Below are 56,692 nucleotides of genomic sequence, written 5' to 3'. Positions count from 1 at the left end.
CAGGCGATCGACCACTGCGTCGGCAACGTCGAGCGCATGGAGGAATGGGTGGAGTTCTATGAGAAGGTCATGGGCTTCACCAAGATGGCGGAGTTCATCGGCGACGACATCGCCACCGAATACTCGGCGCTGATGTCCAAGGTCGTCGCGGACGGCACCCGCAAGGTCAAGTTCCCGCTGAACGAGCCCGCAGAGGGCAAGAAGAAGTCCCAGATCGAGGAGTTCCTGGAGTTCTACGGCGGCCCTGGCGTGCAGCACATCGCGCTGGCCACCAACGACATCGTCACGACGGTCGACGCCATGCGCGAGGCGGGCGTCGAGTTCCTCGACACGCCCGACTCCTATTACGACGACCCCGAGTTGCGCTCCCGCATCGGCGAGGTCCGCGTGCCGGTCGAGGAGCTGAAGAAGCGCCGCATCCTCGTGGACCGCGACGAGGACGGCTACCTTCTGCAGATCTTCACCAAGCCGGTGGTGGACCGTCCGACCGTCTTCTTCGAGCTCATCGAGCGTCACGGCTCCCTCGGGTTCGGCAAGGGCAACTTCAAGGCGCTCTTCGAGGCCATCGAGCGCGAGCAGGAACGCCGCGGCACCCTCTGATCCGGCCTCTGACGCACCCTTTGCGCGCGCCCGGCTTTGACCGAAGAGCGGCGGGGTGACCATTCAGCCATGGGAACACCGCCGCCTCCGGGAAGCCCGCACGAGGAACCGAGGATTCCCTGGACGCCCCCGCCTTTCGGGCAGACGGCGCCGCGGCTCGCCGGCCGCTGGCGCCGCCTGTTCGCCGGGATCGTGGACGCCGTGCTCGTCGGGCTCGTCACCTCGCCGCTCACCTGGGACAACTGGAGGGCCGTGTACGACAGCACGACGGGGACGGTGGGGCGGGTCCCGGTCGGCAACGGCCTTCTCCTCGGGGTGATCGGGTTCCTCTACTACTGGCTGCTCCAGTCGTTCTGGAACGGCCAGACGGTGGGAAAGAGGCTGTTCGGCATGCGCGTCGTGCGGGAGACCGGGGAGCCGGCCGGTCCCGGGCCGATCGCGGTGCGGCAGGCGGTCGAGATCGTGCTGGGCTGGCTGTGCTGCCTCGGGCTGGTGAACCTCGCGTGGATCCTGTTCGACCGCAGGAAGCAGGCCCTGCACGACAAGGCGGCCCGGACGGTCGTCGTGGACGCCTGAGACCCGCCCGCCCGCCCGCGGACCCCGGCGACCCCCGGGCGACCCCCGCGAGCAGGGAAAACGTCCGGAGTCACTACCCGGACCACACCCCGGCCTCGCGTAGAGTTGCCAAACATATGTCCACGCATCGTCTTCCTCCGTTCCCCGCGCCGACCACGACGCCGACCACCACGCCGACCGGTGTGCGGGCCGGCAGGTCGGTCTCCGCCCTGATCTGTGCCGTGGCCGTGGGGGCCGCCACGGCCTGCGCGCCGTCCGAGGGCGCGGTCGCGCCGTCCCAGGCGGCGGCGGTCGCCCCGGCGTCACCGGGTGCGGGCGCGTCGAGGAGCACCACGGGCGCCCCGGGGATCGGCGACCCGGACTTCCCCGGCGACGGCAACGGCGGCTACGACGTCCAGCACTACGACCTGCGCCTGTCGTACGACCCGTCGTCGAGGAAGCTCGCGGGCAGCGCCACGATCGAGGCCAAGGCCGCACAGGACCTCACGTCGTTCGACCTCGACCTGCACGGGCTCACGGTGAGCCGGGTGACGGTGGACGGCGGGGCCGCCTCGTTCAGCCGCGGCAAGGACGAGCTCGTGATCGAGCCGGGCAAGCGGATCTCGAACGGCGACCGGTTCGCGGTCACGGTCGACTACTCGGGCGTGCCGGAACCGATGCGCGACTCCGTCAACCTCGGCGAATACGGCTTCATCTCCACCGCGGACGGTGCGTTCGTCACGTGTGAGCCGAACGGCGCGAAGACCTGGTTCCCGTCGAACGACCACCCCTCGGACAAGGCGACCTACGACTTCCAGATCACCGTTCCCGAGGGGCTGACCGCGATCGCCAACGGCGAGATGGCCGGGACGCCGCAGACCAGGGCGGGCAAGACGACCTTCGTCTGGCAGGAGAAGCACCCGATGGCGAGCTACCTCGCCACGATGACGACCGGGAAGTTCCAGATCCGCACCGGCACGAGCGACAAGGGCCTGCCGATCTACGTCGCCGTCGCCGACTCCTTCCGCGGCTCGCTCGGCCAGCTCCTCACGCAGACGGGGAAGATCACCGACTACTGGTCGACCGTGTTCGGGCCGTACCCCTTCTCCTCCACCGGCGGCGTGATCGACGACTACGCGGCGGGGTACGCGCTGGAGAACCAGACCAAGCCCATCTACGGCGGCTTCTCCCCCGAGCCCGCGATCATCGCGCACGAGCTCGCGCACCAGTGGTTCGGCGACAGCCTGAGCATCGCGCGCTGGCGGGACCTGTGGCTCAACGAGGGCTTCGCGACGTACGCCGAATGGCTGTGGGCGGAGCACACCGGTCAGTACACGGCCGATTCGGCCTTCAAGCGCTACTACGCGAACGCGGCGGACTCGATGTGGGCCTACCCTCCGGGCGCGGCCCGCGCCGACGACCTGTTCAGCGCGGCCGTCTACAACCGCGGCGCGATGACGCTGCACGCCGTGCGCAGGGAGATCGGCGACGACAAGTTCTTCCCGCTGATCAGGGCGTGGACCGACGCCCACAGGTACGGCAACGTCACGACGCAGGAGTTCATCGCGCTGGCCGAGCGCGTGTCGGGCAAGAACCTCAAGGGGCTGTTCGACGCCTGGCTGTTCCAGCCGAAGCGTCCCGCCCCGATCACCTGACCGTCCACACCGGGGAAGCTAGGAGAACAGCAGCTTGTAGCCGTCCCGCCGCAGCGCGCTGAGCACCTCGTCGCAGTGTGCCGGGCCACGGGTCTCCAGTTGCAGCAGGACCTCGGCCTCCTCCAGATGCAGGCGGGAGCCGAACCGCTCGTGCACCACGTCGAGCACGTTGGCGCCGAGGTCGGCCAGCCGGGCCAGCAGCGCGGCCAGCGCCCCGGGACGGTCGGTCAGCCGGATGCGGAAGGCGAGGTAGCGACCCGCCGCCGCCAGGCCGTGCCGCAGCACCCTGGCCAGCAGCAGCGGGTCGATGTTGCCACCCGACAGCACCACGACCACCGGCGGCTCGAACGCGTGCGGCTGGTCGAGCAGCGCCGCGACCCCCGCCACCCCGGCCGGCTCCACCAGTAGCTTCGAGCGTTCGAGGCACAGCAGCAGGGCCCGCGACAGCGACTCCTCCGAGACCGTCACGACGCTGTCCACCAGATAGTGGATCAGCTCGAACGGCAGCTCGCCCGGCCGCCCGACCGCGATGCCGTCCGCCATCGTCGACGTGGGCTCGACCATGACAGGACGGCCCGCGGCCAGCGAGTCGGGGTAGGCCGCGGCCCGCTCGGCCTGAACGCCCACCACCTTGATCCCCGGACGCTGGGACTTCACCGCGAGCGCGACCCCCGCCGCGAGACCGCCGCCGCCGATGGGCAGCACGATCGTGGCCGTGCCGGGAAGCTGCTCAAGGATCTCCAGGCCGACCGTGCCCTGCCCGGCGACCACGTCGGGGTGGTCGAACGGGTGGATGAACACCGCGCCGGTCCGGTCGGCGTGCTCCCTGGCCGCCTGCAGGGCCTCGTCGACCGTGTGCCCCGCGAAGACCACGTCCGCGCCGTACGCCCGGGTGGCCTCCACCTTCGGCAGCGGCGCGCCCTCGGGCATGTAGACGGTCGACTTGGCCCCGACCAGCGACGAGCCCAGCGCCACGCCCTGCGCGTGGTTGCCCGCGCTGGCCGCCACCACGCCCCTGGCCCGCTCCTCCTCGCTCAGGCGCGCGATCCGCACGTACGCCCCGCGGATCTTGAACGACCCGGCCCGCTGGAGGTTCTCGCATTTGAGGTGCACCGAGCCGCCGACGATCTCGGACAGCACCCGTGAGTGCAGGACGGGCGTCAGCGCCGCCACTTCCGACAGCGACTCGCGCGCGGCGACGACGTCGTCGTACGTCACCTGTGGGACAGCCATGCGCCAATCATCACAGGTTCCGGGGAGCGACACGCCTTCAGATGCCGGGCGACCAGTATCTGTCCCCGGCGATCACCAGGGCGGCGGCGCCGACGAGACCGGCGTCCTGGCCGAGCGCGGCGGGCACGACCCGCACCCGCCCGGCGAACCCCATCCGGGTGTGCTCCCGCAAGGCCTCCTCCAGGGGCCGGAAAAGCAGGTCGCCCGCCTGGCTGAGCCCGCCGCCGACGGTCACGAGGTCGAGGTCGCACAGGTTGACGGCCGAGGCGATCGCGACGCCCAGGGCGCGCCCGGCCCGGGCCATCGCGGCCAGCGCGATCGGGTCGCCCGCCGCGGCGTCGGCGGCCAGCCTGCGCGCGGTGGCCGTCCCCTCCTCCCGGTAGAGGTCCCCTTCGGTGACGGCATCGCCCGGAGACCAGCCCTGGGCGAGCGCCCAGGCGGCGAGGCCGGGGCCGCGGGCGATCGCCTCCAGGCAGCCGTTGCCGCCGCAGCCGCACGGCGGGCCCTCGGGGTCGACCACGACATGGCCGATGTGACCGGCGTTGCCCGTCCCGCCGTCGATGAGCCTGCCGCCGAGGATCAGCCCGCCGCCGACCCCGGTCGACACGACCATCCCCAGCATGGCCGCGCTCCCCCGCCCGGCGCCGCACCAGTGCTCGGCGACGGCCAGGCAGATCGCGTCGTTGTGGATGCGGACCGGGACGCCGGGAAAGCGCGCGGCCAGCCTCCCGCGCAGCGGGAAGCCGCTCCAGCCGCCCATGTTGAGCGGCGAGACCTCCCCCTCGGGCCAGGTCATCGGGCCGCCGCAGCCGATGCCCACGCCGGCGAGGGCGGTGGGCACGTCCAGCCGGTCGAGCAGGGCGGTCAGCGTGCGCCACAGCGTCTCATCGTCGGCGCCCTGCGGGGTGGCGACCCGCTCGGCGGCCACGACCTGCCCATCCGGCTCCACCAGCCCCGCCGCGAACTTCGTGCCGCCGATGTCGACGGCCAGAGTGAGGTCGCTCACGCGCCCGCTCCCGTACCGGTGGACAGTCCCGTGCCGCTGGAGAATCCGGTGCCGCTGGAGAAGACGAGCAGCGACGCGGTGAAGCCGTGGACGTGGTTGTGCCCGCTGACCGGCCCGACCTCACCCGCGGCGAAGAACCCCGCCACCCCGATCGGCCCCAGCGTCTCGCGTACGGCGAGCGCGTCGTGGTCGGCCGAGCCGAACATGCCCGAGCCCCGGCCGTTGCAGGAGAACAGCAGGGCCCCCTCGACCCGGCCGGAGTGCTGCTGCAGGTGGGCGTCGAGCAGTTCGTAGAGGTCCTCGTCGGCGGCCTCGGCATCCCTGACCTGGAACCGCACCGTCCTGCCGATCTCGATCACGTCGCCGACGGCCACCGCCTCGCGTTCGGGATCGATGCCGATGACCCCGCGGATCAGGAAGTCGCCGCGCTCGTGGCGCTCGGCGTACTCGTCCATGGCGATGCCGATCTGTAAACCGGCGGCCACCAGGTCGCGGTCCTCCTCGTCGAGGGCGCTGACGATGTCCTCCAGGCGGGCCAGGGCGGGCTGGCCGGCGAGCTCCAGCAGCACGTTGTCCTCGGCCCGGGTGACGGCCATGGATGGCCCGATGGGCCGGCAGCCCTGGCTCACCACGGTGCCGATGTTCACCGCGCCGCCGATGATCACTCCGATCGCGCCGGAGTCGTGGACCTCTCCGTTGGCGAACAGCCGCACGGAACCACGGCCCTGGAGCCCGTTGGCCAGGCCGCCGACGATCGGCAGGCTGCCCAGCACCTCGTGCGAGTGCTCGATGAACGCGTCGGTGGGGAAGCTGTAGGGGTCGGCGAGCAGGATCGCGGCCCGGTCGTCGGGGACGCGCTCGGGCAGCCCCACGACCACGAACCTGTCCTCCGTCCTGAGCGTCTCCAGGGCGAAGGTGTCGATCCTGGCGCCGCCGAGGGAGGCCGCCCACGCGCTCACGGCCGGGGTCAGCTCCACGCCCTGGCCGTGCCCGATGACGCCGGTCGCGCTGCAGCCGATCACGTCGGCTCCGGACGCGACGGACATCGCCCGCCGGCCCGCCATGGCCACGTCGTCGGGATCGTCCCCGCAGATGAAGAAGCACACCAGGTCTGGCGGACCCGACAGGCCGGCCAACGCCTGGCGTACGGCCGTCTCGGCCGCTTCCACCAGGTTTGCGCCCACGGCGAGACCGTCGGCGAAGCGGCTCGTCAATACCGCCATGTCTCGCCCTCTCTTCCTCCGCGACTGTTTCCTTGGGCCGATTCTCCCCACTGAAAGGAGGTCGACGCACGGGCCGCCCGGCCAATTGGGCCAGGCGTCCTGCAGCCGTGTCTCCCAAACCCGGCTGCAGGATCGTCTGATGGGGACGTAGGCTCGACTCCGTGCACAAATCGCCCACGCCTGCCCCCAGCACTCTGCGTGAACTGCGCGAGAGTGGACACCGATACCGCACGGTCAAGGCCGAGATCAGGGAGAACCTCCTGGCCCGGCTGCGGGCCGGCGAGAACCGGTTCCCCGGCATCGTCGGCTTCGACGACACCGTCCTGCCCCACCTCGAGAGGGCGCTGATCGCCGGTCACGACCTCGTGCTCCTCGGCGAGCGCGGCCAGGGCAAGACCCGCCTGATCCGCACCATCACCGGCCTGCTCGACGAGTGGTCGCCCGTGGTCGAGGGCTGTGAGATCAACGACCACCCGTACGCGCCGGTCTGCGTCCGGTGCCGGCGGCTGGCCGCCGCCCACGGCGACGACCTGCCGGTCGCGTGGAAGCACCGCGAGGACCGGTACGGCGAGAAGCTGGCCACCCCGGACACCTCGGTCGGCGACCTGATCGGCGACGTCGACCCCATCAAGATCGCCGAGGGCCGCACGCTCGGCGACCCCGAGACGGTCCACTACGGCCTGGTCCCCCGGACCAACCGGGGCGTCTTCTCCGTCAACGAGCTGCCCGACCTGGCCGAGCGCATCCAGGTGGCGCTGCTCAACGTGCTGGAGGAGCGCGACATCCAGGTCCGCGGCTACAACCTGCGCCTCCCCCTCGACATCCTGCTGATCGCCAGCGCGAACCCCGAGGACTACACCAACCGCGGCCGGATCATCACCCCGCTGAAGGACCGCTTCGGCGCGGAGATCCGCACGCACTACCCCCGGACGGTCGAGGACGAGCTGGTCCTGATCCGCCAGGAGGCCGACCTCGGCGCCCTCGGCGCGGACCTGCCCGACCACCTGGTGGAGGTGATCGCCCGGTTCACCCGTCTGGTCCGCGAGTCCACCGCCGTCGACTCCCGCTCGGGCGTGTCGGCCCGCTTCTCGATCGCCGCCGCCGAGACCGCCGCCGCCTCCGCCGTACGGCGGGCCGCGCTGACCGGGGAGGAACGGCCCGTCACGCGGGTGTGCGACCTGCCCGGCGTGGTCCACACGCTGCGCGGCAAGGTCGAGTTCGAGGTCAGCGAGGAGGGACGGGAGATCGACGTGCTCGCCCACCTGCTGCGCCGCGCGACGGCCGAGACCTTCCGCGCCTCGCTCGGCGGCGCCGACCTCGCGCCGCTGCTCGACAGGTTCGGCGAGGGCGCGCAGGTCGAGTCGGGCGAGCTGGTGGCGGCCCACGAGCTGCTGCGCAGGATCGGCCGCGTCGAGGGCCTGTCGAAGATCATGGCGCGGCTCGGCATGGGCGAGGGCGACGAGTCGCCCGGCCACGCCGCCGCGGCGCTGGAGTTCACGCTGGAGGGGCTCTACCTGATGCGCAGGCTGTCCAAGGACGAGACCGACGGCGGCACGGTGTACCGGACGTGAGCTACTTCTACCGGGAGTACCACGACGGGCCGGACCCGCTGGCTCCGCCCTACGACGTGCGTTCGGCGCTGGACGAGATGGGCGACGCCATCCTGTCCGGCTCGACACCGCTCGACGCGCTGCGCGACCTGCTCAGGCGGGGGCTCCCCGGCGCTCCCGACCGCCGCGGCCTCGACGACCTGCTCCGCCAGGTGCGGCGGCGCCGCCGCGAGCTGCGGGAGAACACCCGGCTCGACGGCACGCTGGAACGCGCGCGCGCCCTGCTCGACAAGGCGATCGGCCAGGAGCGGGCCGAGCTGTTCCCTGATCCTTCCGACGACGCCCGCTTCCGGGAGTCGGCGCTCGACGCGCTGCCCTCGGACACGGCGCGGGCGGTTCAGGAGCTGGCCGACTACGACTGGCGGTCGGCCGCCGCGCGGCAGACGTTCGAGGAGCTGCGCGACCTGCTGCGCCGGGAGGTCCTCGACAGCCAGTTCCGCGGCATGCGCGACGCGCTGGCCAACCCCGACCCGGCCGCCATGGAGCGGGTCAGGCAGATGATGTCGGACCTCAACGACATGCTGGACCGCGACGCCCGGGGCGAGCACACCCAGGATGACTTCGATCGGTTCATGCAGCAATACGGGGACATGTTCCCCGAGAATCCGCGAAACCTCGACGAGCTGGTCGACCAGCTCGCCCGCCGCGCCGCCGCCGCGCAGCGGCTGCTCGCCTCGCTCACCCCTGAGCAGCGCGAGGAGCTGGCCGGGCTGATCAACCAAACGCTGGAGCAGGCGGGCCTGGCCGAGCAGATGCGCCGGCTCGGCGACGCCCTCTACGCCCGCCGCCCCGACCTCGCCTGGGGCGCCCCCGAACGGGTGTCCGGCGAGCAGCCGATGGACATGGGCGACGCCGTGACGGCCCTGCAGGAGCTGGCCGACCTCGGCGATCTGGAGACCGCGCTGCGCCAGGACTACCCCGGCGCCCGGCTCGACGACATCGACGAGGCCGCCATCAGGCGGGCGCTCGGCCGCTCGGCCGTGGACGACCTGGAGGCCCTGCGGCAGGTCGAGCGCGAGCTGGAGGCCCAGGGCTACCTGCGGCGCAACCGCGGCAAGCTGGAGCTCACCCCCAAGGCCGTACGCCGGCTCGGGGAGACCGCCCTGCGCCGGGTCTTCGCCTCGCTCGACTCGGGCCGCCGCGGCGACCACGACCAGCGCGACGCGGGCACGGCCGGGGAGCCGACCGGATCGACCCGTTCGTGGCGCTTCGGCGACGAGCAGCCCATCGACGTCGTGCGTACGGTCGTCAACGGCGTACGGCGGGGCGGCGGCGCGCCGGTGAGCCTGTCGGTGGACGACTTCGAGGTCGTGGAGACCGAGCGGCGTTCGGCGGCGGCCGTGTGCCTGCTGGTCGACCTGTCCTACTCGATGGCCCTGCGCGGCACCTGGGCGGCGGCCAAGCAGACCGCCCTCGCCCTCCAGGCGCTGGTGGCCTCGAAGTTCCCGCAGGACGCGGTGCAGATCATCGGGTTCTCGAACTACGCGCGGGTGCTGCGGCCCGACGAGCTGGCCGGGCTCGAATGGGACATGGTCCAGGGCACCAACCTGCACCACGCCCTGCTGATCGCGGGCCGTCACCTCGACCGGCACCCGGACTTCGAGCCGGTGGTTCTGGTGGTGACCGACGGCGAGCCGACGGCGCACCTGATGCGCAACGGCGTGCCGCGTTTCGAGTGGCCGCCGTCGCAGGAGACGCTGACGCTGACGCTCGCCGAGGTCGACAAGATGACCCGGCGGCGCGCGACGATCAACGTCTTCATGCTGGCCGCCGACGACCGGCTGCGCGAGTTCGTGGACGAGGTCGCCCGGCGCAACGGCGGCCGCGTCTTCTCCGCCAGCGCCGACCGCCTCGGCGAGTACGTCGTCAGCGACTTCCTGCGCGCCCGCCGCACCCGTTGACGAGGGCCGGGCCGGCCGCACGCAGCCCGTGGTCGCGGCCCGGTCCTGGCCCGGTCGCGGCCTTGAGGGGACGCCGCGAAGCGGTTCGTCGCCTCTCATGCGGGCATGGCTAAGCGCATCGGCGTGATACGGGGGGCGCGTCAAGCACCGGACACTCGGAAAGACGGGCAGCGGGCGCGAGCGGGGAGACGGCGGCCGTGACCCCGGGAGACGGTACCGGCGGATCGATAATCGATTGCCGACCGGGCTGCAATCGGCGGACGATAGACAGGCATCCCCTGTTCGCGCTGGTCGTTCCACATGCCGGTGGAAGGAGCGCTCCCATGTTCGCAGCGGTCGGCCTCGTCGTTCTCATGATCCTCACCGGAGTGTTGTACGAGATGGCGGTCCACAACCGCCCCCGTCGCCGGAAGTAGTTCCTCGACGCCCCGGCGTCCGACGCGCCCACTACGAGGGCTCCGGGCGACTGCGGGCCGATAAGCCCAGGCGATAGCCTCTGCCCATGTCGCCTCTCGACCATTTCCTGCTGTGGCTGCACATAGGATTCGCGATCTTCGCGCTCGGTCCGCTCACGGCGGTCACGAGCGTCACACCGCGCTACATCCGGGCCAGGGAGGTCGCGGTGCTGCGGTATCTGCACCGCGCGACCCGGCTGTTCGGCCTGCTCACGATCGGGGTCTTCCTGTTCGGCCTGCTGCTTGGCCGCAGCGCTCTCGGCGCGCCCTACCTGTCGGTGTCGATGACGCTGTTCGTCGTCGCGGCCGTCCTGCTGGTGATCGTCGAGCGTGACCAGCGCACGGCCATCGCGGCACTGTCCAGCGAGTCGCCGGAGGACGACGCCAAGGTGCAGACCGGTCGGATCGCCGCACTGGGCGGCATCAGCGCCCTGATCTGGCTCGTCATCCTGTTCCTGATGGTCTTCTTCAACCCCTGAGAGAAAGATTCCCGCTTTCCCCCGTATGTCCGGTAGAACGTCTTTGGCCGGAAACGGGGGAAAGAGGAGCGGGTGCACCTTACGACGCAACGCCGCGCGGCGTGGGCGCTGGTCGCCCTCGCCGTCGGGGCCTTCACCTACGTCACCGCCGAGGTCCTCCCCATCGGGCTGCTCACGGTCATGGCGGCCGACCTGGACCGGTCGCCGTCCGAGACGGGCCTGCTGGTCACGGGGTACGCCGCGGTCGTGGTGCTGGCGTCGCTGCCGCTCACCCGGCTGACCCAGCGGGTGCCGCGGCGCAGGTTGCTCACCGTCACGCTCGGCGTGTTCGTCGCGGGGATGCTGCTGACCGCCGTGGCGCCGAACTACCCGGTGCTGCTGGGCGGACGGCTGCTGGTCGCGGCCACCCAGGCGCTGTTCTGGTCGGTCGCGACCCCGGCCGCGGCGGCGATGTTCCCCCCGGAGATCCGGGGGCGCGCGATCGCCCGGATGTCGATCGGCAGTTCCCTGGGGCCCGTCCTCGGCGTCCCCGCAGGCACCTGGCTCGGCCAGCAGGTCGGCTGGCGGACCGCGTTCGCCCTTGCCGCCGCCGTCGGCCTCGTCACGTGCGTCACCGTGGCGACGCTGATGCCGCGCGTGGGCTCCGACGGCCACGAACCGGGCCGCGGCGCGACCCCGGACGCCCGCCGCTACGCGCTGCTCATCGTCGCCACCGTCATCGGCGTGGGCGGCTACCTCACCGCGTACACCTACATCACGCCGTTCCTGCTGGACTTCGGTGGCTTCGCCCCGGCCGCGCTCAGCCCGCTGCTCCTCGCGTCCGGAATCGCCGGGGTCGCGGGGACCATCGTGGTCGGCCGGCTGCTCGACAGCCGGCCAAGGACGGCCCTCGTCGGGCCGCTGGCCCTCATCACGTGCGCGCTGCTCACCCTGTACGTCTTCGGCGCCCTGCACCCGGTGGCGGTGATAGCTCTCTGCGTGACGGGCATGTCGTTCAGCGCGCTGGCGGCGGCCATCGCGAGCCGCGCGCTGCAGGTGGCCCCGGGCAGCACCGACATCGCCTCGGCCGGCAGCGGCTCGGCCTTCAACGTCGGCATCGCGGGCGGGTCGCTGCTCGGCGGCGCGCTCATCGACCACTCGGGGGTCCGCAGCGTGACCGTGGCGGGCGCCCTCCTGACCGCCGCGGCGCTCGCCGCCCTGCTGTGCGAACGGTGGGTGGCTCCCGCCCGCGCCTCCGCGCCGGAGCGTAGGGCCCCAGCGCGGAGCGCCCAATAGACAGAGCGCGGAGCGCCCAATAGACAGAGCGCGGAGCGCCCAATAGACAGAGCGCGGAGCGCCCATTAGACGGAGCGCGGAGCGGACGTCAGACGGTCGTCAGCCGAGGGCCTCGGAGAGGTCGGCCAGAAGGTCGTCGACGGTCTCGATGCCGACCGACAGGCGGACCAGGTCGGCCGGGACCTCCAGCGGCGACCCGGCGGCCGACGCGTGGGTCATCCGGCCGGGGTGCTCGATCAGGGACTCGACGCCGCCGAGCGACTCTCCAAGCGTGAACAGCTTGGCGCGGTTGCAGATCTCGACGGCCGCCTCCTCGCCGCCCTCGACGCGGAACGACACCATCCCGCCGAAGCGCCGCATCTGCTTGGCCGCGACCTCGTGGCCGGGGTGCTCGGGCAGGCCCGGGTAGAGGACCTGGACGACCTTCGGGTGCGACAGCAGCAGGTCGACCACGCGCTCGGCGTTGTCGCAGTGCCGGTCCATGCGCACGCCCAGCGTCTTGAGGCCGCGCAGGGTGAGCCAGGAGTCGAAGGGTCCGGCCACCGCGCCCATCGCGTTCTGGTGGTAGGCCAGCCGCTCGCCGAGGTCCGCCGACCGCGTCACCAGCGCGCCGCCGACCACGTCGGAGTGGCCGCCGACGTACTTGGTCGTCGAGTGGACCACGGCGTCCGCGCCCAGGCTGAGCGGCTGCTGCAGGTAGGGCGAGGCGAAGGTGTTGTCCACCACGAGCACCGCGCCGCCGTCGTGGGCGACGTCCGCCAGCGCGGCGATGTCCGCGACGTTCAGCAGCGGGTTCGTGGGCGTCTCCACCCAGACCGCCTTCGTTTCCGGCCGTACGGCGGCGCGCACCGCGTCCAGGTCGCCGAGCGGCACCGGGTCGAAGGAGACCCCCCACTCCTGGAGCACCCGGGAGAACAGCCGGTAGGTGCCGCCGTAGGCGTCGTCGGGGATCACCACGTGGTCGCCGGGCTTGCAGACGGTGCGCAGCAGCGTGTCCTCGGCGGCGAGGCCCGACGCGAAGGCCAGCCCGCGCACGCCGCCCTCGACGGCGGCCAGCGCCTCCTCAAGGGCGGTCCTGGTCGGGTTGGCCGACCGGCTGTACTCGTATCCCGCCCGCAGGCCGCCCACGCCGTCCTGCTTGTAGGTGGACACGGCGTATATAGGAGGAACGACGGCGCCCGTGTGCGGGTCCGCCTCCTGGCCCGCGTGGATGGCCAGCGTCTCGAAACCTTGGTTCATGGGGTCGAGCGTAGCCGCCCGGCCCGCCTGGTCCCGGCGGGCGCGTCAGCCGTCGGCCAGGTGACCGGCTCAGTCGCCGGATCAGTGGTTGGCGAGGAAGGCCAGCAGGTCCTGACGGGTGACCATGCCCACCGGCTTGCCGTCGTCGAGGACCACGGCGGCGTCGGCCTTCTCCAGCGCCTCGACCGCCCGGGCCACCGGCTCACCTGACCCGATCATGGGCAGCGGGGCGGACATGTGGCCGCCGATCTCGTCCTCGGACCGCACCCGGCCGCGGTAGAGGCCCTCCAGCAGGTCGCGCTCCACGATCGAGCCGATGACCTCGGCCGCCATGACCGGCGGCTCCTCCTTCATGACCGGAAGCTGGGAGACGTTGTACTCCCGCATGATCGAGATCGCGGTGCCGACGGACTCGTGCGGGTGGACGTGGACGAACTCGGGCAGCCCCGGCGTCTTGCGTCCCAGCACGTCGCCGACCAGGCCCTCCTCGCTCGATGTGGTGAGGAAGCCGTAGTCGGCCATCCACTCGTCGTTGAAGATCTTCGACAGGTAGCCGCGGCCGCCGTCGGGCAGCAGCACGACCACGACGTCGTCCGGCCCGGCCGCCTGGGCCACCCGTACGGCCGCCACCACCGCCATGCCGCACGAGCCGCCGACGAGCAGCGCCTCCTCGCGGGCGAGCCTGCGGGTCATGCCGAACGAGTCCTTGTCGGAGACCGCGATGATCTCGTCGCAGATCGTGGTGTCGTACGTCGCGGGCCAGATGTCCTCGCCCACGCCCTCCACCAGGTAGGGACGGCCGGTGCCGCCGGAGTAGACGGAACCGACGGGGTCGGCGCCGACGACCTTCACCCGGCCGCCGGAGACCTCCTTGAGGTACTTGCCGGTGCCGCTGATCGTCCCGCCGGTGCCGATGCCGGCGACGAAGTGCGTGATCCTGCCCTCGGTCTGCTCCCAGATCTCCGGGCCGGTGGAGTGGTAGTGGCTCGCCGGGTTCTCGGGGTTGGAGTACTGATCGGGCTTCCAGGCGTTCGGGATCTCACGGGCCAGCCGGTCGGACACCGAGTAGTACGAGTCGGGGTGGTCGGGCGAGACGGCGGTCGGGCAGACGACGACCTCCGCGCCGTACGCCCGGAGCACGTTGATCTTGTCCTGGGCGACCTTGTCCGGGCAGACGAACAGGCAGCGGTAGCCCTTCTCCTGCGCCACGATGGCCAGGCCCACACCGGTGTTGCCGGAGGTCGGCTCGACGATCGTGCCGCCGGGCTTGAGCTCGCCGCTCCGCTCGGCCGCCTCGATCATCCGCACCGCGATGCGGTCCTTCACCGAGCCGCCGGGGTTGAAGTACTCCACCTTGGCCAGGATCTGGGCGGGCGCGCCCGCCGTGACCTTGCGCAGCCGGACGAGCGGGGTGTTGCCCATCAGCTCCACCAGCGAGTCGTGTACGCGCACCGCGATGACCACCTTGTTTGCCGAAGCTTGTCAGCCTGCCGTCAGCCGGGGTTCCGATAGGGGTGGCCGGAACTCGGCTAGTTTCTTAACTTCAAACCGTACCGTGAGCGTGAGGAGGGCGGGTGGTCTGGACGTCCGGCGCGGTGCGCGCCGCGCGGCGCATCGCCACCGCCGCCGCCGTGGGCGGAGGCGGGCTCACGGCCCTGGGAGCGGTCACGTACGGCCTGTTGATGGCCGAGGCCATGGTGGCCAGGCGCATCGTGGGGCAGCCGCACGGCCTCGACGGCCCCCAGGCCGACGGCGTGTACGGCGCCTTCCCCGGGGAGCCGATCCGCATGGCCGTCCTCGGCGACTCCCTCTCCGTCGGCCTCGGCATGACCCGCCCCGAGGACACCCCGGCCGTCCGCATCGCATACGGGCTCGCGGCGGTGGCCGAGCGCCCGGTGCGCCTCACCGTGGTCGGCCAGTCGGGTGCGGCGTCGGTGGACCTCGGCGTCCAGGTGGACCGCGCGCTGGAGACCCGGCCGGAGATCGCGATCGTCTTCGTGGGGGCCAACGACGTGATCACGGCCACCCTGCCGGCCCGGGCCGTGCGGCACCTGCAGAAGGCCGTGCGCCGGCTGCGCGAGGCCGGCGCGGAGGTGGTCGTGGGCACCTGCCCCGACCTCGGCACCGTACGCCCGATCGCGCAGCCGCTCCGATGGGTCACCCGGCGCTGGTCGCGGCAGCTCGCCGCGGCCCAGACGGTCGCCGTCGTCGAGGCGGGCGGCCGCACCGTGGCGTTCGCCGACCTGCTCGGACCCGAGTTCGACGCGAACCCGGCCGAGATGTTCGGACCTGATCGTTTTCATCCATCTGCCCGAGGTTACCTACAGGCCGCGTACGCAGTGCTACCTTCTGTATGCGCCGCGTTGGGGTTGTGGCCCGAGCCGGAACCCGTGCGCGTCGAAGGATCGCAATACCTCTTGGCCGCAATGGCCGTGGAGGAACCCGGCACCGAGGTCACCGCGACCCGTGTCGCCGGCCGGGCGGTCGGCCCCCATGGACGGTGGGCGGCGCTGCTCCGCCGGAGACCCGGGCCGCTTCCGAACGCCTAGAGCCGGTTACCTCCTGCGGCCGGGCCATCACCCCCTGTAGGAGCGAAATGATCCGGCCCCAGCTGAACCACGTGAAACCCGCTCTGGCGCTCGCCGCGACCGCCCTGCTGACCGGGGGCGCCCTCACCGGCTGCTCCGGCGGCGACGAAGCCGCCAAGGACTCCCCGGCCTGGCAGAACACGCAGGTGAACGCGGTCAGCCGGGCCACCACGGGAGGCGGCGTCGCGGCCACCACCTCCATGCGGCCCGACGGCTCCCTGGAGACCGTCGCCCTCGACCTCGCCACCGGCCGTCGGCTGTGGGCGCACCCCGCGACGATGGCGGGCCGGCTCCCCGGCATGGGGGTGCAGGCTCCGGCGACCGTGGAGACCGGCGGCGGGCAGGCCGCGGTGATCGCGCTCGACCCCGCCGCGGCCGGCCACAAGGGCGCCACGCTGGTCGCCAGGGACGCCCGCACCGGGCAGCAGAAGTGGACCAGGCCCGTGCGGTCCACCTTCGGGCCGCAGCGCTGCGGGCCGTATGTCTGCGTCTCCGAGGACACCGCGCTCTCGTCCGCCCGCGTCGTGGTCCTCGACCCCCGCAACGGCGCCGTGAAGTGGCGCCTGGCCGGCATCGCGGAGGTCGAGTGGTCCGACGCGTCCAAGGTCGTCCTGCTCAGGCTCGCCTCCCACCCGGTGCTGGAGGCCCGCGCGCTCAAGGACGGCAAGACCGTCTGGCAGCTGCCGATCGAGCAGGCCCTCGGCCCCGACGTCGACCTGAGCGGGGGCTGGGCCTTCGGCGCGACGGGCGACAAGATCATCGGGTACGTCGCCCCGTACACCAACCCCCAGACCAAGGAGACCTCGACGTTCGGCCTGTTCTCCGCGCGTCTCGCCGACGGCGCCGTCGACTGGATGCGGCCGTCCGTCGTCCGCGTCTACCCCAGCGGCAACCCCGCGTACGCGCCGGTGGTCCGGCCGGTCGACGAGCAGGGCCAGTACGGCGGGTTCGCCCGGCTCGACGCCGAGACCGGACGGGTCCTGGGGCAGATCACGCCCACCCAGGTTCCCGGGTCGGGCTGGTGGCTGGCCTTCCCTCCCGAGATGAACAAGCTCGGCTTCCTCAAGCGCGACGCTCCCGGTTCGGTCTTCGATCTCAGCACCGGTGAGCCGACCCCGGTGAGCGGCGCGACCGGCTGGTCGTTCTGCGTGACCGATCCCAAGCCGCTGCCGCTGCGCGGCATGATCTCCGGGTTCTACTCGATCGCGGCGCTCTGCGAGTTCGACCTGGCCACGGGCAAGCGCAAGGACTCCTCCTCCGCGCCGCCCTCCTGGTTCACCGGCAGCCAGAACGGCTGGCGCCTGTGGCGTGACGAGAAGGGCGGCCTCCACGCCGTCAACGACGGCACCGCCACCACCCCCGGCATGTACGGCTGATTGATCGACTTGTGCAGTAGTACAAAATTCTGGTGAGTGGGGCCCGGGGCGTGGCGGGCGGCGTACCGAGGGGTAACCTCCGGGAAGGAGGCCCCCCGAACCCTGAGTGGAGGGGCACGAGATCAGGCAGGAGAGTCACATGCCCGAGGCAGTCATCGTGGCGACCGCGCGGTCGCCGATCGGCCGCGCCTTCAAGGGGTCACTCAAGGACATCCGCCCGGACGACCTGACCGTGCAGATGGTCCGCGCCGCGCTGGCGAAGGTGCCGCAGCTCGACCCGAACGACGTTGACGACCTCATGCTGGGCTGCGGGCTCCCCGGCGGCGAGCAGGGCCACAACCTGGGACGCGTGGTCGCGGTGATGCTCGGGCTCGACAACGTGCCGGGCACCACGGTGACCCGCTACTGCTCCTCTTCTCTCCAGACGACCCGGATGGCGTTCCACGCCATCAAGGCGGGCGAGGGCGACGTGTTCATCTCGGCGGGTGTCGAGACCGTCTCCCGCTTCACGAACGGCAGCTCCGACATGCCCCAGGCGCAGAGCCCGCTGTTCGACGAGGCGAAGGCGCGGACGGAGGAGACCGCGAAGGGTGGTGCGCCGGTGTGGCACGACCCGCGCGAGGACGGCGCGCTGCCGGACGTCTACATCGCCATGGGTCAGACGGCCGAGAACGTCGCGGCCCTGAGGGGCGTCTCGCGGCGCGAGCAGGACGAGTTCGGCGTGCGCTCGCAGAACCTCGCCGAGAAGGCCGTCGCCAACGGCTTCTGGGAGAGCGACATCACCCCGGTGACGCTCCCCGACGGCACCGTGGCGAGCAAGGACGACGGTCCCAGGGCCGGCACGACGTACGAGGCGGTCTCGCAGCTCAAGCCGGTCTTCCGGCCGGACGGCACGGTGACGGCGGGCAACTGCTGCCCGCTGAACGACGGCGCCGCCGCGGTGGTCGTCATGAGCGACACCAAGGCCGCCGAGCTGGGCATCACGCCGCTCGCCCGGATCGTGTCGACCGGCGTCACCGGCCTGTCCCCCGAGATCATGGGGCTGGGCCCGATCGAGGCGTCGCGGCAGGCCCTCGCCCGCGCGGGCATGTCGATCGGCGACGTCGACCTGGTCGAGATCAACGAGGCGTTCGCGGCCCAGGTGATCCCCTCCTACCAGGAGCTGGGCATCGACATCGAGCGGCTCAACGTGAACGGAGGCGCGATCGCGGTGGGCCACCCCTTCGGCATGACCGGCGCCCGCATCACCTCCACGCTGGTCAACAGCCTCCGGTTCCACGACAAGTCGATCGGGCTGGAGACGATGTGCGTCGGCGGCGGCCAGGGCATGGCGATGGTCCTGGAGCGGCTGTCCTGAGCGACGGGAGTCACGCCGGTCCCGGCCAGGGCCGGGACCGGCGCGAACTCAGCCGTGGTAATTGGGGCCCGCGCGCGTGGGCTCGACCCGGATGATCACCCGCTTGTCCTTGATCATCACGGCGCGGTAGTCGTCCCAGTCCGGGTGCTCGCCGCTGATGTCGCGGTAGTACTGCACCAGAGGCTCCATCGCGTCCGGCAGCGAGACGACGTGGGCGATGCCCTCGATCTGCATCCACTCGCCATAGAAGGCGTCGGTCATCACGGTGAGCACGACCTGGGGGTTCTCCCGCAGGTTGCGGGTCTTGACGGCCGTCTCGCGGCTGCTGATCACGATGTAGCCGTCCTTGTCGCAGCCGACGGTCACCGGGGAGGTCTGCGGCCTCCCGTCCGGATAGCGGGTCAGCATGACCGCTCGGTGGTTGCTCCTGACGAACTCACGCGCCTTGTCGAGATCCATAGAACAATGATGCGCCCGCACCGGCCGGTGCGGGCGCGTCAGTGCTGCCTCAGGACGGAAGCCTCCGTACAGAACGTGGTACGGCTGCTGCTGGCGTGCGCGGGACGTCACTGCCCCTCCCGCGCCCCGGTCTAGAAGCGACGGCGCCGTTCGTGCTCGAGGACGATCGCGGCGGCGTAGCCGTGGCTCAGCCCGTGCTCGTCGGCGAGCCAGTTGGCCCGCTCTTCGCAGCGTAGGAACGACGGGCCGTTGTCGATGGCTTCGAACCACTCTGGGAGGTCGCGCCCGGTTATGGACGGGACACGGGCGATCAGCTTGTTCTGGGTCTCCGGTGAGTGGTTCAACGACATGGGCACCTCCACGGAAAAGGCTGCTTTGTGTCACAGTGCATCACCGGTCCGCGCTTGACAAGACCTCAGTGGCATTGATTTGTTACAGGATGTTGATCGAAAGTTGCAGTGCCGATCACCAGATCCTGATATAGCGCAACAAAGGGGTGCCGCTCCCGGAGGAACGGCACCCCTTCCGCTCGTACGGCTAGTCGTTGTTCGTGAAGTAGCTGATGAAGCGGAGGATCTCCAGGTAGAGCCAGACGAGGCTCAGGGTCAGGCCGAACGCCATCAGCCACGAGTAGCGCTCCGGCACGCCGGCCCGCACCCCCTGCTCGATCTCGCTGAAGTCGAGCAGCAGGAAGAAGCAGCCGAGCAGGATCATGCCGATGCTGAAGACCCAGCCGATGGGGCTGTCGGTGCGCAGGCCCAGGCCACCGCTGACGAAGATGCTCGCGATCCAGTTGATCAGCAACAGGCCGATCGCGCCGAACGCGGCGGCGATCACGAACTTGGCGAACTTCGGAGTCGGCCGGAAGATCTTCAGCGCGTACACGGCCAGCGTGCCGCCGAAGGCCACCATCGTGCCGAGCACGGCCTGCAGGACGATGCCGTTGTAGACATTGTCGTACATGTGGCTCAGTACGCCGATGGCGACGCCGTAGCACACGGAGTAGCCGAGGATCAGCGCCGGATTCGTGCTCTGCCGGAACGACACGATGAGCCCGAGGATCAGGCCCACGATCATCGCCGGCGCCGCCAGCCCCCAGCCGACGTTGAAGTACCAGGCCAGGGCCGCCGACACGACGAGCGTGCCGAGGGTCATGAAGCCGCGCACCACGACGTCGTCGATCGTCATGGTCCGCGCCGCCGGGGGAGCGTACGAGGGGGTGGCGTACATCTGGTTCAGCTGCTGCACGCTGGGCGTCGGACCGGCCCACGCCTGCTGACCAGCCGCCCCGCGCCGACTGAATATGGGGTTCTTGCTCTCCATTCGCTTCCTCCAGGACGCGACTCACTGATCAGCCGCTGCGCGGCCTAGTGGGGATGGTGCCCGAGGAGCGGTGCTCCTACAAGTGGGAGCGCCACTCCACCACAGTGGCAACGATCAGGCTTCCGGGCGAGTTCCCGTCGTCGCTCACCGAAATCGACGGCCGACGCCGACCGCAGAGCAAACTTGAACGATTCCTTTACTTGAACTCTTCAAGTCTAGTGCTAGCGTTGGTGCGGAGCCGAGAAGTAGCGGCCTGACCAGGCAGAACGCCTCAGCGACCACTCCGCCTGCCGTTGCGAGCCTCTCATTCCGAATCAGATCGGCACAGCAGGCCGTCCGGACGGCCACTTCGACGCCGGAGAGCGCCCGTCCGCCGCCAGTGCCGCAGGGGAATGTCATCGCGAGGAGGACGGCGATGAACGTCAGCGGCCCACCGCTATTGCGAAGGTTCCAGCCTCATTCCATCCGAGGACGCATCACCGTCCTCATCACGGCGCTCGCCACCCTGCTGCTGATCCCCACCGGGATCCTGGGCAGCATGCTGGCCCGGCAGGCGTTCTCCACGGCGGTCTGGCTCGACGCCCGCCAGGAGGCGGCGCTCACCGCCGCCGCGTGGCGTGCGGGCCATTTCCGCCACATCATCAATCCGCAGGTGGCCGGGATCGACCTGGTCCAGGTGGTGGCTCCGAATCGGCGGGTGCTCGCCGCGTCGCCCGCCGCCCGGGGGATGGCCCCGCTGACTTCCTTCTGGCCGTCCCAGCAGGACCCGATGCAGGACCTGCAGGCCTGCACGCACGACGGGTTCGGCTGCCTGCGTCTGTCCGCGCTGCGGGTGACGCCGGGGCCCGACTCCCCCGTCGTGTACGCGGGACGCCCCATCGAGGGCTTCACTCCCGTCGCGATGTTCGATCTACTCTTCACCGCGGAGGTCTCCGTGCTCGTGCTGCTCACCGCCTGGGCCACCTGGAAGGTGGCCGGACGCACCCTGCGCCCCGTCGAGGCCATCCGCAGCGACCTGGCCACCGTCAACGTGAACGACCTGGACACCCGGGTGCCCGTACCGGCCGGGGACGACGAGATCGCGCGGCTCGCCCGCACCGTGAACAGCACGCTCTCCCGCATCGAGCAGGCGAAGCTCACCACCGAGCGGGCGCTGCGGCGGCAGCGCGAGTTCGCCGCGGACGCCTCCCACGAACTGCGCACTCCGCTCGCCGGCCTGCGCACACAGCTGGAGGAGGCGCAGCTTCACCCCGACGAGACCGATCTGCGGTCGCTGCTCAGGGACGCGCTGCTCGACGTGGAGCGGCTGGAAGCGATCATCGACGACCTGCTCCTGCTGGCGAAGGTGGGGGCGACGGCCCCGGGCCGCAAGCCCGTGGACGTGTCGGAGCTGGTCAGGGATGAGGTCGCCCGCCGGACCGACCGGATACCGGTGCGCCTTCTGCTGGAGGACGGCGTCAGGATGCACGCCGCGCCGCGCCACCTCGCCCGGCTGCTGACCAACCTGCTCGACAACGCGCAGCGGCACGCCCGGAGCGTGGTCGAGATCGGGCTCCGGCGCGACGACGGCTTCGTCGAGTTGTGGGTCGGCGACGACGGTCCCGGCGTACCGGTGTGCGAACGGGAGCGGATCTTCGAGCGGTTCGCCAGGTCGGACACGGCGCGCAGCAGGGGCCACGGGGGCACCGGCCTCGGCCTGGCCATCGCCCGCGACATCGCCCGCGCCCACTGCGGCACCCTGGTGGCGGCCGAGTCGCCGTACGGCGGCGCCATGTTCGTGCTGTGCCTGCCGGTCTCCGGTTGCCCGCAGAACACCGACGCCGCGCCCTCGCAGGCCGCGATCCGCCGCGCCGCGGGCCCGTACGCCGAGCCGCCGCGGGTGGAGAACGTCCCGGCGCCGCTGAACGAGGGACATGCCTGACGGCGGTCAGAGGCGGGCGAACCAGTCGCGGACGGCGCTCCGCCCGCCCCCGCCGAGCGCCACCATCAGGGCGTATCGGGCCTTCACCGCCGCCAGCCCGCGCGCCCCGATGGCGCCGACCTTCGTGGCCAGCCCCAGGGCCGGCGGCAGATCCTCCAGCGCGACCGGCCGGGTGCGGCACCGCGAGGCCACCACCACGGGGATGTCCCACTCCGCCAGCTCACTGAGGGTCGCGTACAGGGTGATCGGGATGTTCCCGGCGCCGGTGCCCTCCAGCACCACACCCCTGGCTCCGGCGTCCACGACGGACGTGACGAGCACGGGGTCCATCTCCGGGTACGTCTTGATCAGCGCGACGTGCGTCTCCGGCTCTCCCCGCGCGGCCGGGGGCCGCGGCGGCGGCGGCGCCGTCATCTCGACCCTGCCGTCCGCCACCCGGCCGAGGATCGGCGCGGGCGTGGACGACAAGGCTGCCACGCCCGTCGCGTCGGCCATCGTGACCCAGCGGGCCGCGTGCAGCTCGTCGTTCACGCAGACCACCGCGCCGACGCCGCGAAGAGCGGGATCGGCGGCGGCGACCAGGGACGACGCCAGGTTGCGCGGGCCGTCGCTCGACAGCTCGTCCAGCCCGCGCACGGCGCCGGTCAGCACGATGCCACCGCGTAGAGCGGCGGGGCCTGCGAGCAGGTCCGTCAGGAAGGCCGTCTCCTCGATCGTGTCCAGGCCGTGGGTGACGACCACGCCGTCGAACCCCTCGTCGAGCAGGGCCGAGCGGGCACGCCGGGCCAGCCGCAGCATCGTGGAGGGCGAGGTGTCCCAGCTCGGCTCGGCCTGCACGTCCTCGGTCACGACCTCCACACCGAGATCCCCGGGTACGGCCGCCAGCAGGTCGGCGGCCGTCGCGAGCCCCGGGCGTCTGGTGTGACGGGCGTACGCCATGACGTCGCCCGTCGCCACCAGCAGCACGCGTCCGGTCACGAGGCCTCGCCCTCCGCGGGCGCGGCGACTCCGGCGTGCTGCTCGAGCCGCTCGATGCGCCGCAGGAGCGGAGCGATCTCCTGACGGACGACCGCCGCCACGGCCTGCGCGGCGGCTTGGGAGCCGGCCTGAGGGGCGGCCTGGGATGCGGAGGCGTCCTGTGCCTGGGCCCGGAGGTGGACGTAGCCGGCGAGCGCCGCGACGACCGCGCGCCGCGTGAGGCGTGGCTCGGCGCCCCGATCCCGCAGCACCTGCCCGCCGATCCCGTCGGGCTCGGCGACCAGGCCGAGCAGCAGGTGCTCGCACCCGATGTAGTTGTGCCCGAGCGCATGGGCCTCGGTGACCGCCAGTTCGAGGGCGTTGGCCGCGTGCGCGTCGAACCGGCTCGGACCGTCCTTCAGCGTTCCCTCGTCCCCGGACTGCTCTGGACCGGCCGTCGCGGCGGGTATGGACGGGCGGCGGCTCGCGAGGTCGCGCTCGACCAGGGTGGGCTCGACCTCCATGGCTCGCAGGACGTGCAGGGCGAGGTTCTGCCCCTCGGCCAGCATCGCGGCGAGCAGGTGCTCGGTGCCGATGCCGGCGGCGTTCTCGGCCCGGGCCCGTTCCAGCGCCAGCCGGAAGACGGCGCGGGTCCTGGGCGTGAAGTGCGACAGCCGGGGGTCGTCGATCTCGAAATCGCCGAGGATGCTCTCGCGGATGGCGCTCACCCGGCGGACCGCCTGCTCCAGCGCCCGCTGGCAGATCGCGGACACCGGAAGTGCCGCTTCCTTGACCGCCTCCGCCAGATCATCCGGCAGATACACGTTGATCTTAGGCATGCATCATTCATACCCCCATTGGGGTTACATGTCTACCCCCAATGGGGGCGCGACGTCAGGGGAGCGTGACGTACTTGCCGAGGAACTCCCGGACCTCGGGGATGTCCAGGCGGTAGTCGACGTTGGTCGTCCGGCAGGCGTCGTCCACTCCGCTGATCGTCGTGGCCACGAGCAGGTTCGAGTCGGGGCCTCCGAGGTAGTTGGGGCCGCCCGAGTCGCCGTAGCAGGTTCCGCCCTCCCCGCCCGAGGGGTCCGGCGCCAGGTCGAGCCACCTGCTGCCGAGGCGCTTGAAGGAGATGGAGGTCTGACTGCGCGTGTCGGTGTAGTGATACCGCCATCCGTGCCGCTTCTTCGTGGGGTCCACCGAGCCGTACCCGACCGGAGTGAAGCGCGCGGTCTTCAGACTGTCGTCGGCCTTGAGCTGGTCGAGCAGGCCCAGAGTGGGCAGCTTGGCCGGCGCGATGCCGGCGACAGGCTCGGAGAAGACCACGACCGCCAGGTCATAGGCCTCGCCCTTGTATCTCGAGTCGGGCACGTAGCGGCCGGTGTAGAGCTTCGCCCCGGACTGGTAATGGCTGGCGAAGGAGACCCGGGCGGTCTTCTGCCCCTTGCTCCCGCAGTGGGCGGCCGTAAGGAAGACGGTCGGCGAGATGAGGGTGCCGGTGCAGTACGACCACGTGCCGTCGCTTTCCGGCTTCTCGCCGATGAGGGCTCCCACTTCCGGGTGATCGGTCGTATCGACCGAGCCGTGGGTGATCGCCGACGCCGGCGAGGCGGTACCTGCCACCAAACCCGCAAGAATCATGACAAAGGGGACGAAACGCATGCACGAATGTATCCGAGCATGGGCTCCGCATGGCAAATGGAACGAAAAGATCTACCGCGCGGCCGTCAGGCCCGCGCGTCGCGCGTCAGCGTCCGCCCTCTGCGGTTGAACCGGGCGCAGGGGCCCACCTCGCCGGACAACGGAAGACGCCCCCTCCGACTCGAGGAGGAGCGGCCATGGCGATGCGGTCCGAGCGGCTAGTGGTGCACGCCCTTGTGGTGCTCACCCTTGTGATGCTCACCCTTGTGGTGCTTCTTGTGGTGCTCGCCCGCGGTTCGCTGGTGAGGGCCCATGACCTCGGGGACGCCACCGGGGGTCTAGGTCGCGGTCAGCCGACCGGATACGGAAGGACGCGCCGACCGGTCACTGATCGACGATTTTCGCCGACCGATGAGCTACAGTCGTCCGCCGTGGCCGAATCCTCCCCCTATCTGACCGCGACGGCGGACGCCTACGACGCCGTCGCCGACCTCTACGCCGACCTCGCCCGAGACTCGCTCGACCGCCTGCCACTGGATCGTGCGATGGTCGCCGTGTTCGCCGAACTCGTACGGGCCGCCGGACCCCGGCCCGTCGTCGAGGCCGGCTGCGGTCCCGGGTACATGACGGCACACCTGCGTGACCTCGGACTGGACGCCTTCGGCGTCGACCTGTCTCCCGCGCTGATCGACATCGCCCGCAAAGACCACCCTGACCTGCGTTTCGAGCTGGGTTCGATGGGCGCCTTCGACGTGGCCGACGGCGAGCTGGGCGGTCTGGTCTCCTGGTACTCCGTCATCCACATCCCACCGCCGGAGCTGCCGCCGTACTTCGCCGAGTTCCGCCGGGTGCTGGCCCCGGGTGGTTACCTCCTGCTCGGTTTCTTCGAATCCGAGGGCGGTCCCGTGCAGCAGTTCGATCACAAGGTCACGCCGGCCTACCGGTGGCCGATCGACGACCTGGCCGCCCTGGCCCGCGAGGAAGAGTTCGTCGAGGTGGGGCGGATGCTGCGCGAGCCTTTGGAGGATGAACGATTCCGCCGCGGCCATTTGCTGATGCGCAGACAAGCCGCCGCCGTGTCCTGATACGCGCACTGTGGGCTGCGGCACCACACACGCCGCCCGACACGGGCGGCGGATTGATTCCGTAAGGGAACTTGTCACCACGCCTGAACGTCGCCCGGTGACGCCGATCTTCTCGGATTGGCCAGATCAGCCGGTGGCCTGGATCACGCAGGTCACCGGCTTCTTGTTGCTGGGAGGCGCCAGTGCCCCCGGTGGGACTCGAACCCACACCACAGCCCTTTTAAGGGGCTTGCCTCTGCCATTGGGCTACGGGGGCGCCGCGATCATATGTCACGGATCACTCCTCTGTAAGCAAGTTACGTCTTACGCGGCTTGTCCCCCTTTCCACAGCGCGTGAACGGCACCCCTGGGAGCCACCCGGTCAAGGTCCGGGAGACCGTCCGCACCTTCTCCACCGTCCACCACACCAGCATGGCAGAGCACAGGAACACGCACACGGCCCGGCGGTGTGCGCCGCCGGGCCGTGTGCGTGTCCTGAGGTCGTCCTTCGATCCGTCCGCGCCGAGCGGGTCAGCGCTTGAGGCCGCTCTTCGCGGCCGCCCTGAACTCGTCGCGCGGGTGCTCGATCTCGCCGAGGGAGATCGTCTCCCGCTTGAAGAACAGCGACAGCGTCCAGTCCATCACCACGCGGACCTTCCGGTTGACCGTGGGGACCCGCGACAGGTGGTAGGTGCGGTGCATGAACCAGGCCGGGAAGCCGCGCAGCTTCATGCCGTAGACGTTCGCGACGCCCCGGTAGAGGCCGAGCCCGGCGACCGACCCGGCGTACTTGTGCCGGTAGTCCTGCAGCTTCTCCCCGCGCAGGTACGCGGTGATGTTGTCGCCGAGGACCTTCGCCTGCCGCACGGCGTGCTGGGCGTTGGGCGCGCAGTACTGACCGGGGTTCGTCACGTCGGGGACACCGGCGATGTCGCCGGCGGCGAACGCGCCCTTGACGCCCGCGACGGTCAGGCGCGTCGTGGTCTTGATCCGGCCGCGCTCGTCGAGCGGCAGGTCGGTGGAGTTGACGATCGGGCTCGCCTTGACGCCGGCGGTCCAGACGATCGTGGCCGACTCGAACTCGTCGCCGTCCGAGGTCTTGACCAGGCCGCCCTCGCACGACTGGAGGAACGTCTCCATCTTGAGCTCGATGCCGCGCTCGCGCAGCTGCTCGGCGGTCCACTCGCCCATCTCGGGGCCGACCTCGGGCAGGATGCGGTTGGACGCCTCGATCAGGACCCAGCGCAGGTCCTTCTTGTCGATGCTCGGGTAGTACGTGACCGCGTCCTCGGTCATGTCCTCGAGCTCGGCGAGAGCCTCGATGCCCGCGAAGCCGCCGCCGACCACGACGAAGGTCAGCGCACGGCGGCGCACGTCCTCGTCGTCGCTCGACTCGGCCCGGTCGAGGAGGGCCAGGACCCGGTTGCGCAGCGCGATGGCCTCGCCGACGGTCTTGAAGCCGATGGCCGCGTCCTCCAGGCCGGGGATCGGCAGCGTACGCGAGATCGAGCCGGCCGCCATGACGACGACGTCGTACTCGATCTCGCGGGACTGGCCGGCGGCGGGCTCGAAGGTCAGCGTGCGCGCCTCGTGGTGCACCTTGGAGACCTTGCCGTTGAGGATGCGCACCGCGGGCAGCACCCGGCGCAGCGGGGCCACGACGTGGCGCGGCGAGATGTTGCCGGCCGCCGCCTCGGGGAGGAACGGCTGGTAGGTCATGTACGACTGCGGGTCGATGAGCGTGATCCGCACGCTGCGGTCGCGCAGCTCACGGCGGAGCGTGCGCTGGAGACGAAGAGCCGTATAAAGGCCCACGTACCCACCGCCGACGATGACGACGTGCTTCCAGTTGCGGTCTGCCACGATGCCCTCCGAAGCTTGTGAAAGCATTCACAAGCTTACGTCACGAGTTGGCAACCGCACCAATCCACTAGGGCCGAAGGTCCAGTGATTTTCCCCACTTCGTCATCTCTTGACGACATTTCTCGCGAAAATTCCTGCAATCTTCTCTCAGTGACCGACTTCACACTTGTGAAATGGTTCACAAGGTCGTGGTCCCCAGTGCGACGGCGCGGGCGAAGACCGCGTCGAGCATGTCCGCGGTGACCCGGCCGGTGAAGGTGTTCTGCTGACTCGGGTGGTAGCAGCCGATGAGCGTGACCGGAGCCGCGCCGTGGGAGAGGGGCACCTCCACCGCGTGGCCGAACGGCGGCCTGCGGGGCGGCAGCGTGAACCCGGCCTCGCGCAGCGCGGGCCACACCGCCTGCCAGGCGAAGCCGCCGAGCGCCACGATCACCCGGGTCGTACCGGCCACGAGCGCGAGCTCCCTCGAGAGCCAGGGGAAGCAGGTGTCGCGCTCCTCCGGGGTCGGCTTGTTGGCGGGCGGGGCGCACCGCACCGCCGCCATCATCCGGGCGCCGATCAGCCGCTGGCCGTCGCCCGCGTGAACGCTGGTCTCCTGCGCGGCGAGGCCGGTGCGGTACAGCGACGCGAACAGCCAGTCACCGCTGCGGTCGCCGGTGAAGATCCGGCCGGTCCGGTTGCCGCCGTGCGCGGCGGGGGCCAGCCCCACGATGAGCGTGTGCGGCGCCTCGTCGCCCCATCCCGCGATCGGCCGGCCCCAGTAGGTCTCGTCCGCGAACGCCCGCCGTTTGACGTCGGCGACCTCCTCCCGCCACTCGACGAGACGCGGACAGGCGCGGCACACCGACTGCCTGGCGGTCAGTTCGGTCAGAGTGCGGCTCTCGGCGGCCAGTTTGGCGACCTCGTGGGCGTCGTGGGCGACGGGGGTGTCCGGGCACGCGGGGTCGCCCGGCCAGCCGGAACCGGGAGGAACGAAGCTCATGACACCGATCGTGCCAGGCCACAAGGTATGCGTCGGCCGGAAGCCGGTCCTCGCGACGCCGCCGCCCGCCGATCGGGCCGCCCGGACTCGGCGCACCCGTGCCGCACCGTCTCGCGGTCCCGACGCGGTGTCCACGGGGCACCGGCGCGCGTGTCACGAAGAGGTCATGCCGAGAAAGATTCCAATCTTTTCCGTCGCGCCGCGGATGGGTACGTACGGCCCGTGTCCACCGACTCATTCCCCCCGCTGTTCGGCCCGGCCTTCGACGCCGACCCCTACCCCGCCTATGACTGGCTGCGCCGGAACGCCCCGGTGACCCGCGTGCCGCTGCCCGGCTGCGAGGCGTGGCTGGTCACGCGGTATGAGGACGCCGTGACCGCGCTGACCCATCCCGCCCTCGCCAAGGACCCGGCGGCCGGCTCGCCCGAGTGGCGGGCCGCATCTCTCGGCCTGCCCCTGGACCACCGGCCCGGGCTCGCCCGCCACATGATCAACGCCGACGGGGCCGATCACGCGCGCCTGCGGCGGCTCGTGAGCGCGGCCTTCACGCCCCGGCGGATGGCGGGGCTGCGGACGCGGGCGCTGGAGGTGACCGACGCGCTGCTCGACCGCCTCGACGGTCCCGAGGCGGATCTGATCGCCGACCTCGCCTATCCGCTGCCGATCACGATCATCTGCGACCTGCTCGGCGTGCCCGAGGAGGACCGGGCCACCTTCCACCACCACGCCTCCGTCATCGACTCGGCGGCGGCGTCCGAGGTGGCGGAGATCGCCCGCGCCACGGACGCCCTGGAGACCTTCCTGGCCGATCTGGTCGAGCTCAAGCGCTCCCGGCCGGGCAACGACCTGCTCACCGACCTCGTACGGCGGTCCAACCAGGGCGAGATCGACAAGGACGAGCTGACCTCGACCGCGTTCCTGCTGCTGATCGCCGGCCACGAGACGACCGTGGCGCTGATCGGCAACGGTCTGCTCGCGCTGCTGCGGCATCCCGGCCAGGCGGCGGCTCTGCGCGCCGACCTCTCCCTGCTGCCGGACTTCATCGACGAGATGCTGCGTTACGACGGTCCCGTACGGAACGCCACCTGGCGTTTTCCCACCGAGCCCGTGGTCGTCGGCGGCCAGGAGATGTTGCCCGGGGAGCCCATCCTCGTCTCGCTGCTGGCGGCCAACCGGGATCCGGCGGCGTTCGCCGACCCGGACGCGTTCTCCCCCGGCCGGGTCGGCGAACCGCACCTCGCCTTCGGCCGGGGGCCCCACTACTGCGTCGGCGCGGCCCTGGCCAGGGTGGAGGGAGAGGCCGCGATCGGCCGGGTGCTCGAACGATTCCCCGATCTGGCCCTCGCCGCCGACCCCGCCGAGCTGAGGTGGTGGCCCAGCGCCATCATGCGCGGCCTGTTCTCCCTGCCCGTCCGCCTGCGCGGCTGACGTCCGGCCCGGCTCCGTCCGTACGCGGAGCCGGTCTATGGACAGATAGTCTATGCGTAGATAATCTCTACGTAGGCAATCGGAGAAGGAGCCCGGCATGTGGGAGTACGAGCACAGCGTGGAGACCGCCGCGAGCGCCGGCACGGTCTGGCGGCACTGGTCGGACATGGCGGCGTGGCCGCGCTGGAACGACGGGATCGAGAGCATCGAGGTCGACGGGCCGTTCGCCGTCGGCACGACGTTCACGATGACCCCGCCGGGCGACGAGCCGATCCGGATGCGCCTGACCAAGATCGAGCCGGGCACGTGGTTCACCGATGAGATGGACGCCGGCGACTTCGTCGTACGGACCGTGCACCGGCTCGAACCGGCGGACGGCCACACCAGGATCGTCTACCGCACCGAGATCACCGGCCCGGCCGCGGACGAGGTCGGCCCGCAGCTCGGCCCGGCCATCACCGCCGACTTCCCCGACGTGCTGGCCGCGCTGGTGCGGCTGGCAGAGGAGGGCTAGACCATGCCGCCGCTGGACCCCGAGGAGAGCCCGGGGTTCCTGCTGTGGCACGCCACGCTCCGCTGGCAGCGTGACATCGCCGCGGCCCTCGCGCCGCTGGATCTCACCCACGTGCAGTTCGTCCTGCTGGCGAGCACGTGGTGGTTGAACTCCCACGGCGAGGATCCCAACCAGCTCACGCTGGCCCGGCAGGCCGGCACGGACGTGAAGATGACCTCGCAGGTCATCCGCAAACTGGAGGCCAAGGGCCTGGTCTCGCGCGAGATCGACCCCGCCGACACCCGGGCCAGGAGGCTGCGGGCGACCGAGCGCGGCGCCGCCCTCGCACAGGAGGCCATCGCCGTGGTCGAGGGGGTGGACCGGGCCTTCTTCCGGCCCGTCTCCGACCGCACGACGCTCCTGACCATGCTGCGCGCGCTCGGGTCCGGCTGACTCTGCGGTTCCCCTACCGCCGGGACGGCGTGGCGGAGGGTGAGGGCGACGGCGAGGCGGAGGGCGTCGCGGAGGCCGTGGCGTCCGTGGGCGCCGGCGTGGCGGGCACGCAGGTCGCCTCCGGACCGGCGGGATCGGCGCGGTGCTCCACGGGCCTCAGCGGCAGCGGGTAGGCGTTGCGCATGGGCGGCTCCCCGTCGCAGGGAATGACGAACTCCTGGTCGAATCCCGGCTCCAGCATGATCGGGTTGCCGTCCTGATCGTAGAGCCGGACGTTGTGCAACGGTGTCCCGTCCTCCGCGTACGGGAAGATGTTGGAGACGTCCCCGCCCAGCGAGGACACCCTCTCCACCCGCATGCCCGGCGCGTACACGTCCGGCCGGGGGCCGTAGTCGAAGGCCACGCCGCGCGACGACGTGCTCGGAACGTCGGCCATCGCCGTGACCACGAGGACCGCGGCCAGCAGGTCGGCTCCGAGCAGCAGCGCCCGGCTCCAACGTGACCCCCGCGTGCGGCCCCGCCGGCCCAGCCACACCGACCCCCAGATGACCGCGAGCGTGAACACCCAGGCGGGGAGGTCGCCGGGGACCAGCCCGGGGGCGCTGATCGGCGCGAGCACGGCCAGCGCGATCGCGTAACCCCGCAGCACCCACCATGCGGGGCGCAGTTCGGGGGCGAAGACGGCGGCCTGACGGTAGGGCGGGAGCACGAGCAGCCGCGTGTGAACGCGCCGGACGGCTCCGCTCATGCGCTCGCGCAGCCGCCCGCCCAGAGAGGAGCCGCCACCCGAAGGCCGCCCGCCGTAGGCGGCCCGCAGCTCGGCCGCGTACGCCTCGGGGCTGCCGAGCCGTTCCTCCAGCGACATGCCCGGCTCGGCGGCGACCTCGGCGAGATGCTCGTCCAGGTCCTCCAGCAGCACGTCCCTGTCGCGGGCGGGGAGATCGGCGAGCGCCTCACGTACGGCGGCGGCGTACTTCTGGGGCGTCATTGGGGGGTTCATCCCGGATCGACCTCCTTGAGCAGGTCGTTCATGGTGGCGGCGAAGGACGTCCAGGTCTTCGCCGAGGTCTGGAGGAGCGAGCGGCCCACGTCGTTCAGGCCGTAGTACTTGCGGTGCGGCCCCTCGTCGGAGGCGACCACGTAGGAGGTGAGCGCTCCGGCCTTGAAGAGCCGCCGCAGCGTCCCGTACACCGAGGCGTCGCCGACGTCCTCGAGCCCCACCTCACGCAGGCGGCGTACGACGTCGTATCCGTAACTGTCGCGCTCGGCGAGCACCGCGAGGACCGCCAGGTCGAGGACTCCTTTGAGGAGCTGGCTACTGTCCACGCATCGCACAGTACTACGCATTGCGCAGTAGCAGCAAGATCTTCAGGTGTTCCACGCGGCGTTCACGCGATCCGGACGACGTACTTTCCGCTGCCGCGGCCTTCGGCGAGCAGTTGATGCACCTCGGGCACCCCGGACAGAGCGCCGATCTCGGTCACCCGAACGTCCAGCCGGCCCTCCGCGACCAGATCGAGGACGCGACGCAGGGACGACGACCATGTCGTAGCCGGCGGAACGGGCCGCGCCGACCTTGTCCGGCCGTCCCACGGTGCCGATGAGCCGTCCTCCGCCGAGTGCGGGGACCAGGCGTGCCACGGCCGACACGACACCGCCGCTCGCGGAGTGCACGAGCACGCTCTCCCCCGCGCCGAGCCTCGCCGCGTCGGTGAGCAGCAGCAACGCGCTCGTCAGCATCAGCGGGGCGGCCGCGCCGAGGTGGGACGTCACGTCGTCCGGCAGCGGCACGGTCAGGGCGGCGGGCGCCACGGCCACCTCGGCCAGACCGCCCGACGGGGTGAAAGCGGCCACCCGTTGCCCCGGGGCACCAAGCCGGAGACTCCCGGCCCCACCTGGCGGATCCTCGACGCTCACGAGACGAGCGCCGAGCCTGCCGCCCCCTGACGCCCCGGTTCTTGTCAGGCGAGGGACCAGGCGATGCCGTCGAGGATGTCGTGCTCGCTGACCACGACCTCCGGGAAGCCGTAGCGGCGGACGATGCGGTCGAGGATGAGCGCGCCCGCGCCGATGACGTCCACCCGGCCCGGGTGCATGACCGGGATGGCCGCCCGCTCGTCGTGCGTCATGCGCAGCAGCCGCGCGGACACCTCGTGGACCCGCTCGGCGGGGATACGCGAGTGATGGATGCGCGCGGGGTCGTAGGCGGGCAGATCGAGCGCGATGCCGGCGACCGTGGTGACCGAGCCCGCCAGGCCGACCAGCGTCCGCGCCGTACGCACGGGGACGCTCTCCTCGACCCGGTCCATGGCCGCCTCGATGTCGGCGACGGCCGCCTCCACCGTCCCGGCGCTCGGCGGGTCGTCGCGCAGGTGGCGCTCGGTCAGCCGTACGCAGCCGATGTCCACCGACAGCGCGCCCTCGACCGACCGGGAACCGACGACGAACTCGGTCGAACCGCCCCCGATGTCCACCACGAGATAAGGGGTCTCGGCCTCGGCGCCCGAGCGGGCCAGGCCCCGGGTCGCGCCCGTGAAGGACAGCCGCGCCTCCTCGTCGCCGGTCACCACCTCGGGCTCCACGCCGAAGATGTCCCGTACGCCGGAGACGAAGTCGGCCCGGTTGGCGGCGTCGCGGGTCGCCGAGGTGGCGACCACGCGGACCGGCACGGGACCGTCCGGGGCGTGCTCCCTGATCAGCTTGGCGTACCCGCGCATGGCCGTGAACGTCCGCTCCAGGGCCTCCGGCGCGAGCCGTCCCGTACGGTCGACGTCCTGGCCGAGCCTGACGATCTCCATTCGCCGTTCGACGTCGGTGAGGTCGTCGCCAGAGATGTCCGCGATGAGAAGGCGGACCGAGTTGGTCCCGCAATCGATGGCCGCGACCCGCTTCGTCTTCACGCTCATCCCTCCGGCCTCCGGTCGGCTCCCCGCGCCACGACGGCGCTCCCGTTTCTGTCCCGCGCCCGGCCTATGGCCGCTCTTCGGAATTCTCCACGACCACGCAGGGGCCGCCGGCCCACCAGTCGGGCAGCGCGTCGAGGGCCTCCCGGCCGAACGGATTGACGCCCGGCGCGGCCAGCTCGTGGGCGACCAGCGCGTGCAGGCACTTGACCCGGCCAGGCATGCCGCCGGCGGTCTGCATGTCGCGCGGCAGCGGCTCCACGCCCTCCTCGTCGGCCGCGCGGTCGCGGCGGGCGACGTAGTCCTCGTGGGCCGCCCGGTAGGCCTCGGCCAGCTCGGGGTCCTCGGAGAGCCGGGCCTGCATGCTCTTCATCAGGCCGGACGACTCCAGCGTGCCGATCGCCGAGGCGGCTTTCGGACAGGTCAGGTAGAACAGCGTGGGGAACGGCGCGCCGTCGGGCAGCCGGGGCGCGGTCTCCAGCACGTCGGGCAGACCGCAGGGGCACCGGTGGGCGACGGCCCGCACCCCGCGCGGCTGCCGCCCGAGCTGCGCCCGCGCCGCCGCCAGGTCAGCGGGGTCCACACTGCCCGCGTGGCCCACGTGGTCCGCCTGGTCGTCCGCCACGTCGATCTCCTCGCCCTTCACGATGCCCTGTCGCGGCCGTCCGCGGTCCTCATCCCGCCGGCGCCGGCGCAGACGCCGATGCGGACGCCGTCGGTGCGGGGCTCCGCCCTGCCGCGGGTGCGGCGGGCCGCCCCTTGTCGGCCGCCTCGAACGACCGCCAGAGAGTGACGTACCAGGCGGGCCGCTCCGGCGGCTTCGTCCCCGCCTTGGCGGCGGCGGACCCGGCCGTCTCCTCGTCGATCACCTGGTAGCAGTCCGCGCCCGGCTCGCAGTAGAACAGCCGCTCCTTGGCCAGGCGCTTGATGTAGTCCGGATCCTCCAGCCGCCGGCGCCGCTGCTCCAGGTTCTGGAGCTTGCGCAGCGCGTTCGCCTGCTGCGCCTCCAGCTGGGCGATCTGCCGACGCTGGGCGACGTACTCCCGCACGGGGTAGGCCAGGCTCATGGCGATGGCGCACACGACGACCGCGAGGATCGCCGCGCGCCCGGTGAGCTGCGGCCGCTTCGCCGCCACGAAACCACCCCTCCCGGTCGGTCAGCGCAAGGCCCGATCAACGGCCACACTAACCGCCCGTCCCGGCCGTACACGCCCGGACGGGCACGGCGTCACCGCGCCACGTGTCCGGAACGTGTCCAGCCGAGGTACCCCCGTATGCCGCCGATCAGCCCTGGAAGCGCGGGAAGGCGGCGCGACCGGCGTACCGCGCCGCGTCGTCGAGCAGCTCCTCGATGCGCAGGAGCTGGTTGTACTTGGCCACCCGGTCCGAACGGGCCGGGGCGCCGGTCTTGATCTGGCCGCAGTTGGTGGCCACGGCGAGGTCGGCGATCGTGGTGTCCTCGGTCTCGCCGGAGCGGTGGCTCATCATGCAGCGGTAGCCGCTGCGGTGGGCCAGGTCGACCGCGTCGAGGGTCTCCGACAGCGTGCCGATCTGGTTCACCTTCACCAGCAGCGCGTTGGCGGCGCCTTCGGCGATGCCGCGGCCGAGCCGCTCGGGGTTGGTGACGAACAGGTCGTCGCCCACGAGCTGGACCTTGGCGCCGAGCGACGTGGTGATGGCCTTCCAGCCCTCCCAGTCCTCCTCGTTCAGCGGGTCCTCGATGGAGACCAGCGGGTAGGAGCGGACCAGGTCCTCGTAGAAGGAGATCAGCTCGGCGGCCGACACGCCCTTGCCGTCGATCGTGTAGACGCCGTCCTTGTGGAACTCGCTGGCCGCGACGTCGAGCGCGAGCGCGATGTCCTGGCCCGGCGTGTAGCCGGCCTTCTCGATCGCGACCATGATCAGGTCGAGCGCGTCGCGGTTCGACGGCAGGTTCGGCGCGAAGCCGCCCTCGTCGCCCAGGCCCGTGGCGTAGCCCTTCTCCTTCAGCACGCCCTTGAGCGTGTGGTAGGTCTCCGCGCCCATGCGCAGCGCCTCGGAGAACGTCTCGGCGCCGATCGGCGCGATCATGAACTCCTGGATGTCCACGTTGGTGTCGGCGTGCGCGCCGCCGTTCAGGATGTTCATCATCGGCACGGGCAGGATGTGCGCGTTCGGCCCGCCGACGTAGCGGAACAGGGGCAGGTCGGCGCTGTCGGCGGCGGCCTTGGCGACGGCCAGCGAGATGCCGAGGAGCGCGTTGGCCCCGAGGCGGGCCTTGTTGGGCGTGCCGTCCAGGTCGATCATCGTCTGGTCGATGAGACGCTGCTCCTCGGCGTCGAACCCGATGAGCTCGTCGGCGATCTCGTCGGTCACGCCGAGGACGGCCTTCTCGACACCCTTGCCGAGATAGCGCTTCTTGTCCCCGTCGCGCAGCTCGACGGCCTCGAACTGACCGGTGGAGGCGCCACTCGGAACGGCGGCACGGCCGGTGCTGTAGTCGTCCAGCAGTACCTCGACCTCGACCGTGGGGTTCCCACGGGAGTCGAGGATCTCGCGGGCGGTGATGGCCTCGATGGCAGCCACGAACGCTCCTAGCAAAATGGCGGGCGGTTTGCCTCCCGAGCCTATCGGTCCCTACTACCCGGTACGGCGCAGGGCCGCCCGTTCACGGCGTGTCCGCGGCGTCCTCCCACTGCTCCACGCGCCGCCGGTACTCCCTGGCCGCCGCCCTCAGCGCGGCCTCGGGGTCGAGCCCCGCGTCCTGGGTCTCCCGTACGAGCGTGAACAGGCGGGCGCCGGCGGGCGGGGCGAGGTCGCCGGCGAGAGAGGCGGGCGCCCCGGCCCGGCCGGCCCGGCGCAGGAGCTGGGCGGCCAGGGAGATCGCCGGCTGGCCCATGGGCACGCCGCTGAGCGCCGAGCCGGCCTCCCCCTTGGCGGCCCGCTCGGCCGCCTTGATCGTCTCCCAGTTGTCGGCGACGTCACCCGCGCCGGAGACCTCGACGTCCGCGAAGACGTGCGGATGGCGGCGGACCAGCTTCTCCACGATCCCGGCGGCGACGTCGTCGATGTCGAAGCCGTCCCCGGCCGCCTCCTCCGGGCCCATCCGTTCCTGCGCGAGCCGGGCGTGGAACATCACCTGAAGCAGCAGGTCGCCGAGCTCCTCGCGCAGCGGCGGGCCGTAGGCGCCCTCGTGGATGGTCTCCAGCACCTCGTAGGCCTCTTCGACCAGGTAGGGCACGAGCGACTCGTGGGTCTGCTTGCGGTCCCACGGGCACTCGCGGCGCAGCCGGTCCATGATCTGGACGAGGTCGAGCAGCCGGGCGCCGGGCAGGTCGTAGGAGCCGGGGACGACCTCGATCTCCGGCGGCTCGTCCAGGGAGATCGCGGCGTGGCCGACCGCGCGCATGAAGTCCTCGTCGCCGTCCTGCGCGGCCAGCCACACCACCGTCCCCGTACGGCTCTCGCGGGCGATCGCGCCGGGCTCGGGGGTCACCACCTCGACCCGTACGCCGGCCTCGTCGAGATAGGGCAGGTAGGGGTGGTCCGGGGTGCCGGTGAGCACCCGCCCTCGGGTGAGGGCCTTCCACGCCGCGGGCGCGAGCAGGCCCGGAGCGACCCGGGGCGAGGTGGTCACCACGATCAACGCCATGGCCTCAGCCTAATGAGCCCGCCCACCCGGCGTCGCCGGGTCGCCGGCCATACCGCTCAGGCGTGCGATCAGCCGGCCTGAGCGGCGCCGGCAGCACCCGCGGCGGCCTCGCCCGCAGTGGCCCCGCCCGCCGAGCCGAAGCGGTCGTCGGCGACGAAGCCCTGCTGGGGGTCGAACTTGCCGTAGCGCGGGCTGTACTTCACCGGCACGGCCGAGTCGGCCTCCTGGACGATCTTCTGAAGGGCAGCCTGCTGGCTCGCCTGGTCCTGACCGGCGCCGGACTGCTGCGCCAGCTTGTTGCGGATGACGACGGCGCGGATGAAGTCGCGGCCCTCGTCCAGCGGGATGCCGTTGGCCAGCAGCACCTTGTTGAACTGGTCCCAGCCGCCCTGCGCCGTGGCGACGTCGTCGACCTCCCGGTCGGTGACCACGACGCCCTTGCTCCGGCCGAGCTCCCGGAACTGCCTGCTCGTGGTCATGTTGAGCAGGACCGTCTGCGGCAGCGAGAAGGACAGCTGGAGCTGGTCCTCGGGGATCTTGTTGGCGGCAAGGTCGGCGCGCAGCGCGCGGACCTCGTCGTTCAGCTCGCTGGAGGTGATGCGCTCCTTGCCCACGATGGCCGCGGAACCCGCCTGCACGGGGCCGCCGCAGGCGGTCACGGCGATCCCGGCCGCCGCCAGCGCCACGGCGACGCGCACTCGATACGACTTCACGGACGATCCTCCCGAACGACACCGGCCACGCGTATGTTGACAATTTCGCGGGTCACTGTACCCGCATCGGCTCCAGGAACAGGGCCTCGACCAGGTCCCCGCACCATTTCAGCAGGTCGAGGTCGCGTAGTGGCTGACCGCCGATCGGTTTGGTCTTGGGCACCGGCACGAGCAGGATGCCCGTCGCCTGCTTCACGATGGAGCGGGGGTAGAGCCGCTGGAGCCGCACCTGCTGGGAGTCCCTCAGCTCCACGGGCGCGAACCTGATCTGCTGGCCCTGCAGCGTCACGTCGGTCAGCCCCGCCTTGCGGGCCTTGATCCGGAAACGCGCCACCTCCAGCAGGTTGTCCACCTCCTGGGGCGGCCTGCCGTACCGGTCGGTGAGCTCGTCGCGGACGGCCGCGATGTCGTCCTCAGACCCGATGGCCGCGATCCGCTTGTACGCCTCCAGGCGCAGCCGCTCGGAGGTGACGTAGTCGTGCGGCACGTGGGCGTTGATCGGCAGCTCGACCTTGACCTCGGGCCGCTCCTCCACCTTCGCCTCGCCCGCGAGCTTGGACTTCTGCTCCTGGACGGCCTCGGCCATCATGCGGACGTACAGGTCGAAGCCGACACCGGCGATGTGGCCCGACTGCTCGGCCCCGAGGATGTTGCCGGCGCCGCGGATCTCCAGGTCCTTCATGGCGACGTACATGCCGGCGCCCATCTCGGTGTGCTGGGCGATCGTGGCGAGCCGCTCGTGCGCGGTCTCGGTCAGCGGCGACTCGGGCGGGTAGAGGAAGTAGGCGTAGCCGCGCTCGCGGCCCCGGCCGACCCGGCCGCGCAGCTGGTGGAGCTGCGACAGGCCGTAGTTGTCCGCACGGTCCACGATGAGCGTGTTGGCGTTGGGCACGTCCAGGCCGGACTCGACGATCGTGGTGGAGACGAGCACGTCGAAGTTGCGCTCCCAGAAGTCCACCATGATCTTCTCGAGCTGGCTCTCGTTCATCTGCCCGTGGGCGACCGCGATCCGCGCCTCCGGCACCAGCTCGTGCAGCCGCGAGGCCACCTTGTCGATCGTGCGGACCCGGTTGTGGACGAAGAACACCTGCCCGTCGCGCATCAGCTCGCGCCGGATCGCCGCCGCGATCTGCTTCTCGTCGTACGGCCCGACGAACGTGAGGATCGGGTGCCGCTCCTCCGGCGGGGTGAGGATCGTCGACATCTCCCGGATGCCGGTGAGGCCCATCTCCAGCGTCCGCGGGATCGGCGTCGCCGACATGGCGAGCACGTCCACCTGCGTTCGCATGTGCTTCATGGCCTCCTTGTGCTCGACGCCGAACCGCTGCTCCTCGTCCACGATGATCAGGCCGAGGTCCTTGAACTTGACCTCGGGCGACAGCAGCCGGTGCGTGCCGATCACCACGTCGACCTCGCCCGTACGCAGGCCGTCGAGGGTCGCCTTGACCTCGCCGTCGGTCTGGAACCGGGAGACCGGCTTCACCGTGACAGGGAAGGCGGCGAACCGCTCGCCGAACGTCGACAGGTGCTGCTGCACGAGCAGCGTCGTCGGCACCAGCACGGCGACCTGCTTGCCGTCCTGCACCGCCTTGAACGCCGCCCGCACCGCGATCTCGGTCTTGCCGTAGCCGACGTCGCCGCAGATCAGGCGGTCCATCGGGACGGGCCGCTCCATGTCGCGCTTGACCTCGTCGATCGCTTCGAGCTGGTCGCCCGTCTCGGCGTACGGGAAGGCGTCCTCCATCTCCCGCTGCCAGGGGCTGTCGGAGGCGAACGCGTAGCCGGGCGAGGCCATGCGGGCCGAGTAGAGCCGGATCAGCTCGCCCGCGATCTCCCTGACCGCCTTCTTCGCCCTGGTCTTGGCCTTGGCCCAGTCGGCCCCGCCCATGCGGTTGAGCGTGGGCGCCTCGCCGCCGACGTAGCGCGTGACCTCGTCGAGCTGGTCGGTCGGCACGTAGAGCCGGTCGCCCCTGGCGTACTCGATCACGAGGTATTCGCGGGTCGCGCCCTGGATCGTGCGCTGCACCATCTCGACGTAGCGGCCCACGCCGTGCTGCTCGTGCACCACGTGGTCGCCGACCTTGAGCTGGAGGGGGTCGACCATGTTGCGGCGGCGCGACGGCAGCCGCCGCATGTCCTTGGTGGACGCCTTCTGCCCGACGAGGTCGAGGTGGGTCACCACGGCGACGTCCGGCGTGACGAAGCCGTGGTCGACGCGGCCCGTCGTGACCTGCACGACGTCCTTCGGCGGCGGACCGTCGAGGGACGGCACCAGCCGCGCCGCCACGTCCACGCCCTTGAGCAGCTCGACCATGCGCTCGGCCGGGCCGTGCCCCTCGCTCAGCAGCACGACGGCCTTGCCCGCGCCCATCCAGCCCTTGATGTCGGCGAGCGCCCGCTGCGTGTCGCCCCGGTAGGCCTCGACGTCCTGCGCGTCCAGCTCCACGCCCTCGCCGAAGGGGGCGATGCTCCACCACGGCTGGCCCAGCTCGCCGGCGTGGTCGCGCACCTCCTCGAGCGTGCGGAAGGCGGCCGCCTCCAGGTCGATGGGGGCCTCGCCGCCCGCCGCCGCGGCGATCCAGGACGCCTCCATGAACTCCTGGCTGGTGTGGACCAGCTCGACGGCCCGGCCGCGGATCCGCTCGGGGTCGCAGACGAACACGGCCGACCGGATCGGCAGGTGGTCGAGCAGCAGGTCCATCTCCCCGGCGAGCACGGGTGCGAACGCCTCCATGCCCTCCACCGGCACACCCTCGGCGAGCTGGTCGAGCACGTCCTTCAGCGCCGGGTGCTCCTCCCCCAGCTCGCGGGCGCGCCGCCGTACGTCGTCGGTGAGCAGCAGCTCGCGGCAGGGCGCGGCGAACAGCCCGTCCTGGGCGACCTCCAGCGAGCGCTGGTCGGCCACCTTGAACCAGCGGATCTCCTCGATCGTGTCGCCCCAGAACTCCAGCCGCAGCGGGTGCTCCTCGGTGGGCGGGAACACGTCGAGCAGGCCGCCGCGCACGGCCACCTCACCGCGCTTCTCCGCCATGTCCACCCGGTGGTAGCCGTTCTGGACCAGCCGGGCCACCACGTCGTCCAGGTCGGCGTCGTCGCCCGCGCGCAGCCGTACGGGCGCCAGGTCGCCGAGCCCGGCCACGATGGGCTGGAGCAGCGAGCGGATCGGGGCCACCACGATCCGCAGCGGGCCTGCCGCGGGGTCGCCCTCGATCGGGTGCGCCAGCCGCCGCAGCACGGCAAGGCGCTGGCCGACCGTGTCGCTGCGCGGCGACAGGCGCTCGTGCGGCAGCGTCTCCCAGGCGGGGAAGACGGCCACAGAGCTCTCGTCCACCAGGCTCGTGAGCGCGGCGGCGAGATCCTCCGCCTCGCGCCCGGTCGCCGTGACGGCGAGCACCGGCCGTACGCGGGACAGCGCGGCCACGGCGAACGGCCGCAACGCGGGTGGCGCCACCAGCTCGGCGCCGGGGTGGGCGGCCTGCCCGGCGGCGTCGAGCGCGGCGGCCAGCCTGGGTTCGGCGGATACGAGGTCGAGCAGTCCGGAAAGAGACATCGATGCCTTCAAAAGCCCCGTGACAAAGACAGCCGGCGTGCGGACGCGACCCCGTTCATCCGGCCGATCCCCCTAACGGAGGAGATCCGCGAGACGCTCCCAACCGGGCCGCGGCTACCAAGGCTACGCCCTGTCCCCTCGCCTCGCTCCGCTCGGCCGCTCCGGGCGCCTACAGTCCGCGTCTTCCCTCGGTACGTGCTCGCTCGTTCCTCGCTCCGCGCGCTCCTCAGTCCAGACACGGCCGCGCCCCTCGCCTGTCCCCTCGCCTCGCTCCGCTCGCTCCTCGGTCCGGACATGATGGGTGACCGCAAATGCGCAACTGCGCGTCGCCGAATGATTACCCTCAGTGGCATGACAGAGGTTCGTTTGTCGTCCGCCGATCAGGACGACGTGTTCAGCCAGCGGATTCGCGAGCAGTGGACCGACCAGCTCGGACGGCGGCTCGACATCCTCATCGCCGGATGCGGCCGGGGCGGCGCCCTCGACGTGGGGCGCTACGAGCCGAGGATGACGGGGGTGGACGAGGATCTGCCGCCCCTGCGGGCCCACACCGCCAACCGAGGCGACCTGGAGGCGTCCTACCTGGGCGACCTGCGTCTCGTGCCGATCCCGCCCCGCTCCTTCGACGTCGTCTACGTGTCGTTCCTCCTCGAACGCATCCGGCACGCCGAGCTCGTGCTCGACCGGCTCGTGGCCGGGCTGCGCCCCGGCGGGCTGCTGCTGCTGAAGATGCGCGACCGCAAGTCGGCGTACGGCTTCTGCGACCGGGTGGCCCCCCGCTGGCTGCGGCGGGCGCTGTGGCGCACGCTCGCCCCGGCCGGGTCGGTGGGGCCGCTTCCGGCGATGTACGAGCCGCTGGCCTCCCGCGAGGGCATCCAGGCGTACTGCCTGATGCGCGGGCTCATGATCGCCGAGGACTACTCGGCGGTGAGCGGCCCGGCCCGGCGGGGTCCGCACGGCGGTCTGGTCGCCGTGGTCTGCCGGGTCGTGGCCGCGCTCTCGCGAGGCGGGCTCAACGGGACCGAGGACGAGATCACCATGGTGATCCGCCGTCCGCAGAACCACTTCGCCCGCCTCATCTGAGTGGCTACATCTGGGCCGCTACCTGGGGGTCAACACCGGCTCCCACGCCTCGGGCTTCTGGGTGTTCTTCCGGTATTCCGACAGCGGGACCGCGTTCTCGCCGTCGACGCCCACCAGGACCAGGCCGTTGTGGAACTCGTTCCCACACGTGCCCGCGCAGCCCAGCGCGACCAGGCGGTGGTCGTCGGCCCAGGCGAGGAGCTGGAGCACCTGCTGACGGCCCACGATCTCGCCCGTCGACAGCTCCGTGACCTTGGTGGGCATGCCGTCGGGGCCGGCGAGCAGCGTGCCGCCGGGCGACACGCCCGCCTTCGACTCCGTGGCGACGTAGCCGGAAGGTGCGTCGTGCGGCCTGCCCTCCAGATCGTAGAAGGCGTCCGGCCGCTTCCAGACGTTGCTGGCCTCGCGGACCAGCGCGCCGTCGTCGCTCCAGCCGAAGTCGCGCCTGACGTTGCTGTTGTCGGTCCAGCAGGGATCGACGGCGTGGAAGTCCCCCGCGGTCGCGGTGGCCGCGTCGACGACGTAGAAACCCGTCCGGCTGGTGGAGATCGTCTGGAACGGCGGGTGCCGGGGGTCCTCCGGCGTCGCCGCGACCCGCGACGGGCACTGTCGCTCGACGACGGACGTCCTGTCCAGGTCGGGGGACTCGTCGTAGGCGGTGGCGAGCAGGCGCGTGCCGTCCGGGGACCAGGCGACGCCGCCCACGGGGTGGTCAACCGGCACCCACGCCCGCACCTGCCGGGCCTCCATGTCGAAGATGCCGATCCTCCGCACGGGCAGGTCCTTCTCCAGGACCGCCGCCCAGCGCAGGCCGGGTGCGACCTCGGTCCAGCCCCACTCCGTCTTCTCGTAGCTCTTCGTCGCCGGATCGAGGAGATACCACGTGCGGTCCAGCACCTTGCGCCCGGCGGCCGTACGCGACCGCCACGTGTAGTAGGCGGAGACGGCCACTCCGCCCGCCGCGATCATCGTCTTCGGCGGGGAGTTCCCGGTGTCGGCCAGCACGTCCTCCGCAGGGGTCGTCTGCCGGTAGGGCTGGACGGGCACCACCACCGGCGGGCCGCCGACCTGCGAGATCGGCTCCGCGGTGAAGAGGGGGACCACGACCAGCGGCACCAGCAGGGCCACGGCCGCCACGACGGCCGCGCACGAGACCGCCCCCGCGAATCTCGTCAGGCGCAGCCGCGACCGGCGGCGCAGCGCGCGGTCGGCGAGGTCGCCGGGCACGTGGACCTCTCGCGACCACTCCTCCAGCGTCTGCTTCAGCATCCGGGGCGTCATGAGATCACCTCACTCAGGCGCAGATCGGCGAGTTCCGGCGCGGTCGTCCGCAGCCGGGCGAGGGACCGGTGCGCGGTGCTGCGCACGGTCCCGACGGAGCAGCCGAGGACCTGGGCCACCTGGTCCTCGGGCAGGTCTTCGAGATAGCGCAGCACGAGCACGGCGCGCTGGCGGGGCGTCAGCCGGGCGAGCGCCCTGCGCAGGATCATCCGCAGCTCGGCCTCGTCGGTGCCCGCGCGGCCGGCCGGATGCTCCGGCACGTCGGCCACGCTGGTCTCCCGCTGCCGCCAGGCGAGCCGCCACCAGCTGATCTGCTGCCGGTACATCACCTGGCGCACGTAGGCCTCGGGCTCGTCGAGCCGCCCCCATCTGGTGATGACCTTGGCCAGAGCGGTCTGCAGCAGATCCTCTGCTGAGTGCTGGTCTCCTCCGGTCAGCAGATAGGCCAGCCGCATGAGCGCCGGCGCGCGGGCCGACACGAATTCGCGGAATCGTCGCTCTTCTGCGGCGTCCACGAGCACCTCCTCGGATTAATGTCTGCCTGTAGACGCCCCGAGCACCGGCACGCTATGCGTGCGGTTGCCAGTAGGGTGCGTATCCGACCCACCGAGCTGCGCACAATCGAGCGGAAACGGAAGCCATGACCGAGTGGACGCCCGACGCACGTGAGCTGGCGGACCTGGAGCTGCTGCTGTCCGGGGCGTACGCGCCGCTGGCCGGCTTCCTCACCTCGGCCGAGGTGGAGAGCGTGGCCGAGCGGGGCCGGCTGCCCGGAGGGGCGTCCTGGCCCGACCCGATCACGATCGCGCTCCCGGACGAGTTCGGGCCCGGCGACCGGGTGACGCTCAGGGACCCCGAGGGCGCGGCGGTCGCGGTGCTGACCGTCGTGGAGCGGGACGGCCACCACGCCGCCGGGCCGGTCGAGGCGCTCGACGCCCCCGTGTACGGACCGTTCTCCCGGCTGCGCCGCACGCCGGAGGAGGTGCGCAAGGACCTGCCGGACGGCGAGGTCCTCGCGGTGACGATGCGCGGGCCGCTCGACGGCGCCGCGCTCGACGACGTGGCGGCGACCGCCGAGGAACTGGACGCCACCGTGCTCCTCATGCCCCTCGTCTTCGGCGAGGGCGGGCCTGCCGTGGTGCGCGCCGCGCTCAAGGCGGCCGAGCGGCTCCCGGGGGCGACGGTGGTCGCGGTGCCGCTCGCGCCGCGCGAGGACGCCGAGATCGACCTCGAACTCCGCGAGCACGTGGCCCGCAACTACGGCGCCACCGAGCACTACGCCGGTCCCGCGCCGGTCACCATCCCCGGGCCGCCGCACAAGCGGGGGCTCGTGGTGTTCTTCACCGGCCTGTCCGGCTCGGGCAAGTCGACGATCGCCCGGGGTTTGCGCGACGCGCTGCTCGAACGGGGCGGCCGCACGGTCACCTACCTGGACGGCGACGTCGTGCGGCGGATGCTGTCGGCGGGGCTCACGTTCTCGCGCGAGGACCGCGACCGCAACATCCGCAGGATCGGCTTCGTGGCCGCCGAGGTCGCCCGCCACGGCGGCCTGGCGATCTGCGCGCCCATCGCGCCGTACGCCGCGACCCGGGACGAGGTGCGGGCGATGGTCGAGGAGGTCGGCGGCGACTTCCTGCTCGTCCACGTGGCCACGCCGCTGGAGGAGTGCGAGCGCCGCGACCGCAAGGGCCTGTACGCCAGGGCGCGGGCCGGGCTGATCCCGGAGTTCACCGGGATCTCCGACCCGTACGAGGAGCCGGAGGACGCCGACCTCGTCCTCGACACCACGGACATGACGATCGAACGCGCGGTCGGCGCCGTGCTGAACCTCGTCACCTCGGGCGGCTGGGTCCGCTGAGGCGTCCGCCGAATGCTCAGGAGGGCGGCACCGGCGTCGACGTGAAGCGGGGCAGCCGCCCGAGCTGCGCGAACGCCCGGGTGGCGCCCGGCGTGGTGTCGAACCTGGTGTCGCCCCGGGGCGCCAGCGGCGAGTCGAAGTAGACCAGCGCCTTGATCTGGGGGTAGTCCCCGATCTGACGCCGCACCGACTCGAAGAAGTCGCGCTTGAACGCGGGTGCCCCGCGCCGCTCGAAGGCGCCCCACTCGGCGACCATGATCGGTTTGGCCGGGAACCTCGCCTGCATCCACCGGTAGAACCCGGGCCAGCCCGGCGCGTCGGGCCGGGTCTTGTCGACCAGCCCGGCGAAGTCGCTCACCCGGTCGTCCGCGTACGGGTCGAAGGCCACCCAGTCGACCACGTCGTCGCCGGGGTAGAGCCTGCCGAACCACGGCTTGGCCGCCCAGTTGGGCGCGCCCATGTAGGTCATCACGGTCACCGCGTTGCGCACCCCCTGTTGCCGCAGGCGGGTCACCACGTGGCGGTACATCGCGACATAGTCGGCGGGGGAATAGCCCCCGCCCTCGCGCACGTCGTTTTCCGGCTCGTGGTGGATCGTGAGGAAGAACCGGCCGGGGAAGGTGCGCCGGATGTGCTCGGCGAGCCTGTCGACGCGCCCGTCCACCTCGCCGCGCGCGACCTCGGCCCACGTGTGGTCGAGCGCCGGCTTCCAGTTCACCAGCAGCAGGCGGGGCCCCTTGGCGATCTCCCGCTCCTCGGCGGTCGGGAAGAGTTCTCCGCCCCGGTGGTAGACGTGCACGATGTCGGCCCGGCGGCCCATGCGCCGTTCGGCCATGTCCACCGCGCGGATCGGGCCACGACCGGAGAAGACGTCGGGCGCGATCCCCCACCACGCCCCGCACGTCGGGATGAGCTTGTCCGTGACCGCGCAGGCGACCGGCGTCGTCCCGGCGCCGCCGCCCGGCACCCGCCCGCTCGTGGCGGTGCCCGCGCAGGCCGTCGCGCACACCCCCGCCACCAGTACGGCCAAGCCGGCGATGAGTCTCATCGCGCCCCCTTCCTCGGCAGACCACGCAATGAACGGATGGGCAAACACCATCCCATCAATCCCCGTGGCTTCGGGGGCCGTTTCCCCATCTCACGAGTACGGATATTTCCGTTTTAATCGGCTAATTGAGCGGCCATCGCCTGACGCTAATTCGGCAATAGCCGGGGACGAAACTCCGTGGCGGCTTATAGTTCGAGCCGGATCCCGCCGGACCGCCGCCGGGACCACGAACGCGCCCGGCTGCCCCTCCCTCATCCGGGGGGGCACCGGTGGCCCCACCGCCGGCCGCGGCCGCGTGACGAACGAGGGCACGGGGAGTTCGATGAGCCTGCCGCCGCACAGCCGCGACCTTTCTGAATACGGCTCTGTGCTCCGGCGCAGGCGCCTGGTCGCCGCCGTCTGCCTGCTCGCCGGAGTGGGCGGCGGCGCCGCGGCGCTCGCGATGACCCCAGAGCGTTACACCGCGGTCGCCCAGGTGCAGGTATTGGCGACCGGCGCGCAGGAACAGTTCAACGTGCCGAGCTCCCGGCAACGGGAAACGCTCAACCTCGACACCGAATCGCAGATCGCCCGATCGGCGGTCGTCTCCACCCTGGCCGCCGCGATTCTGAGATATCCGGATCCGGAGGAATTGCGGGAGCATGTGATCGTGGACGTTCCTCCCAATTCCGCCATTCTTTCCATTTCTTACTCGGCGTCGGATCCCCGGGCCGCGGCCGCGGGGGCCCAGGCGTACGCGGAGGCATATCTGCGCAACCGCGCCCGCGCCGCCGAGGACGCGATCGGCGGCCAGTTGAAGCTGATCGCCGCGCGGCTGCGCGAGGTCGAGGACGATCTCGACAAGGCCGTGACGACCCAGGCGGCGAACGCCCAGGCCACTCAGGCCACTCAGCCCACTCAGGCCACTCAGACCACGACCACCCGGACCGCGACCGGGCAGACCGCGGCGGGACCGGGACCGGCCAGGCGGCAGGCCGTGCTCGCCCGGCAGGTGTCGGACCTCACGCTGCGCTACGACGCGCTCAAGACCGTCGCGGTGACGCCGGGCACGGTGATCAGCCCCGCCAGGCCGCCCGCGCGGCCGGCCCATCCGAGCCCGCCGCTCTTCCTCGGCAGCGGCCTGTTCCTCGGCGTACTCGCCGGGGCGGGGGCCGCGTTCGGCCGCGACCGGCTCGACACCCGCATCCGCACCTGCGCGGACGTCGAACGGCTGTGCGGCCTGCCGCTGCTCGCCGAGCTTCCGGCCAGGCCGGACGCGGCGGTCCTCGACGAGATGGCCGCCGCCGTCGCCACGTCGCTGGGCGGCGGGCCCCACCGGCTGCTCCTCGAAGGCGTGGGGGCAGGAAGCCCCGAAGCCGTGGGGGCAGGAAGCCGCGAAGGCGTGCGGACAGGGAGCCTGGAAGGCGTGCGGGCACAGGGCACGGCCAGGCAGCTCGCCAAGGGCCTGGGCCCCGCGCTGGCGCACCTGGTGCCGGTGACGGTCGTGACCGGCCGGTCCGCCCATCCCGACGCCGCCCTGCTGCTGATCACCCTGCGCCGGACGACCTCCCCGGAGGTCGCCCGGGCCGTACGGCAACTCGGCCGGCAGGGCGCCCGCGTGCTCGGCGCCGTCGCCGTGCCGCCGGGGTTCGTCGCGCCCGTCCCCGAGACGGCGGAGTGGGGCGCGTGACCATCCCCGCCCCCCGCACCGTCCTGCCTCCGGCGGCCCGCCCCCGGCGCCGGCGCCGTCCCGCGCGGGCGGCGTGGCCGATCGCGGCGTTCCTGCTCGGCTATCCGCTCTGGTGGGCGCTCGGCCTGGGCGGACTGTCGGTGGTGGTGCTGGCCGTGCCGATGGCGGTGGCGCTGTGGCACAGGCGGCCGATCCGCGCACCGAAGGGCTTCGGCCTGTGGGCGCTGCTGCTGGCGGGCTACCTGGTCAGCGCGCTCGCGCTCGCCGAGACGCCGGACGGCACATACGGCGAGCTCGCCGCCGGCCGGGTCGTCGGCTACCTGATGCGGCTGGCCGTCTACGTCTCACTCCTGATCATGGTGCTCTACCTGGGCAATCTCACCCATGACGAGCTGCCGCAGCGCACCTTGGTCAGGTGGCTCGGCGTGCTGTTCCTGACGGCCGTCGCGGGCGGGCTGCTCGGCGTGCTCGCGCCGGGCTTCGCGTTCACCTCGCCGCTGGAGATGGCGCTGCCGTCGTCGATCGGCGGCAACCCGTTCGTCGCCAACCTGATCCACCCGACGGCGGCCCAGATGCAGCACGTGCTCGGGCACGCCGCGCCGCGCCCGGAGGCGCCGTTCGAGTGGGCCAACGCCTGGGGCAGCGACGTCTCGGTGCTCGTGATCTGGTTCGTGGTCGGCTGGTGGACCTACGGCGGGCCGTACCGCCGCGCGGCGGCCGTGCTCGCGCTCGCCGCAGCCGCCGTCCCGGTCGTCTACTCGCTCAACCGCGGCCTGTGGATCGGGCTCGGCATCTCGGCGGCGTACCTGATGGTCCGGGGCGCACGCCCCCTCCTGGCCGGAGCGGTCGCGGCCGTCGTCGCGGCGGCGTTCCTGCTGTCGCCGCTGAGCACGATCGTCGCGCAACGGCTGGACAACCCGCAGAGCAACGGCATCCGCGCGTTCACCGTCGCGGCCACCGTCCGGGTCGCGGCGACCTCGCCGGTCATCGGGTATGGCAACACGCGCAACGCGTACGGCAGCCACCGCACGGTCACGACGGGCCGCAGCTCGTGGTGCGTGGAGTGCGGCCATCCCCCGCTCGGCAGCGACGGGCAGCTGTGGCTGCTGCTGATCAGCCAGGGCTTCGCGGGGGCCCTGCTGTACGTCGCCTTCTTCGCCGGCGCGGTGCGGCGCTACTGGGCCGACCGGACGCCGATCGGCAAGGCGGGGACGCTCGTGATGATCCTCGTGCTGCTCTACATGGTCGTCTACGACGGGCTGATCAGCGCCCTGACCCTGTATCTGATCTCCTTCGCCCTGCTCTGGCGCAACGCCGCCAGGACATCCGACCCCGGGGAGGCGCGATGAGGGACGCGGCCGATCGTCTTCACTACCTGGACGAGGTGATAAACCTGCTGTTCCCCCCTTCCCGGCCCGGCGCCCGGCCGAGCGTCCGCAGCGTGCTGCCGCACCGCCTCGTCCCCCGGCGGGTCGTCCCGCGCGCGTGGTGGCACACCGCGCTGGGGCGCGGCCTGCCCGTCGGCGGCGGGACCGACACGATCGAGACGCACCTGAGCGACGTCCTCGGCCGCCGGATGCGGGTCGTCGTCCACGTCAGGCCAGCCCGCCGCGCCAACCGCAAACCGATCCTCGAGGCGTACGACGAGTCGGGGCTCACGGGATTCGTGAAGATCGGCGACTCGCCGCGGGCCAGGCGGCTGGTGCGATACGAGAGCGAGGTGCTGCGCATGCTCGCCGGGCGGCCGTTGAAGGTCGTCGTGCCGCCCGACGTGCTGTATCACGGCGCGTGGCGGGGTCTTGAGGTGCTGATGCTGTCGCCGCTGCCCGTGACTTCCCGCCGCGTGGGTCCCCGCCGCGTGCCCGCCCGCCTGCTCGTCTCGGCCGCGCGGGAGATCGCCGCCATCCGCCCGTACGACGACGAGACGGGCTCCGAGGAGCGGACCGGGGAGGCCGCGGCCTGGCACGGCGACTTCACCCCCTGGAACGTCGCCGCGGGTGCGGACGGGCGGCTGCTCGTGTGGGACTGGGAGCGGTTCGCCGTGGGCGTGCCGCTCGGCTTCGACGCCCTGCACCACTTCTTCCACCGGGCGCTGCGCCGGATGCCGCCTCCGGTCGCCGCCCGATCCTGTCTCGCCCAGGCGGGCGGGCTCCTGGAACCGTTCGGCGTCGACGTCGCCCAGGCGCGCCGTACGGCGGTCCGCTATCTGGTCGCCCTCGCCGAGCGGCACCGCCGCGACGGCCGGGAGCCGCTCGGGCCGCCCGCCGTCTGGCTGAACCCTCTGGTCGATCACCTGGAGTGCCTGCTTTGAGGTCAACGCTGAAACACTCGGCGCACGCCGTCTCGCTCGCCGCCGGGAGGGCGACCAGCGCGGGCAGGGTGCTGCCGTCGTTCCTGATCATCGGGGCGCAGCGGTGCGGCACCACCTCGCTGTACCGCGCCCTGTCCCGGCACCCGCTGGTCATGAAGCCGGTGCTGCGCAAGGGCGTCCACTACTTCGACATGGCCTACGAGCGGGGCCTGCCCTGGTATCGCGCCCACTTCCCGCTGACGTCCGGGGCGCAGGCGCTCCGATTCCGGTGGGGCCACGCCCCCCAGGCGTTCGAGTCGGCCCCTTACTACCTGTTCCATCCCCTGGCGGGGGCCCGCATCGCGGGGGACCTCCCCGGGGTCAAGCTGATCGCCTTAGTCCGGGACCCGGTCGAGCGGGCCTGCTCCGCCCACGCGCACGAGCTGGCGCGGGGGTTCGAGACCGAGCCGTGCTTCGAGCGCGCCCTCGCGCTGGAGCCGGAGCGCCTCGCCGGCGAGGCCGAACGGCTGCGCACCGTCCCCGGATACGCGAGCCACGCGCACCGGCACCACGCCTACCTGTCCCGGGGACGGTACGCCGAACAGCTGGCCCGGCTGGAACCGCTCGTGGGACGCGACCGGATCCTGGTCCTCGACAGCGGACTGCTGTTCCGCGACCCCGGCGCCGCGTACGACCGGGTGCTGGGCTTCCTGGGACTGCCCCGGCTCGGCGGCGTGGAGTTCGAGCGGCACAACGCCCGGCCGCGAGAGGCCATGCCCGCGTCGGTCCACCGGCGGCTTCGCGAGCACTTCGAGCCATGGGACGCGCTGCTCGTCCCGTGGCTGGGAGCGGTGCCCTCGTGGCGGCGCTGACCGATCTTCCACGGCCGGGCGGCCTTTTCCGGCATGGAGTCGCCGGCCTGGCCACGGCGGGTGCCACGGCGGGCGGGCAGTTCGCGCTCGTGCTGGTGGTGACGCGGTCGCTCGAACCGGCGGCCGCCGGGGCGTTCTTCACGGCCACCGCGCTGTGCCTGATGCTCGCGGGCGTCGTCCGCCTGGACACCGGCAACGGCCTCGTCCACGCCCTGGCCCGCAACCGGTCCGTCGACGGCGCCGGCCGGGACGGGGGGCGGCGGCTGGTCCGCGGGATCCTCGCGCCGGTGGCCGCGCTCGCGTCCGTGACGGGCGCCGGGGTCGCCGTGGCGGCCGGGCCGCTGGCCGGGCTCACCGGCGTGCCCGGCGGCGTCTGGGTCGTGCTGGCCGCCGCCCTGCCGTTCGTCGCCGTGTCGGACGTGCTGATCTGCGCCACCCGCGGCCTCGGCACCATGCGGCCGACGCTGCTGCTCACCGGGGCCGTGCAGCCGCTCGGGCAGCTCGCCCTCGTCACCGCGGCCGTGCTCGCCGGGGCCCCGCCGCCGGTGCTGGCCGCCGCCTGGGCGCTTCCCTCCATGGCCGGCGCGGTGCTGGCCGCCGTGCGGCTGCGCGGGCTCGGGCCGTACGACGTGGGGGAGGTGGGCGCCTTCTGGCGGCACACCGCCCCGCGGTCGGCCGCGGCGGCCGTGCAGTCGCTGTTCCAGCGGCTCGACGTGGTGATCGTCGCACTGCTCGCGGGTCCCGCCGCGGCGGCCGTCTACACGGCGGCGACCCGGTTCAAGGTGCTGGGGCAGCTCGCCGGTCAGGGGCTCGCCCAGGCCGCGCAGGCACGGCTGGTGAGGGCCCTGACCGAGGGCGACCTGGACGGCGCCCGCGCGCTGTATCGGACCACCACCAGATGGCTGGTCGTGCTCACCTGGCCGCTCTGGCTGGGGTACGCGGCGCTCGCGCCGTGGCTGCTCCCGCTGTTCGGGCCCGCCTACGCCGGCGGCGGCGCGATCGCGCTCGTCCTTTCCGCCACGATGATGGTCGCGACCGCCTGCGGCATGGTCGACGTCGTGCTCGTCGCGGGCGGGCGCACGGCGGCCAGCCTGGCCAACGTGACGACGGCCGTCGCCGTGACGATCGCCCTCGACGTGCTGCTCGTCCCCGCCTACGGCGCGCTGGGGGCGGTGCTGGGCTGGTCGGGCGGCGTGCTCGTGAAGAACCTGCTGCCCGCCGTACAGGTCCACCGCCGCTACGGCCTGCGCCCCTTCGGTGGAGGCCGCTCGGTCGAGGCTGCGAGGGCGGCCGGCGGTGCGGGGGCGGCTGGGGCTGCGAGGGCGGCTTCATGACCGCGGAACCGCCCGTGCTGGTCACCGGCCTGCCGCGCAGCGGCACGAGCTGGGTGGGCCGGATGCTCACGGCGAGCCGGCGGCTGGTCTACGTCAACGAGCCGCTGAACCCGCAGCGCCCGCCGGGCCGCTCCCCCGGCGTGCTCGACGCGTCGGTGACCCATCGCTTCCAGTACATCTGCCCCGACAACGAGACGCCCTGGCTGGCGGCGTTCTCCCGTACGGTCGCGCTGCGCTACAACTGGCTGGCCGAGATCCGCCGCAACCACGGGCCCGGCGACCTCGCGCGGATGGCCAAGTACGGCACGGCGTTCACCGTGGGCCGCCTGCTGGCCAGGCGGGCGCTGCTCGACGATCCCTTCGCGCTCCTGTCCGCCGAGTGGTTCGCCCGCCGCCTCGGGTGCCGGGTGGTCGTCGTGGTCCGCGACCCCGTGTCGTTCGCCGGGAGCTGGCGGCGGCTCGGCTGGAGGGTGGACGTGCGCGAACTGCTCGGCCAGCCCCTCCTGCTGCGCGACCACCCGTACGTGGCCGAGCTCGGAGCGCTCGCCGGAAACCGGGACGTGGCCACCGGAGCGGCAGTGTTGTGGAAGGTCGCACGACGGGTCACCGACACGGTGGCCCGGCGCGCCGCCGGCATCACGGTCGTGCGGTATGAGGATCTGTGCGCCGCGCCCCTCGACGGCTTCCGCGACCTGTACGACTGGTGCGGACTGCCCTGGACCCGCCGCGCCGCCCGCCGGATAACCGCCGCCTGCACGTCCTCCCGCTTCGAGACCCGCCCCGCCTTCGCCTGGACCGGCCTGTCCCGTACGGCCTACCGCCCGATGGACTCCCGGCAGGCGCTCACGTCGTCCTCCCTCCCCCACGAGGACGCCGCCCGCGTACGGGCCCTGGCATACGACTGATCGGCGTATCGCCGAAGGAGGCGTTCGGGAAATACCATCACTCCGCCGACGGCGGAGTGATGGTATTTCCCGAACGATGTGAGGACTGGAGTTCAACGTCCTACTCAGCGACCCCATCAGCAGCGAGATCACTGACCAAGCCGTCGAGTACCTGGCCGCGCTGTTCGCACCGGGACCCGACGCACTCGGCGCGAGGATGGCGGGACGCGCAGAAGAGGGCATCGGTGAACCTGAAACTGTTGCCTTGGCGACGTCCCTCCTCGCCGCCGATCTCGCGCAGGCCCTGCAGCCCGGCTGAAGCACACCGACCGCGTCTCCCCGAGGAGCCGACCTACATCCGGGCCCGGTTCTATATCGGTGACACTGGTTCTGCCCCCTGAGAAGCGGCACCTCGGTCAGCGTATTGGCCTCCACCAGCAGGTCTTGTATGCGGTGCAGGTGCAGACGTATGCCCCGATCGGGCAACCACCGATCGTGAACAAGCGGCATCGAGCTAGCCGAGGGTGGTGTCGCCGAGGGAGGCGAGGAGGGTGCGCAGGGCGGCGGCGAGGTGGTCGCGCTCCCGGGGGTCCAGCGACGCCAGCAGGCGCGCCTCGTTCGCGACGTGCGGCTCCAGCACCTCGTCCACGAGCGCGAGACCGCGGCCGGTGAGCCTCACCCGGATCGACCGCCGGTCGCCGGAGTCGGGGATCCGTTCGACCAGTCCTCTGGCCGCCATGCGGTCGATGCGGTTGGTGATCGCGCCGGAGGTCACCATCGCCGCCCTGTTCAGCGCTCCCGCCGTCAGCTCGTACGGCGGACCGGACCGACGCAACGTGGCCAGGACGTCGAACTCCCAGCGCTCGAGGCCGTGCGCGGCGAAGAACTCCTTCAGCTCCCGGTCGAGCAGCCGCGACAGCCGGCTGATCCGGCCCATGATCCCCATCGGCCACACGTCCAGGTCGGGCCGTTCCCGCGCCCACTGCGTCATCAGCAGATCGACGGCATCGTCCATGGCGACCCCTCAACACTAAGTATCTCAACATTGACTAGTTTGACGTCTATGTGAGTCTCATGCTGTTATTTCAACGTTGAGATTATCAACGAGGAGCAATCTTCATGAGCAAGTTCGCCGCATCCCGGTCCGGTTCCGCCGCAACACTGGCCCTCACCGCGCTGACGCCGCTCGCCTGGGGCTCGACGTACGCCGTGACCACGGAGTTCCTGCCGCCCGACCGCCCGATGTTCACCGCGGTGATGAGAGCGCTGCCCGCCGGGCTGGCATTGCTGGTCATCGGCCGGGTGCTCCCGCGCGGCGTGTGGATCTGGCGGGCCGCGGTGCTCGGCGTGTTGAACATCGGGGCGTTCTTCCCCTTGCTGTTCCTGGCGGCGTACCGGCTGCCCGGCGGCGTCGCGGCGGTGCTCGGCGCGGTCGGGCCGCTGTTCGCGCTCGTCTTCGCCGCCCTGTTGCTCGCCGAGCGTCCGACCCTGCGCAAGGTGCTCGCCGGCCTCCTCGGACTGCTCGGGGTCGGGTTGGTCGTCCTGCGCGCCGATGCACAACTCGACATGGTCGGCGTGCTCGCCGGACTGGCCGGGGCCGCGTCCATGTCCGCCGGGACCGTGCTGACCAAGCGCTGGGGCCGTCCCGAGGGGGTCGGAGCCCTCGCCCTCACCGGATGGCAGCTCACCGCGGGCGGGCTGCTGCTCGTCCCGGTCGCCCTGCTCGTCGAGGGCGCGCCGCCGGCGCTCAGCGGCGAGAACCTGCTCGGCTACGTCTACCTGGGTGTCGTCGGCACCGCCCTCGGCTACTGGATCTGGTTCCGCGGAATCTCCCGGCTCCCCGCGACGTCCGTCGCCTTCCTCGCGCTGCTGAGTCCGGTCTCCGCGGCCGTCATCGGCTGGGCGGCGCTCGGTCAGGCCCTCAGCGCGGTTCAGTTGCTCGGCATGGTCCTCGCCCTCGGCGGCACCCTCCTCGGTCAGGCCCCGGCCGGGCGCTCCCGGCGCGCCACGGCCCCGCCCGAGCCCGTACGGCCCGCGGCCCGGACGGCCTGCCCGTCCCGCTGACACGGAGGAGCCCAATACGCGGAGCGACGAGCGAGACGTGGGAGGATTTTCCCGGCCGTGCCATGCGCGAACTGTGCCATACGCGAACCAGGACGACCGGAGGACGAGCGCGATGCGCGACGAGAAGATCAGCGATTTCCTGTCCCGCCTCGCCGATCGGGTGCCCGCGCCGGGCGGAGGCGCCACCGCGGCCCTGCACGCCGCGCAGGCCGCGGCCCTGCTGGGCATGGTCGCGCGCTACACCACCGGCGAGAAGTACGCCGAGCACGCGGCCGTGATCGAACGGATCACCGGCGAGACCGACGAACTGCGGTCGAGCGCCCTGCGCCTGGCCGAGGACGACGCGGCGGCGTTCACGACGGTGACCGAGGCG

Annotated in this window: 51 protein-coding genes, 1 tRNA gene and 1 pseudogene (2 of these 53 running past the window's edge); 25 read left to right on the top strand and 28 right to left on the bottom strand. The window is 71.8% G+C overall.

Annotated elements, in window-relative coordinates; all coding sequences use genetic code 11:
* The 3 genes from hppD to FH610_RS25400 form a co-directional block, all read left to right on the top strand.
* Positions 1-600 carry the 3' portion of a 4-hydroxyphenylpyruvate dioxygenase gene (hppD, locus tag FH610_RS25410; RefSeq protein ID WP_139577331.1) on the top strand. The gene continues 504 nt to the left of window position 1, outside the view, so only the last 600 of its 1,104 coding nucleotides appear in the window; the start codon falls outside the window, past its left edge; the stop codon is at positions 598-600.
* 69 nt (positions 601-669) lie between these two features.
* Complete coding sequence (locus FH610_RS25405; RefSeq protein ID WP_139577330.1) at positions 670-1,176, top strand: RDD family protein; 507 nt, start codon at positions 670-672, stop codon at positions 1,174-1,176.
* A gap of 116 nt (positions 1,177-1,292) precedes the next feature.
* Positions 1,293-2,810, top strand: a complete 1,518-nt coding sequence (locus FH610_RS25400; RefSeq protein WP_139577329.1) for a M1 family metallopeptidase — start codon at positions 1,293-1,295, stop codon at positions 2,808-2,810.
* Positions 2,811-2,828: 18 nt separating this feature from the next.
* On the opposite strand, the gene ilvA is transcribed toward FH610_RS25400, so the two are convergent.
* From ilvA to FH610_RS25385, 3 genes are read right to left on the bottom strand one after another with little or no spacing between them, the layout of a single operon-like run.
* The gene (gene ilvA / locus FH610_RS25395) at positions 2,829-4,043 is read right to left on the bottom strand and encodes a threonine ammonia-lyase (RefSeq protein ID WP_139577328.1); all 1,215 of its coding nucleotides are present in this window, start codon (positions 4,041-4,043) and stop codon (positions 2,829-2,831) included.
* A 37-nt stretch (positions 4,044-4,080) separates the two neighbouring features.
* Complete coding sequence (locus FH610_RS25390) at positions 4,081-5,049, bottom strand: ROK family protein (RefSeq protein WP_139577327.1); 969 nt, start codon at positions 5,047-5,049, stop codon at positions 4,081-4,083.
* Positions 5,046-6,272, bottom strand: a complete 1,227-nt coding sequence (locus FH610_RS25385) for an FIST signal transduction protein (protein WP_139577326.1) — start codon at positions 6,270-6,272, stop codon at positions 5,046-5,048. Before FH610_RS25385 ends, FH610_RS25390 begins: the two co-directional genes overlap by 4 nt.
* Before the next feature lie 161 nt (positions 6,273-6,433).
* Between FH610_RS25385 and FH610_RS25380 the strand changes: the two genes are divergently transcribed.
* From FH610_RS25380 to FH610_RS25365, 4 genes are all read left to right on the top strand, one after another.
* Positions 6,434-7,843, top strand: a complete 1,410-nt coding sequence (locus FH610_RS25380) for a sigma 54-interacting transcriptional regulator (RefSeq protein WP_139577325.1) — start codon at positions 6,434-6,436, stop codon at positions 7,841-7,843.
* The gene (locus tag FH610_RS25375; protein WP_139577324.1) at positions 7,840-9,783 is read left to right on the top strand and encodes a vWA domain-containing protein; all 1,944 of its coding nucleotides are present in this window, start codon (positions 7,840-7,842) and stop codon (positions 9,781-9,783) included. Before FH610_RS25380 ends, FH610_RS25375 begins: the two co-directional genes overlap by 4 nt.
* A 502-nt stretch (positions 9,784-10,285) precedes the next feature.
* Complete coding sequence (locus tag FH610_RS25370; protein WP_139577323.1) at positions 10,286-10,717, top strand: hypothetical protein; 432 nt, start codon at positions 10,286-10,288, stop codon at positions 10,715-10,717.
* 72 nt (positions 10,718-10,789) lie between these two features.
* The gene (locus FH610_RS25365; protein ID WP_139577322.1) at positions 10,790-11,992 is read left to right on the top strand and encodes an MFS transporter; all 1,203 of its coding nucleotides are present in this window, start codon (positions 10,790-10,792) and stop codon (positions 11,990-11,992) included.
* A gap of 99 nt (positions 11,993-12,091) precedes the next feature.
* Here the strand turns inward: FH610_RS25365 and FH610_RS25360 are convergent, their stop codons facing one another.
* Positions 12,092-13,231 (bottom strand): cystathionine gamma-synthase, encoded by a 1,140-nt coding sequence (locus FH610_RS25360; protein ID WP_139577321.1) that lies wholly within the window; start codon positions 13,229-13,231, stop codon positions 12,092-12,094.
* An 81-nt stretch (positions 13,232-13,312) separates the two neighbouring features.
* A complete protein-coding gene (locus FH610_RS25355) occupies positions 13,313-14,683 on the bottom strand; it encodes a cystathionine beta-synthase (protein WP_139577320.1) in 1,371 nt (456 codons plus the stop codon).
* 122 nt (positions 14,684-14,805) lie between these two features.
* Between FH610_RS25355 and FH610_RS25350 the strand changes: the two genes are divergently transcribed.
* The 3 genes from FH610_RS25350 (at position 14,806) to FH610_RS25340 (ending at position 18,552) form a co-directional block, all read left to right on the top strand.
* A complete protein-coding gene (locus FH610_RS25350) occupies positions 14,806-15,780 on the top strand; it encodes an SGNH/GDSL hydrolase family protein (RefSeq protein ID WP_139577319.1) in 975 nt (324 codons plus the stop codon).
* A gap of 47 nt (positions 15,781-15,827) precedes the next feature.
* Positions 15,828-17,195, top strand: a complete 1,368-nt coding sequence (locus FH610_RS25345; RefSeq protein WP_139577318.1) for an outer membrane protein assembly factor BamB family protein — start codon at positions 15,828-15,830, stop codon at positions 17,193-17,195.
* Positions 17,196-17,334: 139 nt separating this feature from the next.
* On the top strand, positions 17,335-18,552 hold the full coding sequence (locus tag FH610_RS25340; RefSeq protein ID WP_139577317.1) for an acetyl-CoA C-acetyltransferase: 1,218 nt from the start codon (positions 17,335-17,337) through the stop codon (positions 18,550-18,552).
* Positions 18,553-18,600: 48 nt separating this feature from the next.
* Here FH610_RS25340 and FH610_RS25335 read toward each other — a convergent pair whose 3' ends face one another.
* From FH610_RS25335 to FH610_RS25325, 3 genes are all read right to left on the bottom strand, one after another.
* Entirely contained in the window at positions 18,601-19,011 is a 411-nt protein-coding gene (locus FH610_RS25335) for a PPOX class F420-dependent oxidoreductase (protein WP_139577316.1), read from the bottom strand.
* A 131-nt stretch (positions 19,012-19,142) separates the two neighbouring features.
* Entirely contained in the window at positions 19,143-19,361 is a 219-nt protein-coding gene (locus FH610_RS25330) for a DUF4287 domain-containing protein (RefSeq protein ID WP_079315686.1), read from the bottom strand.
* A gap of 187 nt (positions 19,362-19,548) precedes the next feature.
* Positions 19,549-20,334 (bottom strand): Bax inhibitor-1/YccA family protein, encoded by a 786-nt coding sequence (locus tag FH610_RS25325; RefSeq protein ID WP_139577315.1) that lies wholly within the window; start codon positions 20,332-20,334, stop codon positions 19,549-19,551.
* 415 nt (positions 20,335-20,749) lie between these two features.
* On the opposite strand from FH610_RS25325, the gene FH610_RS25320 reads away from it, so the two are divergent.
* Positions 20,750-22,255: a sensor histidine kinase gene (locus FH610_RS25320; RefSeq protein WP_139577314.1), complete on the top strand. Its 1,506-nt coding sequence runs from the start codon at positions 20,750-20,752 to the stop codon at positions 22,253-22,255.
* Between the two features lie 6 nt (positions 22,256-22,261).
* Here FH610_RS25320 and FH610_RS25315 read toward each other — a convergent pair whose 3' ends face one another.
* Genes FH610_RS25315 through FH610_RS25305 form a run of 3 tightly spaced genes read right to left on the bottom strand, consistent with a single transcriptional unit; the run spans position 22,262 to position 24,838 of the window.
* Entirely contained in the window at positions 22,262-23,233 is a 972-nt protein-coding gene (locus tag FH610_RS25315) for an asparaginase (RefSeq protein WP_139577313.1), read from the bottom strand.
* On the bottom strand, positions 23,230-24,051 hold the full coding sequence (locus FH610_RS25310; protein WP_139577312.1) for a Clp protease N-terminal domain-containing protein: 822 nt from the start codon (positions 24,049-24,051) through the stop codon (positions 23,230-23,232). The genes FH610_RS25315 and FH610_RS25310 overlap by 4 nt, the downstream gene beginning before the upstream one ends.
* Positions 24,052-24,106: 55 nt before the next feature.
* Positions 24,107-24,838 carry a trypsin-like serine protease gene (locus FH610_RS25305; protein WP_240809192.1) on the bottom strand — a complete coding sequence of 244 codons (732 nt, stop codon included), beginning with the start codon at positions 24,836-24,838 and terminating at the stop codon, positions 24,107-24,109.
* A 449-nt stretch (positions 24,839-25,287) separates the two neighbouring features.
* Here FH610_RS25305 and FH610_RS25300 point away from each other — a divergent pair, with 449 nt between their 5' ends.
* Entirely contained in the window at positions 25,288-25,941 is a 654-nt protein-coding gene (locus FH610_RS25300; protein ID WP_240809183.1) for a class I SAM-dependent DNA methyltransferase, read from the top strand.
* A gap of 183 nt (positions 25,942-26,124) precedes the next feature.
* Here FH610_RS25300 and FH610_RS25295 read toward each other — a convergent pair.
* From FH610_RS25295 to FH610_RS25285, 3 genes are all read right to left on the bottom strand, one after another.
* Positions 26,125-26,197, bottom strand: a tRNA-Leu gene (locus FH610_RS25295).
* Between the two features lie 254 nt (positions 26,198-26,451).
* Positions 26,452-27,810, bottom strand: a complete 1,359-nt coding sequence (locus FH610_RS25290) for an NAD(P)/FAD-dependent oxidoreductase (protein ID WP_139577310.1) — start codon at positions 27,808-27,810, stop codon at positions 26,452-26,454.
* 151 nt (positions 27,811-27,961) lie between these two features.
* On the bottom strand, positions 27,962-28,765 hold the full coding sequence (locus FH610_RS25285; RefSeq protein ID WP_139577309.1) for a uracil-DNA glycosylase: 804 nt from the start codon (positions 28,763-28,765) through the stop codon (positions 27,962-27,964).
* A 222-nt stretch (positions 28,766-28,987) separates the two neighbouring features.
* On the opposite strand from FH610_RS25285, the gene FH610_RS25280 reads away from it, so the two are divergent.
* From FH610_RS25280 to FH610_RS25270, 3 genes are all read left to right on the top strand, one after another.
* A complete protein-coding gene (locus tag FH610_RS25280; protein ID WP_240809182.1) occupies positions 28,988-30,193 on the top strand; it encodes a cytochrome P450 family protein in 1,206 nt (401 codons plus the stop codon).
* Positions 30,194-30,290: 97 nt separating this feature from the next.
* Positions 30,291-30,707 carry an SRPBCC family protein gene (locus FH610_RS25275; protein ID WP_139577307.1) on the top strand — a complete coding sequence of 139 codons (417 nt, stop codon included), beginning with the start codon at positions 30,291-30,293 and terminating at the stop codon, positions 30,705-30,707.
* A gap of 3 nt (positions 30,708-30,710) precedes the next feature.
* Entirely contained in the window at positions 30,711-31,139 is a 429-nt protein-coding gene (locus FH610_RS25270; protein ID WP_139577306.1) for a MarR family winged helix-turn-helix transcriptional regulator, read from the top strand.
* Positions 31,140-31,152: 13 nt separating this feature from the next.
* On the opposite strand, the gene FH610_RS42950 is transcribed toward FH610_RS25270, so the two are convergent.
* The 10 genes from FH610_RS42950 to mfd form a co-directional block, all read right to left on the bottom strand.
* Positions 31,153-32,139, bottom strand: coding sequence for an HAAS signaling domain-containing protein (locus tag FH610_RS42950; RefSeq protein WP_161628075.1), 987 nt, complete (start codon positions 32,137-32,139; stop codon positions 31,153-31,155).
* Positions 32,136-32,465: a PadR family transcriptional regulator gene (locus FH610_RS25260; protein WP_030507598.1), complete on the bottom strand. Its 330-nt coding sequence runs from the start codon at positions 32,463-32,465 to the stop codon at positions 32,136-32,138. Before FH610_RS25260 ends, FH610_RS42950 begins: the two co-directional genes overlap by 4 nt.
* A gap of 42 nt (positions 32,466-32,507) precedes the next feature.
* A complete protein-coding gene (locus FH610_RS45855) occupies positions 32,508-32,993 on the bottom strand; it encodes an MDR/zinc-dependent alcohol dehydrogenase-like family protein (RefSeq protein WP_240809181.1) in 486 nt (161 codons plus the stop codon).
* 107 nt (positions 32,994-33,100) lie between these two features.
* Positions 33,101-34,045, bottom strand: a complete 945-nt coding sequence (locus FH610_RS25250; RefSeq protein ID WP_139577305.1) for a Ppx/GppA phosphatase family protein — start codon at positions 34,043-34,045, stop codon at positions 33,101-33,103.
* 64 nt (positions 34,046-34,109) lie between these two features.
* Positions 34,110-34,667, bottom strand: coding sequence for a DUF501 domain-containing protein (locus FH610_RS25245; RefSeq protein ID WP_205826045.1), 558 nt, complete (start codon positions 34,665-34,667; stop codon positions 34,110-34,112).
* Positions 34,668-34,716: 49 nt separating this feature from the next.
* Positions 34,717-35,178 (bottom strand): FtsB family cell division protein, encoded by a 462-nt coding sequence (locus tag FH610_RS25240; RefSeq protein ID WP_240809180.1) that lies wholly within the window; start codon positions 35,176-35,178, stop codon positions 34,717-34,719.
* 148 nt (positions 35,179-35,326) lie between these two features.
* Positions 35,327-36,607, bottom strand: a complete 1,281-nt coding sequence (gene eno / locus FH610_RS25235; protein WP_139577303.1) for a phosphopyruvate hydratase — start codon at positions 36,605-36,607, stop codon at positions 35,327-35,329.
* An 82-nt stretch (positions 36,608-36,689) separates the two neighbouring features.
* Positions 36,690-37,673 (bottom strand): nucleoside triphosphate pyrophosphohydrolase, encoded by a 984-nt coding sequence (locus tag FH610_RS25230; RefSeq protein WP_139577302.1) that lies wholly within the window; start codon positions 37,671-37,673, stop codon positions 36,690-36,692.
* A gap of 68 nt (positions 37,674-37,741) precedes the next feature.
* Positions 37,742-38,386 carry a SurA N-terminal domain-containing protein gene (locus FH610_RS25225; protein ID WP_139577301.1) on the bottom strand — a complete coding sequence of 215 codons (645 nt, stop codon included), beginning with the start codon at positions 38,384-38,386 and terminating at the stop codon, positions 37,742-37,744.
* A 52-nt stretch (positions 38,387-38,438) separates the two neighbouring features.
* Positions 38,439-41,936, bottom strand: a complete 3,498-nt coding sequence (gene mfd / locus FH610_RS25220) for a transcription-repair coupling factor (RefSeq protein ID WP_139577300.1) — start codon at positions 41,934-41,936, stop codon at positions 38,439-38,441.
* Between the two features lie 351 nt (positions 41,937-42,287).
* Here mfd and FH610_RS25215 point away from each other — a divergent pair, with 351 nt between their 5' ends.
* Positions 42,288-43,019 carry a methyltransferase domain-containing protein gene (locus FH610_RS25215; RefSeq protein WP_167538769.1) on the top strand — a complete coding sequence of 244 codons (732 nt, stop codon included), beginning with the start codon at positions 42,288-42,290 and terminating at the stop codon, positions 43,017-43,019.
* Between the two features lie 18 nt (positions 43,020-43,037).
* On the opposite strand, the gene FH610_RS25210 is transcribed toward FH610_RS25215, so the two are convergent.
* The gene (locus FH610_RS25210) at positions 43,038-44,300 is read right to left on the bottom strand and encodes a hypothetical protein (protein WP_139577299.1); all 1,263 of its coding nucleotides are present in this window, start codon (positions 44,298-44,300) and stop codon (positions 43,038-43,040) included.
* The gene (locus FH610_RS25205) at positions 44,297-44,815 is read right to left on the bottom strand and encodes a SigE family RNA polymerase sigma factor (protein WP_139577298.1); all 519 of its coding nucleotides are present in this window, start codon (positions 44,813-44,815) and stop codon (positions 44,297-44,299) included. The genes FH610_RS25210 and FH610_RS25205 overlap by 4 nt, the downstream gene beginning before the upstream one ends.
* A gap of 104 nt (positions 44,816-44,919) precedes the next feature.
* Here FH610_RS25205 and cysC point away from each other — a divergent pair.
* Positions 44,920-46,158 (top strand): annotated as a pseudogene (gene cysC / locus FH610_RS25200) (adenylyl-sulfate kinase); the annotation flags it as partial.
* A gap of 16 nt (positions 46,159-46,174) precedes the next feature.
* On the opposite strand, the gene FH610_RS25195 reads toward cysC, so the two are convergent.
* Positions 46,175-47,206, bottom strand: coding sequence for a glycoside hydrolase family 26 protein (locus FH610_RS25195; protein WP_139577296.1), 1,032 nt, complete (start codon positions 47,204-47,206; stop codon positions 46,175-46,177).
* 322 nt (positions 47,207-47,528) lie between these two features.
* Here FH610_RS25195 and FH610_RS25190 point away from each other — a divergent pair, with 322 nt between their 5' ends.
* Genes FH610_RS25190 through FH610_RS25165 form a run of 6 tightly spaced genes read left to right on the top strand, consistent with a single transcriptional unit; the run spans position 47,529 to position 54,276 of the window.
* On the top strand, positions 47,529-48,875 hold the full coding sequence (locus FH610_RS25190; RefSeq protein ID WP_161628074.1) for a Wzz/FepE/Etk N-terminal domain-containing protein: 1,347 nt from the start codon (positions 47,529-47,531) through the stop codon (positions 48,873-48,875).
* A complete protein-coding gene (locus FH610_RS25185; protein ID WP_240809179.1) occupies positions 48,872-50,224 on the top strand; it encodes a hypothetical protein in 1,353 nt (450 codons plus the stop codon). The genes FH610_RS25190 and FH610_RS25185 overlap by 4 nt, the downstream gene beginning before the upstream one ends.
* Positions 50,221-51,186 (top strand): hypothetical protein, encoded by a 966-nt coding sequence (locus FH610_RS25180; protein ID WP_139577294.1) that lies wholly within the window; start codon positions 50,221-50,223, stop codon positions 51,184-51,186. Before FH610_RS25185 ends, FH610_RS25180 begins: the two co-directional genes overlap by 4 nt.
* The gene (locus FH610_RS25175) at positions 51,183-52,037 is read left to right on the top strand and encodes a sulfotransferase domain-containing protein (RefSeq protein ID WP_139577293.1); all 855 of its coding nucleotides are present in this window, start codon (positions 51,183-51,185) and stop codon (positions 52,035-52,037) included. Before FH610_RS25180 ends, FH610_RS25175 begins: the two co-directional genes overlap by 4 nt.
* On the top strand, positions 52,004-53,371 hold the full coding sequence (locus tag FH610_RS25170) for a lipopolysaccharide biosynthesis protein (protein ID WP_240809178.1): 1,368 nt from the start codon (positions 52,004-52,006) through the stop codon (positions 53,369-53,371). Before FH610_RS25175 ends, FH610_RS25170 begins: the two co-directional genes overlap by 34 nt.
* Positions 53,368-54,276 carry a sulfotransferase gene (locus tag FH610_RS25165; protein ID WP_139577291.1) on the top strand — a complete coding sequence of 303 codons (909 nt, stop codon included), beginning with the start codon at positions 53,368-53,370 and terminating at the stop codon, positions 54,274-54,276. The genes FH610_RS25170 and FH610_RS25165 overlap by 4 nt, the downstream gene beginning before the upstream one ends.
* Before the next feature lie 493 nt (positions 54,277-54,769).
* On the opposite strand, the gene FH610_RS25155 is transcribed toward FH610_RS25165, so the two are convergent.
* A complete protein-coding gene (locus FH610_RS25155; protein WP_139577290.1) occupies positions 54,770-55,270 on the bottom strand; it encodes a MarR family winged helix-turn-helix transcriptional regulator in 501 nt (166 codons plus the stop codon).
* 104 nt (positions 55,271-55,374) lie between these two features.
* Between FH610_RS25155 and FH610_RS25150 the strand changes: the two genes are divergently transcribed.
* Entirely contained in the window at positions 55,375-56,319 is a 945-nt protein-coding gene (locus FH610_RS25150) for an EamA family transporter (protein WP_139577289.1), read from the top strand.
* A 112-nt stretch (positions 56,320-56,431) separates the two neighbouring features.
* Positions 56,432-56,692: the start of a cyclodeaminase/cyclohydrolase family protein gene (locus tag FH610_RS25145; RefSeq protein WP_139577288.1), read on the top strand. The gene runs 360 nt beyond the window's last position; only the first 261 of its 621 coding nucleotides appear in the window; the start codon lies at positions 56,432-56,434; its stop codon lies beyond the right edge, outside the window.

The sequence above is a fragment of the Microbispora catharanthi genome (assembly GCF_006334915.2).
Taxonomy (GTDB): domain Bacteria; phylum Actinomycetota; class Actinomycetes; order Streptosporangiales; family Streptosporangiaceae; genus Microbispora; species Microbispora catharanthi.
Note: the sequence above shows the minus strand (reverse complement) of the source record. Positions and strands in the feature narration are given on the sequence as shown.

Coding starts and splice junctions, on each gene's coding strand:
- FH610_RS25180 (WP_139577294.1), top strand. CDS start 50,221: ATGAGGGACGCGGCCGATCGTCTTCACTACCTGGACGAGGTGATAAAC.
- FH610_RS25150 (WP_139577289.1), top strand. CDS start 55,375: ATGAGCAAGTTCGCCGCATCCCGGTCCGGTTCCGCCGCAACACTGGCC.
- FH610_RS25190 (WP_161628074.1), top strand. CDS start 47,529: ATGAGCCTGCCGCCGCACAGCCGCGACCTTTCTGAATACGGCTCTGTG.
- FH610_RS25230 (WP_139577302.1), bottom strand. CDS start 37,673: ATGGCGTTGATCGTGGTGACCACCTCGCCCCGGGTCGCTCCGGGCCTG.
- FH610_RS25165 (WP_139577291.1), top strand. CDS start 53,368: ATGACCGCGGAACCGCCCGTGCTGGTCACCGGCCTGCCGCGCAGCGGC.
- FH610_RS25290 (WP_139577310.1), bottom strand. CDS start 27,810: ATGCTTTCACAAGCTTCGGAGGGCATCGTGGCAGACCGCAACTGGAAG.
- FH610_RS25345 (WP_139577318.1), top strand. CDS start 15,828: ATGATCCGGCCCCAGCTGAACCACGTGAAACCCGCTCTGGCGCTCGCC.
- FH610_RS25325 (WP_139577315.1), bottom strand. CDS start 20,334: ATGGAGAGCAAGAACCCCATATTCAGTCGGCGCGGGGCGGCTGGTCAG.
- mfd (WP_139577300.1), bottom strand. CDS start 41,936: ATGTCTCTTTCCGGACTGCTCGACCTCGTATCCGCCGAACCCAGGCTG.
- FH610_RS25270 (WP_139577306.1), top strand. CDS start 30,711: ATGCCGCCGCTGGACCCCGAGGAGAGCCCGGGGTTCCTGCTGTGGCAC.
- FH610_RS25360 (WP_139577321.1), bottom strand. CDS start 13,231: ATGAACCAAGGTTTCGAGACGCTGGCCATCCACGCGGGCCAGGAGGCG.
- FH610_RS25215 (WP_167538769.1), top strand. CDS start 42,288: ATGACAGAGGTTCGTTTGTCGTCCGCCGATCAGGACGACGTGTTCAGC.
- FH610_RS25335 (WP_139577316.1), bottom strand. CDS start 19,011: ATGGATCTCGACAAGGCGCGTGAGTTCGTCAGGAGCAACCACCGAGCG.
- ilvA (WP_139577328.1), bottom strand. CDS start 4,043: ATGGCTGTCCCACAGGTGACGTACGACGACGTCGTCGCCGCGCGCGAG.
- FH610_RS42950 (WP_161628075.1), bottom strand. CDS start 32,139: ATGAACCCCCCAATGACGCCCCAGAAGTACGCCGCCGCCGTACGTGAG.
- FH610_RS25340 (WP_139577317.1), top strand. CDS start 17,335: ATGCCCGAGGCAGTCATCGTGGCGACCGCGCGGTCGCCGATCGGCCGC.
- FH610_RS25310 (WP_139577312.1), bottom strand. CDS start 24,051: ATGCCTAAGATCAACGTGTATCTGCCGGATGATCTGGCGGAGGCGGTC.
- FH610_RS25320 (WP_139577314.1), top strand. CDS start 20,750: ATGAACGTCAGCGGCCCACCGCTATTGCGAAGGTTCCAGCCTCATTCC.
- FH610_RS25385 (WP_139577326.1), bottom strand. CDS start 6,272: ATGGCGGTATTGACGAGCCGCTTCGCCGACGGTCTCGCCGTGGGCGCA.
- FH610_RS25210 (WP_139577299.1), bottom strand. CDS start 44,300: ATGACGCCCCGGATGCTGAAGCAGACGCTGGAGGAGTGGTCGCGAGAG.
- FH610_RS25275 (WP_139577307.1), top strand. CDS start 30,291: ATGTGGGAGTACGAGCACAGCGTGGAGACCGCCGCGAGCGCCGGCACG.
- FH610_RS25400 (WP_139577329.1), top strand. CDS start 1,293: ATGTCCACGCATCGTCTTCCTCCGTTCCCCGCGCCGACCACGACGCCG.
- FH610_RS25250 (WP_139577305.1), bottom strand. CDS start 34,045: ATGAGCGTGAAGACGAAGCGGGTCGCGGCCATCGATTGCGGGACCAAC.
- FH610_RS25195 (WP_139577296.1), bottom strand. CDS start 47,206: ATGAGACTCATCGCCGGCTTGGCCGTACTGGTGGCGGGGGTGTGCGCG.
- FH610_RS25155 (WP_139577290.1), bottom strand. CDS start 55,270: ATGGACGATGCCGTCGATCTGCTGATGACGCAGTGGGCGCGGGAACGG.
- FH610_RS25330 (WP_079315686.1), bottom strand. CDS start 19,361: ATGTCGTTGAACCACTCACCGGAGACCCAGAACAAGCTGATCGCCCGT.
- FH610_RS25285 (WP_139577309.1), bottom strand. CDS start 28,765: ATGAGCTTCGTTCCTCCCGGTTCCGGCTGGCCGGGCGACCCCGCGTGC.
- FH610_RS25405 (WP_139577330.1), top strand. CDS start 670: ATGGGAACACCGCCGCCTCCGGGAAGCCCGCACGAGGAACCGAGGATT.
- FH610_RS25370 (WP_139577323.1), top strand. CDS start 10,286: ATGTCGCCTCTCGACCATTTCCTGCTGTGGCTGCACATAGGATTCGCG.